Origin of the sequence: Streptomyces sp. NPDC004134 (genome assembly GCF_042874195.1) — a bacterium.
GTDB lineage: Bacteria > Actinomycetota > Actinomycetes > Streptomycetales > Streptomycetaceae > Streptomyces.
The window spans coordinates 111,414-167,710 of the sequence record NZ_JBIAMS010000015.1; the positions used below are offsets into that span (position 1 = coordinate 111,414).

Genomic DNA, 56,297 nt, shown 5'->3' on the forward strand with positions numbered 1-56,297 from the left:
GGGCTCCGTGCTGCCGTCGCCGGGCTCGCCGTTGGGGTGGACGTGCAGGTACGCCAGGTCCCCGGCGCGGAGCGCGACGAGGTGCCCGTACGCGCCGAGGTACGGCTGCAGGTCGGTGACCGGCTTGCCGTCCTTCTCGACGGAGAACTCCACCTCGCGGGCGGAGCCAGGCGTCAGGGCGCCGTCCAGCGTCACCTCGTACCCGTCGACGGTCGCCGTGCGCTCCGGCCCGGCGAGCGCCGCCGGGCGGTAGTCGCCGGCGACGGCGAGGTCGCCGCCCAGGGTCAGGCCGTTCTCGGGGCCGCCGGTGGGCACGAAGTCGGCGAAGACGCGGTAGTCACCGGCCTTGGGCAGCTCGACGGGCGTGCTCCAGGTGCCGGCCGCGTCGCGGACGGGGTGGAGGTGGCGGTACGTACCGAGGTCGCGGGAGGCGACGATCAGGTGCAGCTCCTTGCCGTGCTCCCGCTCGTACGAGGTCACGGGCTCGCCGTCCGCGCCGCGCACCGCGAAGCGCAGCTCGGCGGGGCTGCGGGCGTCGATCCGCCGGGTGTCCAGGTCGAGCGTGTAACCGGACTCGGAGAGCTGGAGGCCGCCCGCGGCGGGCCCGGTGTCCTCCCCGTGGCCGCCGCCGTGCCCGTCCCCCTTCTTTCCCGCTTCTTCCTTCGCGCCCGCGCCCGCGTCCGCGGCGTGGCCGCCGTGGGCCGGGGGGTCGTCCTCGTCGGCGACGGGCCCCACGGCGCTGCCGACCCCGTACGCCCCGGCGAACGCGACGGCCAGCGCACCTGCGAAGAGTCCGGCCCTGGCTGCGGTGTTCATCGCTCGCTCCTCTCGGTCGGCCCGTCGCTGCGACCGGCCTCGACACTGGCGACAATACCCCCTAGGGGTATAAAGTCAAGCGAGGGCGCCGCTTGCAATGGATACGGGTCAGGGGTATACATGGTGTCGGAGGATCTAATACCCCCTGGGGGTATAGCGAGCCACGAGGAGCAGTGATGACCACCACCACGCCTGGCAGGACGGCCGAGGTCGAACTCGCGATCGGCGGTATGACCTGCGCCTCCTGCGCCGCACGGATCGAGAAGAAGCTCAACCGCATGGAGGGCGTCGAGGCCACCGTCAACTACGCCACCGAGAAGGCCAAGGTCACCTTCGCCGGCGACGTGGCGGTCGACGACCTGATCGCCACCGTCGAACGTACCGGTTACACCGCCGCACCGCCCGCCCCCGCGGGCCCGGCCGCGGGCGACGGCACGGCGGACGGCACCGGCGGGCAGGACCCGCCGGACGAGCTGCGGACGCTGCGGCAGCGGCTCTTCGGCTCCCTGGCGCTGTCGGTGCCGGTGATCGCGATGGCGATGGTCCCCGCCCTGCAGTTCGAGTACTGGCAGTGGCTCTCGCTCACGCTGGCCGCACCGGTGGTGGTCTGGGGCGCCTGGCCGTTCCACAAGGCCGCCTGGACCAACGCGCGGCACGGCGCCGCCACCATGGACACGCTGATCTCGGTCGGTACGACCGCGGCGTTCCTCTGGTCGCTGTGGGCGCTGTTCTTCGGCACCGCGGGCGAGCCCGGCATGACCCACCCCTTCGAGCTGACCATCGCCCGCGGCGACGGCTCCGGCAACATCTACCTCGAAGCCGCGGCCGGCGTGACGACGTTCATCCTCGCCGGGCGGTACTTCGAGGCGAAGTCCAAGCGGAAGGCGGGCGCGGCGCTGCGCGCGCTGATGGAGCTGGGCGCCAAGGAGGTCGCGGTGCTGCGGGACGGCCGCGAGGAGCGGGTGCCCGTGGACCGGCTCGCGGTCGGTGACCGCTTCGTGGTCCGGCCCGGCGAGAAGATCGCCACCGACGGCACCGTCGTCGAGGGCGCCTCCGCCGTCGACGCCTCGATGCTCACCGGCGAGTCCGTGCCGGTGGAGGTCACCGTCGGCGACGCCGTCACCGGCGCCACCGTCAACGCCGGCGGCCGGCTGGTCGTGGAGGCCACCCGGGTCGGCTCGGACACCCAACTGGCGCGGATGGCCCGCCTGGTCGAGGACGCCCAGAACGGCAAGGCCGCCGTGCAGCGGCTCGCCGACCGGATCTCCGGCATCTTCGTGCCCGTCGTCATCGCGCTGTCCCTGGGGACCCTCGGCTTCTGGCTCGGTACGGGCGACGGGATCGCCGCCGCCTTCACCGCCGCGGTCGCCGTCCTGATCATCGCCTGCCCCTGCGCCCTGGGCCTGGCCACGCCGACCGCCCTCATGGTCGGCACCGGCCGCGGCGCGCAGCTCGGCATCCTGATCAAGGGCCCCGAGGTGCTGGAGTCGACCCGCAAGGTCGACACCGTCGTCCTGGACAAGACCGGGACCGTGACCACCGGCACCATGACCCTGCACGCGGTGCACACCGCGGGCGGCGAGGACGAGGAGACGGTGCTGCGGCTCGCGGGCGCGCTGGAGCACGCCTCCGAGCACCCCATCGCCCAGGCGGTGGCCGCGGCGGCGACCGACCGCCTCGGTACGCTGCCGGTGCCCGAGGACTTCGCCAACGTGCCCGGCCTCGGCGTCCAGGGCATCGTCGAGGGCCACGCGGTCCTCGTCGGGCGGCAGCAGCTCCTCGCGGAGTGGGCGATCACGCTGCCCGCGGAACTCGCCGCGGCCAAGGAGCGGTCCGAGCAGGCCGGGCGCACCGCGATCACGGTCGCCTGGGACGGCGAGGCCCGCGCCCTCCTCGAAGTCGCCGACGCGGTCAAGCCCACCAGCGCGCAGGCCATCAAGCGGCTGCGGGACCTGGGGCTGACCCCGATCCTGCTCACCGGCGACAACACGGCCGTCGCGAAGACCGTCGCCGCCGAGGTCGGCATCGACGAGGTCATCGCGGAGGTCCTCCCCGAGGACAAGGTCGACGCGGTCAAGCGGCTGCAGGCCGAGGGCCGTACGGTCGCGATGGTCGGGGACGGCGTCAACGACGCCGCCGCCCTCGCCCAGGCCGACCTGGGCCTGGCCATCGGCACCGGCACCGACGCCGCGATCGAGGCCGCCGACCTCACCCTGGTCACCGGCGACCTGCGGGCCGCACCGGACGCCATCCGGCTCGCCCGCTCGACCCTGTCCACCATCAAGACCAACCTCGCCTGGGCGTTCGGCTACAACACCGCCGCCCTCCCCCTCGCCGCCGCGGGCCTGCTCAACCCGATGCTCGCGGGCGCGGCGATGGCCTTCTCCTCCGTCTCGGTCGTCGCCAACAGCCTCCGGCTGCGGCGCTTCCGGCCGCTGGGCTGACGGCTGCGGGACCGGGGAACTGGAGCGCCGCGCCGCCCGACGGGCCGACAGGGCCCGTACGGGCGGCGCGGCGTTTCCGCGTGGCCTGCGGGCGGCTGGAGGCACCGGGCGTCGGGGCGTTGCGCCTCTCCGCCGGACGCTTCCGCTCCTGTCCCCGCCCCGGGCGTCGCCGCCCTGCGAAGGGCACTGAGTCGACCGCGCCCCGGCAGCTCCGCCACGGCCGCCCCGCGGCATACGCTCGTACGCGAGCCGCGGGTCGCGGCGACGGGTTACGGTGCCCTCCGCTAAGGCGCGGCAGCAGGTGCGGCGCGGGCTGAGGGGGAGGAAGGCGTCGTGGGGATGCGGGAGACGGAAGAGTCGCGGGAGTCCGGGGCGCCGCGGGCGGCGGCGTGGGAGCTGTTCCCGGCGCTGCGGGCCGCGCCGGAGCGGGTCGCGCTGCGCTTCGGCGGCACCGTCCTGACGTACGGCGAACTGGCCGCGGCGGCGGACGGCGTCGCCCGGCGGCTGGGGAGCGCCCGGCGGGCGGCGGTCTGGGCGACGCCGGAGCCCGCGACCGCGGTGGCGGTGACGGGGGCGCTGGTGGCGGGCGTGGCGGCGGTGCCGCTCAACCCCCGTACCGGGGTGCGGGAACTGGCGCACATCGTGGCCGACAGCGATCCGGAACTGGTGCTCGCGGCGCCCGGGGCGGAGCTGCCGGAGGCGCTGGCGGGGGTCGCGCGGGTGGACGTGGCGGCGGCCTCCGGGCCCCCCGGTTCCGAACCCGCGTCCGCGAGCCCCCGGCCCACGACCGCACCCGCGCCGCCCGGCACGGCCTCCCCCGGCCCGGGAACCCCCGGGCTCGTCGTCTACACCTCCGGCACGACCGGGCCGCCCAAGGGCGTCGTCCTGCCGCAGCGGGCGCTGGCCGCGACCCTCGACGACCTCGCGGAGGTCTGGGGCTGGACCGAACGGGACACGGTGGTGCACGCGCTGCCGCTGTTCCACGTGCACGGGCTGGTCCTCGGCGTGCTGGGCCCGCTGCGCCGCGGCGGCGCCGTGCACCACGTGGGGCGGTTCGCGCCGGAGACGGTGGCGGCGGCGCTGACCGCGGGCGGCACGATGCTGTTCGGGGTGCCGACGATGTACCACCGGCTGGCCGGCGCCCTCGACGCCGAGCAGGAGGTCGCGCCCGGGGCACCGTCCGGTACGCCCCTGGCCGCCGCCCTCGCCCGCGCCCGGCTGCTGGTCTCCGGCTCCGCCGCGCTGCCGGCGGCCGACCACCGCCGGCTCACCGCCGCGACCGGCCGCCGGGTCGTGGAGCGCTACGGCATGACGGAGACGCTGATGAACACCAGCGTCCGCCCCGGCGACCCGGACGCCACCGGCAGCGTCGGCGTGCCCCTGCCGTCCGTCGCCGCCCGGCTCGTCGACGACGCGGGGGCGGAACTCACCGCGTACGACGGGGAGACGGTCGGCGAGATCGAGGTCCGCGGCCCGAACCTCTTCACCGGCTACCTCAACCGCCCCGAGGCGACCGCGGCCGCCTTCCGCGACGGCTGGTTCCGCACCGGCGACATGGCCGTACGGGACGCGGCCGGCCGCTTCCGCATCGTCGGCCGCCGCGCCACCGACCTCATCAAGTCAGGCGGCTACAAGATCGGCGCCGGGGAGATCGAGAACGCGCTGCTGGAGCACCCGGCCGTCGCAGAGGCGGCGGTCACCGCCGAGCCGGACCCGGACCTGGGCGAGCGCATCGTCGCCTGGGTGGTCCCGGAAGGTACGGCGCCGCCCGCCGCGGAGCTGTCGTCGTACGTGGCCGACCACCTGGCTCCGCACAAGCGCCCCCGTAAGATCCACTTCCTCGACGCCCTCCCCCGCAACGACATGGGCAAGGTCCTCAAGCGCGCCCTGGGCGACTGACCGCACGAGGAGTTCACCCCCGCGCCCGCGACCGGAACCTGTCGCGGGAGCCCCCGGCACTCGGAATCCGGTGGCCTCTACGTGCCATGAAGCGGCGGCACGGGGTGCTTGCTCGTGATCGACACACCGCGCCGGAACCCGCCGATCCGTTGACCTCCCTGACGAAAGGCACACCCATGAGCGAGTCCTCCACCACCACGGTCGTCAAGCGTGTGGACGCCGATCGCCGGTACGAGATCCTGGTCGACGGCCAACGCGCGCCGGTCTGACCGCCTACCGTGACCTCGGCGTGCAACGCGTCTTCTTCCACACGGAGATAGGCGCGGCCTTCGCCGGCCGAGGACTGGGCCCGCAGTTGGTCCAGCAGGCACTCGCCGACGTGCGGGCATCCGGGATGCGGATCGTCGCGGTCTGCCCCTACGTCGCCAAGTTCCTCAAGCGACACGACGAGTTCGCGGACATCACCGACCCGGTCACGCCCGACGTCCTGCAGTGGCTGAAGGCACAACTCGACTGCGCGTCCCCTGGCTCTTAACAGGGAAACCGGAGAGGACACTTCTGCTACGAGTGCTCGACAAGTCTTGTCGGGGCTGGGGTGGCGGTAAGGAGGCGGAGGCGGTCGGCGTCGACATTGACTCCGAAGGCGGGGGTTCCGGGTTCGAGCCGGACGCCCGCCGCCAGGTCGCCGATGGCGAGTGGGTCGAACCCGAGAGTGTCGATCAGCGCCGACACGACGGCGAGATCCTCGGGCGAGTCACCGGCGATCGCGATGGCCTTGCGTCCGGGGCCGCCCGCTGGACGGGCCCCGTCTTCGAGGTCGTGGTAGCCCATGTGGTTGAGGGCCTTCACGACGCGTGCGCCCGTCAGGAACCGCTGCACGGCTTCGCTCGACGAGGCGCCGGGCGGGAGGATCGCGTCGCGGGGGCCGTCGACCTCCCACCAGTGGTTCATCGCGTCGACAACCAGCTTTCCCGCCAGCTTCCGGACCGGGAGGTCGCGGTGTCTGCCGAGCGGGAGGGCCAGGACCACCGCGTCGGCGGCGTCAGCCGCCTGGGCCGGCCACACGGCGGTCGCTCCGGGGGTGAGGATCTTGGCGGTAAGCGCGATCCTGGCGGGGTCACCGGACCCGGAGATCAGGACCCGGTAGCCGGCGGCGACCGCCAGGCGTGCCAGGACGGTGCCGACTTTCCCGGCTCCCAGGATCCCGATCGTCGTGACGGGGCTGGTCATCGCGTCGCTTCCGCCGTGGCCGCGGGCTGCTCGGTGAGAAGTTCGCGGACCCGAGGGATGACTCGGGTGCCGTACAGCTCGACCGAACGCAGGCGCGCGGAGGCCGAGACCGTGCCGGCGGCGGAGTAGATCATGTCGAACCGGCCCGCGCTCAGTACCCGGATGGCACGGGCGATCTTGGCCGCGACCGTCTCGACCGAGCCGACATACAGCGACCCGCGGTCCACCTCGGCGTCGAACTCCTTCCGGCTGAGCGGCGGCCAGCCGCGCTGCGCCCCGATCCGGTCGCGGATGTCCCTGTACCCGGGGTAGAAGAGCTCCTTGGCTTCTTCGTCGGTGGAGGCCACGAAGCCGGGCGAGTGCATCCCGATCGGCTGCGCGATCGTGCCGAACTCCTCGCTCGCCTTGCGGTACAGAGCCACGTAGGGAGCGAATCGGTCAGGGGCGCCGCCGATGATCGCGAGCATGAGCCCGAAGCCGTATTGCGCCGTGCGGAGCACGGAGTTCGGTGTCCCGCCGACTCCTACCCAGGTCTTGAGGCGTCCCGAATCGGTCTTCGGGTACACGTCTGCGCGGTGCAGGGCGGCGCGCGTGGTGCCTTCCCAGGTGACCGGCTTCTCGTCCAGGAGTCGGTGGAAGAGTTCGATCTTCTCCTCGAACAGCACGTCGTAGTCCTTCAGGTCGTACCCGAACAGGGGGAACGACTCGGTGAAGGAACCACGGCCGAGGATCACCTCGGCGCGGCCGGCGGAGAGTGCGTCGACGGTGGCGAACCGCTGGAACACCCGCACCGGGTCGTCGGACGACAGCACCGTCACGCCCGAGGAGAGCCTGATGCGCTTGGTGACCGTCGCGATGCCCGCCAGCACTGTCTCGGGGCTGGAGATCGCGTACTCAGGCCGGTGGTGCTCGCCCAACGTGACGATGTCGATGCCGGCCTGGTCGGCGAGGACCGCTTCGGTCACCGCGGCGCGGATCGCCTGCGCGTGCGAGACGATCACGCCCCGGTCGTTTCGGGGCCGGTCTCCGAAGCTGTCGATACCGAACTCGATTTGCGAAACATCCGTCGTGTTCACGTCGCTCAGCGCTTTCGTCGTGTCGGTGTGTGGCGGTGCGTGGTCACTCGGAGTCCCGCCGGCGCGAAGTAGTGCCGTCCCACCGGAAGGGGTCGTCTTCCAGGGCGGAGCGGTCCCACTGTCCGCGCACCGCGGCGGCCTCGTAGGTCGTGTGAAGAAACTCGGCGACAGCACGGTCAGGGTCGGGCGCGGCGCGGACGGCCTCGTAGGGCAGAAGGAACTGCTTGAACTCGGAACTGAAGTAGGCGCCCTCGGGGCCGACCGGATAATCGGCGAACCCGTCGGGTTCGGGGTAGGCGTAGGCGTAGAAGGCGCCTTCCTCTCCCCCGCCGGGCCAGAACCCGCAGCTCGACAGTTCCCGGGAGTAGCCCTCGACCATGACCCAGTCCCCGCAGTTGGGTGCGCCGCCGGGGTGCAGAGGAGCCGATCGCCCGGAGAAACGGGTGCAGGCGAGATCCATCGCTCCCCAGAAGAAGTGCACCGGGCTGACCTTGCCGACGAAGTGCGAACGGAACTCGCCCATGACCCGGTTCGCCTGCAAGAGCTGGCGCCAGAACAGGGCGGCCGCTTCACCGTCGTAGGAGGCGTGGTCATGGTCCTCGGCGAAGGGGATCGCCGGCTCGACCTCGTTGGGGTACGGGTGGATCGGGGCCTCGATCCCCAGCTCGTCGAGCGTGTGCAGGATCCGGGTGTAGAACTCGGCGACCGGCATGGGCCGGAGCGGGAAGCTGCGCGTGCCGCCGTCGCTGCTGCGGACTTCGAGCCGGTGGCCGACGAAGTCGAATTCGATCTCGAAGGCCCCGGCGCGGTACGGGACGGTCGAGGTCGTCAACCCACGAGAGCTGACGTACAAGGTCACCTGCCACCAGTGGTTGACCAGGGGTGCGTGGGCCATCCGGATCTTGCCGACGATCTGGGTCCACATGTGCAGGGTGTCGCGGGTGGCGGTCCAGTCCGAGACCCGGAGGCCCGGCCAGCTCGTCGTCGGTGTGGCCGTCGCGACGCCCGCCACCTCGGACCCTCCGTCGGCGCGGGCCTCGTAGCGCTTCGCCTCGGGCACATCGCTCGCTTCCGTCATGTGTCCTCCTCCTGGGCCTGATCCCGCGCGGCTCGACGGAATCCCGTCCGCCGGGAATCAGCCTAGCTCCATTAGGTTGATACATCAACTTTTGCCGAGGCGACCGCGGTCGCGCTGCAACCAGACCGGTCTCCGTTCACGACGTCCGGCCGAAGTCTGCAGGTCAGCAGGAGTGCGGCGGAGGGGTCAGCCCGCACGGCGCCACGATTCGAGGTTCAGTAGACTGCCTTCATGGAGGCACCGCCGCGCTGGCTCGACCCGGAAGAGAAGGCTGCCTGGGAAAGCTTCATCCGTATGCAGGAGAAGCTCATCGGACGGCTGTCCCGCCGCATTCACGCCGACTCCGGAATGTCCGCCTCCGACTATCTCGTGCTCGTCAACCTCACCGAAAGAAGCAGCGGCCGGATGCGCTTCCTGGATCTGGCCAAACTCGTGGAGTGGGAGAAGAGCCGAATGTCCCACCAGGTCACGCGGATGGCGAAACGCGGGCTCGTGACCAAGGAAGAATGCCCCGAAGACGGACGCGGAGCATTCATCGTCGCCACTCCGGCCGGCTACAAGGCGATCGAAGAGGCCGCACCCCAGCACGTCGAGCACGTCCGCCGGCTGTTCATCGACGCCCTGACCCCGAACCAGCTCAGCACGCTCACCCGGATCTCCAAGCGGGTCCTGGACCACATGGAGAAGCAGCCGGACTGACCGGGCGGGGGACGCGACTGCCCGGATCACGGGAGGTCAGCCCCGCACCGGCCCGGCGGGACGTCCTGATGCGCGGGCCGCCGGCCGGGGTCACGACGGACGCGCTCACCGCTGCACCGCCGGCCGGGGAGCCGAGGCCAGGAATCCCGCGGGTCCCGCCAAGCGCCGGATCCCGAGCACGGACGGCCGCTGCCGCCCGCCGGCCCTGATCGTCACTCCAGTTCAGCGGGCGGACTGCACCATCTCGGCAGCAACCGGCCTATGAAGATGGCCTTCCGGCCTCGTCGCCGGTCCAGCCGAGGAAGGAGCGCAAGGCTGAATCGACCTCGTCTGCGTGCGTCCAGAGCAACCCGTGCGGTGCGCTCTCGATTTCCACGTACTGCGCCTCGGGCAGGTCCTGCCGGAAGCGGCGGGCGGTGGCGTCGATGGGGAGGATCTTGTCAGCCGTGCCGTGCAGGATCAGAGCGGGCTTGCCGCTGTCGCGAACCGCTTCGACGTCGGCGCGGAAGTCTTCGATCCAGGCGGAGACGACGGCGTAGGCCGCCACCGGGGCACTCGACGTCGCCACGTGCCAGCTCGCGGTGACGGCCTCCTGGCTGATCCGGCTGCCGAGGTTCTCCTCAAGGTCGTAGAAGTCCGAGAAGAACTGCGTGTACCAGGCGTACCGGTCCCCCTTCGCCGCTGCCTCGATTCCGTCGAAGACCTTCTGCGGCACGCCCTCGGGATTGTCGTCCCGGGCGACGAGGAAAGGCTCCAGCGAGGCCAGGAACGCCAGCTTGGCGACCCTTTCATGGCCGAATCGCGAGACGTAGCGGGCGACCTCTCCCGTACCCATCGAGAAGCCCACCAGGACGGCGTCCCGAAGGTCGAGCGTCTCCAGCACGGTGTTCAGGTCCGCGGCGAAGGTGTCGTAGTCATACCCGGAGTTCACCTTCGACGACTTGCCGAAGCCCCGGCGGTCGTAGGTGATGACGCGGTATCCGGCGGCCAGGAGGGTGCGCGTCTGGCGTTCCCAACTGTGGCCGTTCAGTGGATATCCATGGATGAGGACGACGGGCTGACCCGCGCCCTGGTCCTCGTAGTAGAGCTCGACCGGGGTGGTGTTTTCATTCCCTACGGTGATGTATCCCATGTGCTGGTCCCTTGTGAGTCGCCGTGTTACGGAGCTTCGCGTACGCGGGCCTCAGGCTGCGCACCGAAGTCCCGGTGCCGGCGGCGGGCCGGCAACGGGCCGGCCCGCCGGCAGCCCGCCATATTTGGTTGACACGACACCTAAACTAGCGGTGCGATCGTTGAACTGTCAACTAGCGCTGTGGCCGGACAGGTTCGCGGGCCCGGCGGTCGTGGCGGCCGGATGCGAGGTGACTCCGATGGGGCCCGGCGGCCCAGCCCGTCCGTGTGCGCTCGCCGGCCCGCGGCGCGTCCGGGACCCCGCGGAGGAGACGGCTTGGTGCCGGCGGGCCCGGTTACGCCGCCCCGGTCGCGGCCGCTCCTGCGGGGTGTACCGCATCGGGGCCGAAGCGGGCGCGGGCGCGGTCGGCGGCGGCTTCGATGCGGCGGGCACGTTCGTCGGACGAGTCGAAGGTCAACTGGCGGGTGGCGAGTTCCGCGGCGATCAACTCCTCGGCGCGCAGCGTCATCGCGCGGACGCGGGCGCGTTGCAGGCCGAGGCGGTCGTGGAGGTCGTAGGCGAGGGCGGTGAGCGCCTGGGTGTGGGCGGTGGGTTCGGCGACTTTGCGGGTGCGAGTGGTCATGGAGCGATCGGCGTAGCGGACCGTCAGAGTGAGGGCGCGGGTCACCTGCTTCTCGGTGCGCAGTTGCAGGCCGAGGCGGTCGGTGAGGGCGAGGAGGGCGGCGCGCCGGCGGTCGCGGTCCAGTTCGTCGTGGCCGAAGCGGTGCTCGGCGGTCAGGGAGCGCGCCGGGGCGGCCGGGGTGACCGGGGTCGGGTCGATGCCGCGGGCCGCGTTGTGCAGCCGGCGGCCGGCGGTGGCGCCGAGGATGCGCTGCAGGGTGCCGAGGGGGGCGTCCGCGATCCGGGCGACGCTGTCCAGGCCGTAACTGCACAGGGTACGGGCGGTCTTCGGGCCCACGCCGTGCAGAGCGGCGACCGGTTTGCGGGCGAGGAACGCGGCGACGGCGTCCAGGTCGTCGGGCAGGACGCGTACCGCCGAGGGCGGGCCGTCGGCGGCGACCATCCGGGCCAGCATCGGGTTCGCGGCGACGCCGGCCGTGGAGCGTATGCCGTACAGCCCGCCGGTGCGCGCCCGGATCCGCTCGGCGAGCGCCACCGCGTCCACCCCGAAGTAGCGCAGGCTGCCGCCCACGTCGGCGAGGGCGGCGTCCGGCGGCAGCGCCTGGACGACCGGCGTGTACTCGGCGAGCAGGGACAGGAGATGCGCGTACACCTCCTCGGCGATGCCGCCGTGGAAGTGGATGTAAAGCACGTTCATCCCGCGCTCCCCGGGCTCTGGTGCCACAACTTGCGGCTGTTCTTCGTGGACTCACCCGGTGGCTGGAGATCGGCCCAGGGGTGGAGTTCGTAACCCGTCTCCATCCGGATGCTGCGGCCGCCCTCCGCGGTCGAGGGCGCGGGGCCGGATTCCGTCAGCCGTTCGGTCACCGCGGGCAGTCCGCCGCTGCGGTGCAGCTCGGCCAGCTCCGCAAGGTCCCAGGCGGCAGAGCCGACGACGGAGAGCGCCTTGCCGTTGCCGCCGCCGCGGCGCTGGACGACGCCACGGACGAGCAGCAGCCAGGAGTGGAAGACGGTGTGCGCGCAGGCGTCGTGGCTGTCCTCGAAGAACGCGCAGTCCACCAGTCCCGCCGTGTCGTCGAGGGTGGTGAAGATGACGCGCTTGCCGGAGCGGATCGGCGGTGTCTGAGTGGCGCCCTTGGCGCCCGCGACCAGCACGATCTGCCCGTGCTCGGCCTCTCGTAGCTGCCTGGCGGAGACCACTCCCAGTTGCCGGAGCAGTTCCCTGTGGTCGCTCATCAGATGCCGGGAGGTGTCCATGCCCAGCACACCCAGCTCGGCGCCGAGCCGCTCGGCGTCGTTCAGATCCGGCAGGTGGGCGGGGGCTACCGGGTCCGCACCTTCCGTGCCGCCGTCCAGGGACATCTGCCCCTGGGATGCCGCCCTGCTCTGGCCTCGCTGGAGCTCGGCGATGTGCAGGAGCAGGTCGCGGCGGTTCCTGCCGAAGCGGTCCAACGCGCCGACCTGCGCGAGCCGTTCGGCGACCGGCCGCGACGGGCGGGCGCGGGAGACGAAGTCCTGCAGCGAGACGTACGGGCGCTCCGCGACGATCCGCCCGGCCTCGGTCTCGCTCATCCCGTGCACGTCGCACAGGGCGAGCCGGATGCCGTATTGCCGATCATCAGACACCAGTTCGACTCTGTAGGCGGAGTCCGACACGTTCACGTCCAGCGGCAGGATCGTCACCCCCCACCGCCGCGCGTCCGCCAGCAGCAGCCGCTTGGGGTACATCCCCGGGTCGTGCGTGAGCAGCCCGGCGTAGAAGGCCGCCGGATGATGCGCCTTGAGCCAGGCCGACTGGTACGAAGGCACGGCGAAGGCCACCGCGTGCGCCTTGCAGAAGCCGTACGCGCCGAACGCCTCGACGATCTCCCAGGTGCGCGCGACCACCTCCGGCTCGTAGCCGAGCCGCCGCGCCTGCTCCTCGAACCACGCCTTCACCCGCGGCACCTGGTCGCCGCTGGACAGGGCGCGGCGGGCGTAGTCGCCGAAGGCGAGGGTGCAGCCGGTCATCACCCGGAAGATCTTGATGATCTGCTCGTGGAAGACGACCACCCCGTACGTTTCACGCAGGGCCGGCTCGAGCCTCTCGTGCGGATAGCGCGGCGACTGCCGCCCGTGCCGGGCCTTGATGAACGGGTCGACCATGTTCGCGGCGACCGGCCCCGGCCTGAACAGCGAGATGTCGACGACCAGGTCATGGAACGTCTCCGGCTGCAGCCGGGCGATCAAATCCCGCTGCCCGGGCGACTCGGTCTGGAAGCAGCCCAGGGTTTCGGACGATTTGATGAGCTGGTACGTCTTCGGATCGTCCGTCGGCAGCCCGTCCATGTCGAGGCGCTCTCCGGCGGTGTGCTCGACCTCCGCCACGGCGTGCGCGATCGCCGACTGCATGCGCACCCCCAGGACGTCGAGCTTGAGCAGCCCCATGTCCTCGACGTCCTCCTTGTCGAACTGGGACATCGGGAAGCCCTCGCCGCTCGTCGGCACGACGGGGGTGCGGCGCAACAGCGTGTCGTCGGAGAGCAGGACGCCGCACGGATGCATGGCGATGCCGCGCGGCAGCGCGTCCAGGGCCTCGACCAGGTCCCACATCTGCGGGCCGTACGCCTCGGGGTCGATGCCGCGCAGTTCGGGCAGTTCGGTGAGGGCGGCGCGGGCGTCGCGTGCACGAATATGCGGAAACGATTTTGCAAGCCGGTTGACCACGTCCGGGTCCAGCCCGAGCGCCAGGCCGACATCGCGTACGGCATGGCGCACCCGGTAGGTCTCGGGCATGGAGACGGTCGCCACCCGTTCCGGGCCGAACCGGTCCAGGATCGTGCGGTAGACCTCCAGCCGGCGGGCCGACTCCACGTCGATGTCGATGTCGGGCAGTTCGGTGCGCTGGACCGACAGGAACCGCTCCATCAGCAGGTCGTGCTCGACCGGGTCCGCGGTCGCGATGTTCAGAAGGTGGTTGACCAGCGATCCGGCGCCGGAGCCCCGTGCGGCGACCCGGATGCCGAGCGCGCGGGTGTCCTCGACGACCTGGGCGACGGTGAGGAAGTACGAGGCGAAGCCCTTGCGGCTGATCAGGTTCATCTCCTCGTCGAGCCGCTTCCAGTACGCGCGCCTGCGGTCGTAGCGCCTGAGGACCATCGCCGCGTCGCACCTGGAGCGCAGCACCCGCTCCGGGGTGCGGCGGTGGGCACCGACCAGCCGCGGTTCGGGAAAGTGGACGTGGCCCAGGCGCAGATCGTCCTCCGGGTCCACCGCGCAGGCGGCGGCGGTCTCGGCGGTGACCTCCATCAGCCGCTGGGCGGTACGCCTGGTGTAGCCCGCGGCCTCCGCCACCTGCTGGGCGATCTGCGCCATCTCGGCGGCGGGCTTGAGCCAGCGCTCGCCGCTGTCGCGTTCGCCGCGGGGATCGATCGGGACGAGACGGCGTGCGGAGTCCAGCACGTCCGCGACCGGGCCCATGCCGGGGTCGGCGTAGCGGACGGCGTTGGTCAGCACGGGGGCGACGCCCTGGTCGGCGGCGAAGCCGAGGGTGCGGGCCGCCAGCCGCAGCGAGCCGAAGCCGGTGCCGGCACGGCCGTGGCTGACGACCTCCAGGCGCAGCGCGTCACCGTACCGCTCCCGCCAGGGCGCCAGCAGCCGGGCGGCGCGGTCGGGGCGGCCGGCGGCCAGCGCGCGGCCGACGTCGGAGTGCGGACCGAGCAGCACGATGACGCCCTCACCGCCCAGGGCGTCCCAGGGCAGCAGGGGCTTGGCGGCGGGCGCCTGCCCGGCTCCGGTCGCCGCATGCGCGACGGTGACCAGGCGGCACAGCTCGGCCCAGCCGCGCGCCCCGTCCCGGGCGAGGAAGAGCACACGCTGCGCCGTCTCGTCCACGAACGCACCTCCGCGCACGGGGGTACGGCGGCGCTCGGTCAGGCTCACGGCCTCGGGCTGCTCGACCGCGGCCAGGTCCACGCCCAGCACCGGGCGCACCCCCGCCTTGCCGGCGGCCTTGGCGAACCGCACGGCACCGCCGAGGGTGTCCCGGTCGGTCAGCGCCACGGCGTCCATCCCCCGCTCGGAGGCCCGCTCCGCCAGCACGTGCGGATGCGAGGCGCCGTACCGCATGGAGAAGCCGGAGACGGCGCGCAGATGCGTAAATCCCCGCATTCGCGCCGCCTCGCCAACACCGACCCGCACCTCCGCTTCTGGCGCTTCACCTGGTGTTTCGTGAAGCGTGGAGACCACACTAAACGAAAATCGCACTGCTGTGCGATTCAAGCGGAGAGGGGGCCCTCGGCGCGCGCCGGCGGCGGACGCCCGCCGGCGCGGCACCCCGTTTCCGCCGCGCGCTCCGGACGGGAACGGCGCGGCGGGCCGCCGCCGGTCGCACCCGCACGGGCGGCGGACACGATGCGACACGGCCGCGCCCGCCCGACCCTGCCCCGCGCGAGCAACTCCCGTGCCGCGGTGCGCCTGACGAGGTGTCCGGGGCGGGCGGCGGCGCAGCGCTCGGAGCAACCGGACGCGACGTGCACGCGGACGAAGCCCACCTTGCCGCACCTCCATCACTCCACCCCATTTCGGCCTTTTGTCCGGATCAATTCTCTCGCACGTCCGTTCGAATACCCTAGCCCCCGCGAGCCCGCCCGGCGAACGCTCCGGATCGCGCAATCCTCCAGCCCGGAGGCGCCGCGAAGGCCGCCGGCGCCGCGCTTTCCGCCATCTCCGCGCCCGGGCAGGCGAGTTGGAGGTGCGGGCGCCCGCACATGAGATACGTCACTCGCCAGGCGCAGGGTGAGCCGAGCGGCGGACGCCGGTGCGCGACCGCCGGCACCGGCCGCCACCCTCCACCCGGACGCGATCCACGGATTGGCCTAGACCAATAGGAACGTTTCAAACTTCTTCACACCGCCCCCACCAGGGACTTTGAATTCAAGTGGTGTAGACCTCTTGACCCTTGAGTGCGCGCACATCTACGTTCCCGTCCATCCCACCCCCCGCTCCCGGACGGCCGTTCGGACCCCACAGCCGGCCGCCCGTGCACCGCCGCGCCAAGGACCCACCGCTGCCCACACACCCATCTCCGGGAGTAGACGATGTCCGCACCGTCCGAAGAGCAGACCGTCCGCCGCAGAACCGTCCTCGCCGCCGCCGGGTCCGCCGCCCTCGTCGCGGCCTCCGCCACCCCGGCCCTGTCCGCACCGGCACCGGCACCCGCGGCCGCCCCGGCCGCCGCCGGCGCCCCCTGGCCGGAACCCGCGCGCGACGTCGCCAGGGACGGCACCGCGACCGCGTCCAGCGTCTACGACCTCGACCCGGCGAGGTTCGCCGCCGCGCACGTCAACGACGGCGACCTGAGCACCCGGTGGGGCTCCAACTCGCCGGAGAACGGCTACCCCGACCCCAGCCGCGAGTGGGTGCAGATCGAACTCGCCGAGCCCAGCCCGGTGCACCACGTGGTGGTCCACTGGGAGACCGCGCGCGCCGCGCACTACCAGATCCACGTCTCCGACGACGGCCAGACCTGGCGTACCGCCCGCGACGTCCCCGACGCCCCGGGCGGCAGGGAAGTCCTCGAACTCGGCCTCACCACCCCGGTCCGCTACGTGCGGATGCAGGGCGTCGCCGTGGCCACCGGCTGGGGCTACTCGATCTTCGCCATGGAGGTCTGGAACGGCCCGCGCCCCGGCGTCGGCCTCCCCGCGGGCCGGGTGATCCCGGTCCCGGTCGCGCAGACCTCCCGGCCGGACGCCCGCCCCTTCGAGCTGGGGCCCCGCAGCCGGATCGTCGCCACCGACCGGAAGGCCCGCGCCGTGGCCGGGCTCCTCGCCGGATACCTGCGCCCGGCGACCGGCTACCCGCTGCCCGTCGTCGGCGGCCCGGGCCGGGACGGCGACATCACGCTGCTGCTCGGCCGCTCCCACGCCCCGTCCCGGGCCCGGCTGGCCGTCGCCGAGGGCTACACCCTGGCCGCCGGCGAGCGCGGGGTACGGATCGCGGCGGCGACCCCGCACGGCCTGCTCAACGGCGTGCAGACGCTCCGGCAACTGCTGCCCCCGTGGATCGAGAGCGACATCGCGGTGCCCGGCCCGTGGACCGTCGAGGCGACCGAGATCCGCGACCACCCCCGGTTCGGGCACCGCGGCCTGATGATCGACCCGGCCCGCAACTTCCTGGAGGTCCGCGAGGTCAAGGAACTCGTCGACGGGCTCGTGCAGTCCAAGGGGAACGTGCTGCACTGGCACCTGACCGACGACCAGGGCTGGCGGGTCCGGATCGACTCCTGGCCCCGGCTCACCGAGGTCGGCGGCGGGATGTCCATGCCCGGCGGGCGGACCGGCTTCTACACCAAGGACCAGATCAGGGACGTCGTACGGTACGCCGCGGACCGGCACGTGCAGGTCATCCCCGAGATCGAGATGCCCTCGCACACGACGGCGGCCAGGACCGCGTACCCGCAACTGAGCGGCGCCGGCGGCTACCTGGCGGATCTGGAGACCACCTACGCGTTCGTCGACGACGTCCTCCGCGAGGTCGCCGCGCTCTTCCCCTCCCCCTATGTCCACCTGGGCGCCGACGAGTCGGACATGCCGCACGACCAGTACGTACGGTTCCTGCGCCGGGTCGAGGGCATCGCCCGCGGCCACGGGAAGACCATGATCGGCTGGTCGCCGAGCTGCGGGGTCGGGCTGGACACGGAGACGGTCCACCACTACTGGCAGGACCAGAGCCGGGAGATGTCACGGGAGTGGTTCGACCCGCGCCGCCCGGTGCTGCTCTCCCCGACCCAGCAGACGTACCTGGACTACCCCTACCCGACGTACGACACCCGGCGCGCGTACTCGTGGAACCCGTCCGACCTCACCGACGGCTGGACGGGCGCCAAGGTGCAGCGCGACTACGGGCTCAACAACGAGGACATCATCGGCATCGAGGCGCCGATCTGGGGCGAGCGGATGCTGCGCGGCCTGCCCGACGTGCAGTACCAGGTGTTCCCCAGGCTCCCGGCGATCCTGGAGAAGGCGTGGTCCCCCGCCGAGGCCACCGAGGACGCCGAGGGCGTGGTGGCCAGGACCGGAGTGCAGGGCGCGCGCTGGCAGTTCGCCGGCCGGAACTTCTGGGCGGACCCGGGGGTGCGCTGGGAGCCCGCGGCGGTCGGCGCCGGCCTTCGCGCCGGCCGGGACGGCACGGTGAGCGGCGCGGTGGCGCGGCTGGCGCTGCCGGGGGTGGCGCCGGCCGGGGTCACCGCGACGGTGGAGTGGGGCGACGGCAGCACGGGCCCGGCGGCGGTCACGGGCGACGCCCCGGGCGACCGCCAGGTCAACGGTGTCTACCGCATCGAGGCCGACCACCGCTACGCCCGCCGCGGCACCTACCGGGGCACCGTCCGCATCACCACCCCGACCGCCACGACGACCGCCCACTTCACCGTCACCCACGGCTGACACCCACGGCCGGCCGGCGCCCGGCGGGGGCGCCGGCGGGCCCCGCAACCGGTGCTACTCCGGCACGACCGGGGGCAGCGGTTCGCGGGCCGCGTGCCAGGCGGCGGGGAGGGCGGCGACGCCTGTGCGGGCGGCGATCACGCCGCCCGCCATGGCGCAGGTGGTGTCGATGTCGCCGCGCCCCGCGACCGTGAACCACAGGCCCTCGTGCAGGTCGTCGAGGTGCCCCGCCGCGCACCACAGGGCGTAGGGGACGGTGTCGGGCCCGGACATCCGGTAGCCGGAGCCCAGGACCTCCGCGGCATGCCGGACCGAGGTGCTCTCCGGCAGGCGGGCCGCGATCCGCACCCCCGATCGCACGTCGCCGTCCGGGAGCCGTTCCGCGACCGCCCGCAGGAAGTCCGGCCGGGCCGGGGCGTGCCCGCCCCGGCTGCGGGTCGCGAGCGCCGCCGCGAGGGCGACCGCCACCGCCCCCGCGGCCGCCTCCGGGTGATGGTGCGAGACCGCGCCCTGGAGGGCGGCCTGTTCGGCGACCGCGTCGAGGTCGGCGGCGTGCCAGGCACCGAGCGGGGCGGCGCGCATCGCCGCGCCGTTACCCCAGGACCCCAGGCCGCCGAACTGCCCGGCGACCACCTCCCGCCAGGGCTCGCCCGCACCGATCCGGCGGAGTACGTCGTGCATCGAGGCCCCGTAGCCGCGGTGGGTGTCGCCGGCGTACGCGGCCGCGAGGCGCAGCGCGAGGCGGTCCTGGTCGACGGTGCCACCGCCCTCGGCGAGTTCCCGTACGAGGACGAGCGCCTGGGCGGTGTCGTCGCTCCACCGCCACACCTCTTCCGGGGGCGGCGTCCGCGCCTCCAGGGCCGCAGGTCCTTCCCGGCGCAGGATGCCGAACCAGCGGTCGCCGAAGGCGTCACCGAAGGCGAGCCCGTGCAGCGAATCCAGCACGGCGGTGGGCAGGTTGATCACCGGGGCAGTATCGCAGCGAACCGGCGCCGCTCCACCCGGATTCCGGCTTCGCCGGGGCCGGGCCCGGTGCCGTCCCACGGGTGGAAGACCACCATGGGCAGCCCGCGGTCGTCGGTGGGCACACGGTCCCGATCCGCCCGGTAGTGATCCGCGGGAAGCGGCTAGTGGCCCGTGGGGCGGATGAGGCCCGTTTCGTAGGCGAAGACCGCTGCCTGGGTGCGGTCGCGCAGGGACAGTTTGGTCAGGATGCGGCCCACGTGGGTCTTCACCGTCTGCTCCGCCACCACCAGCCGCTCGGCGATCTCCGCGTTCGACAGGCCCTGCGCGATCAGGCCCAGGACCTCCGTCTCGCGTTCCGTCAGGCCGCCGACGCGGTCCTTCAGCGGGGTGCGCGGGGTACGGGTCAGGCGGGCGAACTCGGTGATGAGGCGGCGGGTCACCGCGGGGGCGAGCAGGGCGTCGCCGGTGGCGACGACCCGTACCGCGTGGGCCAGTTCCGCGGCCGAGGCGTCCTTCAGGAGGAAGCCGGACGCGCCCGCGCGCAGCGCCTCGTACACGTACTCGTCGAGGTCGAAGGTCGTCAGGATCAGCACCCGGACGGCCGCGGACGGCGGCTCGGTGAGGCGGCGGGTGGCCTCGATGCCGCCGAGGCCGGGCATCCGGATGTCCATCAGCACGACGTCCGGGCGCAGTTCGGCCGTCTTCGCGACCGCGTCGGCGCCGTCCACCGCCTGGCCGACGACCTCGATGCCGGGCTCGGCGTCGAGCAGCACGGTGAAGCCCTGGCGCACCATGACCTGGTCGTCGGCGATCAGCACGCGGATGTTCGTCACGGGGCGTCCTCGGGTGTGGCGGATACGGCAGGGGTGGCGGGCGCGGCACGGGCCACCGGCAGTATCGCGGTGACCTCGTAGCCGCCGTCGGGGGTGGTGCCGGCGGCCAGTTCGCCGCCGAGCATCGCGGCGCGCTCCCGCATCCCGAGCAGCCCGTGCCCCGCCCCCGCCCAGGGCGGCGCGGCGCGCTCGGGCGCGGTGTTGGTGACGCGGACCGTGAGCCCCGCCGGGTGGTAGCCGATCTCGGCCAGGGCGCGGGCCCCGGGCGCGTGCCGGGCCACGTTGCTGAGCGCCTCCTGCACGATGCGGTACGCGGACAGCTCGATGCCCGGCGGCAGCGCGTACGGCTCTCCGGTGGTCCGGGTCCCGGCGTCGACCCCCGCGCGGCGTACGGCGGCGGCGAGTTCGCCGAGGCGGTCGAGCGTGGGCTGCGGGGCGTGGCGTACGTCGTGGGGGTGCAGGGCGGCCGCGTCCGGCGACTGGTCGTCGGCGCGGAGCACGCCGAGCACCCGGCGCAGTTCGGTCAGCGCCTCGACGGCGCTCGCGCGGATCCCCGCCAGGTTCTCCTTCAGCTCCGCCGGCGGGTCCCGCACCAGGTGCGGCGCGACCTGCGCCTGGATGGAGATCACCGACATGTGGTGCGCGACCACGTCGTGCAGCTCGCGCGCGATCCTGGTGCGCTCCTGGAGCAGCACGCGCCGGGCCCGTTCCTCCGCGGTCAGCTCCTCCTGCGCCGCCAGTTCGGTACGGGCCACCCGCCGCCCGCGCAGCGCGACGCCGACTCCGACGGGGAGCGTGAGGACCAGGACGGCGAACGGCACGCCCTCCGTGTCGCCGAGGAAGCCGTAGCAGAGGCCCACCAGCACGCTGATCACCAGCGTCTCCACCGCGACCCGCGGCCGGCACCGCAGCGCCACCGCGAACAGCACCGTGGCCTGGAGCACGAGCCCGGTGCCGGTCCACGGGAACATCACGCCCGACTCCGAGCCTGAGGAGACGAGCGCGTACCGCGCGACCACCACCATGGCCGCCGTCATGATCCACCACGCCAGCACCGGCCGGACCAGCGCGATCAGGAACGCCGCCGTCTGCAGCGCGGTGAGCAGGGCGGAGACCCGCATGCCCATGCCGTAGCCGAAGGCGTACTGGTTGATGGCGGCGATCTGCAGCGCCACCAGCCCCAGCACGACCGGCACGAACAGCGCCGGCAGCCACTCGCGCACCCGTGAGCGCTCGGCGGCGGCAGCCGCTGCCGTAGTCGGCGGCGGGCTGACGGCCGTCGTCCACAGGTCCGCGCGCAACACCCGCAGGGCCGTGCGCAGCCATGCGGCCACTCGCTGTGCCATCGTCCCCTCCTTCACTTGACCCACCCTAGGTACCTCGCCTGGCGGGTCCGGCCCCGCTCGTACGGTTGGAAAGCGGCCCGGCACACCAGCAGCACCGCCGCGAACAGCGGCAGCCACAGCAGCCGGGCCGCCACCCAGCCGCCCCCGTCCGGCGGCGTGTGCAGCCCCGGCAGCGGCCCGCCCGCGAGCAGGCCGAGAGCCGAGACCGCCATCATCGCCGTCTGGTGCCAGAGGAAGACCGTCATCGCCGACAGATTGAGCAGCGCCACCGCCGCCCACGCGGCGGGCCGCCGCAGCGCCCGGCGCAGCGGCCCGAGCAGCAGCAGCGCGGCGCCGCACTGGGCGAGGCCGAAGGTCACGGCGGCGAGGGTCGGCGGACCGAGGTTGGAGACCGCGGCTCCGGGCACGCCGACCATGGCGGCGGGGTAGCCGGCGGCCAGCACCAGGCCCGCCGTCGCCGCCGCGCCGCCGCCGAGCAGGACCCACGCCGTCCGCCGTCCGGGCAGCCCGCGGCGGGCGCCGCGCGCGCCCAGGGCGTACGGGACGAGCCACCCCGCGGCGACGTTCACCCACCCCAGCGCGGCGGGCCCGCCGGACCCCAGCCGCCACAGGTCCACGCACCCGACCACGGCCAGCGGCCACAGCGGGTGCAGCCGGGCGGCCGCCGGGGTCGCGGCGGTCAGTGCGGCGAACACCAGCAGGAACCACAGCGGCGACAGCGCCAGCTTGCCGAGGGCCCGTACGGTCACGTATCCGGCGCCCGACGCCAGCAGCACGCCGAGGACCACCGCCCACACCGCGAGCACGGCGGCGACGGGCCGGAAGAGCCGTGCGAGCCGGGCGCGGAGCCAGCGGGCGTAGGGGGTGCGGGCGGCGCGGGCGGAGGCGTGGCCGCGGGCGGCGACGTAGCCGCCGACGAAGAAGAAGACGGCCAGGGTCTGCAGCGCCCAGGAGACGGGCGCCAGCGCGGGCATGTGGTGCAGCGGGCTGGCGGCGCGCACGGTGCCGCTGTCGACGACGAGGGCGGTGACCAGCCAGTGCCCGAGCACGACGCCGAGGATGGCGAGGGCGCGGAGGGCGTCGATCCCGCGGTCGCGGGTGGCGGGGGTGGCGGCGTCGATGCGGAGGAGGACGTCACGCATGGGCGCGGCCGTGGGCCCGGAGGTCCGGGAGAGAGGGGCCCTGGGCGTACGGGGAGGGCGAGCACGGCGTCCGCGGGCGCGCGGTCGCGGGCAGGTGCCGGGCGGCCGGGCCGCGGCCGTGGGGATACGGGCACGGGAGATCCGCGGTGACCGCCGCGCGCGGCCCGGCGGCCTCGCCCGTCACGGGCGGGCCCGCCGGGCCCGGGCGCGCGCAGGCTGCCTCCCCCTGCACGATCCCGGCCATGCTCCGCAGCGGTACGGAGCCGGGGGTCAGGTAGTCGCTGTGGCCGCCCGCGCCCGCGGGGAAGGGGCACGCGCCGAAGGCCGGCGAGACCGGGTCCCGGCCGAAGCCGAGGGTCGTGACGAGCAGCGGGATCCGTACGTGCGGCACCTCGCCCACCCAGTCGCCGGCGCCCCGGCCCGCCCACACCGTGGCGGGCGTGCGCAGGTCGGCGGCGGTGTCCGCGCCGACCCCCGGGCTGGCGTACAGCACGATGTCCGCGACCCGCAGCCCCGCGGCGGCCCGGCCGCAGACCACCGAGCCGTACGAGTGGCAGAGCAGCGAGATCCGGGCGCCCGGGCGGGCGGCGGTCAGCGAGCGGACGAAGTCGCGGAGCCGGGGCGCGGCCGCTTCGGCGCGGCCCGCGGTCAGCGACTCGGGGCCGACCGTGCTCGGCGTCGCGTAGCCGAGCCAGGCGACGACGGCGCCCGGCCCGTCGCCCGGCGGGTCCGCGCGCAGTTCGGCGCGCAGCGCCTCGGCGCCGGCGCGGAAGCGCCCGTACGCGTCGAGGCCGGTATCGGAACCGGGTACGAGGACGGCGATCCGCCCGGCGTGCGCCAGGTCGCCGAACACCTCGGCGCTGCGCCCGCCGTCGCGGCCGTCGAACGAGACGAACCTCCGCCCGGGCGCCGCCATGGCGCGCAGCGCGTCGGCGCGCCGCCGGTCGCCGTGGGCGGCGGCCATCCGCGCGGCGGCGCGGATGCCGTCGCGGTTGGCGGCGTACCGCTGCGCGAGGGCGGCGGGAGTGGCGGCGCCCACGTCGAACGGGACGTCCGGCACCGGCGCCGGCACGGCGGCGGGCCGCGCCGCGGCGGCCACGGGCAGCGCCACGGAGGCCGCGACCGCCGCGGCCAGCAGCCCCCGCCGCAACCGCGCGCCGCGGGTACGAGCCGCGGTGCGGCGGGACCCGGCACCGGAAGGACCGCCTCCGCGAGACCGGGCGCTGAAGGGCCGGGCGCCGAAGGGCCGGGCGCCGAAGGGCCAGGCGCCGAAGGGCCAGGCGCCGGGGCGCTCCGCGGCCCGCGGCCGGGCGCCTGCCGGACGGGCACCGCGGAACCGCGCGCCCACGCGGCCCCCGGCCTCCGGCCGGACCTCCGGCTGCCCCGCGCCGCGGTCACCCGCACCCCGCGGCCGGGCCCCGCGGTTCACGGCCCACCGCCTCAACCCCTCACCGCGCACGTCCGGTTCGGACGGTCGGGGGCGTGTCATAGCGGGTCCTCTCACCGGGGTGTGATCCGGTGAGAAAGCTACGAACCGGCGGGCCTCGTCGGCGTCCCGCCGGAGAGCCCACCTGGCGGGTAGCTCTCAGGTATGACGGGTACGGGCGGCGCGCCGCCGTCCGTGCTCAGCCCCGCAGCACCGCCCGGTCGACCAGCGTGACCAGCGGCACCTCGAACTCCGTGCGCTGCGTCTCGGGGCGCGCCGCCAGGTAGCCCCGCACCCGCGCGAGCAACTGCGCCCGCTCGTCCTCCGGGAGCAGCAGCAGCCGCGAGTGGGTGGCGACCATCGCCGTCAGCGAATCGCGCGTGTACCGCAGCCGGTTGGGGAACCGCTGCCGCTGCACCGGTTCGTACCTCTCGTGGGCCGGCACCTCCACCTCGTCCGCCAGGTCGGCGAAGCACGCCTCGCCGCGCGTGACCTCGTCGAGGCCGATGATCCAGTCGACCTCGCGGTCGCCCCCGTTCCACAGCCCGGCGACCACGCCGCCCGGCCGCAGCACCCGGGCGATCTCGGGCAGCGCCCGCTCCGGGTCGAACCAGTGGAACGCCTGCCCCACCAGCACCGCGTCCACGGAGCCGGCCGGCAGCGGGATCCGTTCCGCCGTCCCCTCGTGCGCCGGCACGTCCGGCAGCGCGCGCCGCAGCTCCGCCCGCATCGCCGCGTCCGGCTCGACGGCCGTGGTCGGCACGCCCTCCGCGACCAGCGCGGCGGTCAGCTTGCCGGTGCCGGCCGCGAGGTCGAGGACGTGCGGCCCTTCGCGGTCCGCGACCGGTGCCAGGGCCCAACGGACCGCGGCCGCGGGGTAGTCGGGGCGGAACTCGGCGTAGGCCGCGGCCTGGCCGCCGAAGGAGGAAGCGCGCCGCCGGTGCAGCTCGGGGTCCGTAGTCATGATCGGTACGGTACGCCGTGCGCGAAGCCGCAGGACAGACGTTTTCCACGCGCCGCCCGGGCACCGGAACCGCGCCGGAACCGCCCCGGGAGCCACCGCCGTACGATCCCTGCATGCCACGCGCGCGCACCGAACCCGCAGCCGACACGGACACCGAGGGCTGGCCCACCGCGCCCGGCACGACCGCGCTCAGCGTGTCGCTGCCCGAGGTGGATCCCGTCGTACGGAGCTGGCGCGCCCGCTACGACACCGCCGCCGCCCACGGCGGCACCGCTCACGTCACCGTCCTCTACCCGTTCCGCCACCGCGACCGCGTCGACGCGCCTGTACGCGCCGCGCTGCGGCGGCTGTTCGCCGCCCACGAGCCGTTCCCGGTGACGTTCGCGCGCTGCGCCCGCTTCCCCGGGGTGCTCTACCTCGTCCCCGAGCCGGACGACCCGCTGCGGGCGCTGACGAAGGCGGTCGTCGAGGAGTGGCCGGACCATCCGCCGTACGGCGGCCTCTTCGGCGACCTCGACCCGCACCTGACGGTCGCCAACGGCGGCGGCGAGGCGGTGCACGCGGCGATCGAGGCGGACCTCGCGCCCCGGCTGCCGGTCGCGGCGCGGGTGCGGGCGGTGGACCTGGTGGCGTACGACGGGCGGCGGTGGCGGGAGTGGCTGCGCTTCCCGCTGGGCGGCCGGGAGCCGGACCACGGCGGATAGGGCGTACGCCGGGGGCGTACGGGACCGCCCCGAAGCTCAGCCCCCCGAAGCCCCCGGAGCCCCCGCCGGACCCACGGCACCCACGGTCCCCGCCCGCCGCTCGTACGCCTCCCTGGCGTCCAGCAGTTCGTCCCAGTGCTCCGCCGCCCACGCGCACGCCGCCCGCAGCGGCTCCAGCATGCTCCGCCCCAGCGGCGTCAGCGCGTACTCCACCCGCTGCGGCGGTCCCTCGTACACCGTCCGCGCCACCAGCCCGTCGCGCTCCAGGGAGCGCAGCGAGCGCGTCATCATCTTGGGCGTCACGCGCCGCAGCGGGACGCGGAGTTCCGAGTAGCGCCGCGGCCCGTCCTCCAGGCACGCGAGGAGCAGGCCGCCCCACTTGTCGCCGAAGCGGAACGGCACTACCGACGACGGGCACAGCTCGTCGAACATGTCGGGGCGCAGCGGCTCGCTCATCCCGCCAGCGTAGGCGGCACTCCCGGTATCCCGGAGGAAACCGCCCGCCCGGTTAGCGTGCGGCGGACGACGACGGCCGAGCAGTGGGAGGCAGCCGATGGGCAGGATCGTGGTGTACGGGGCGGGCGGCAGGGCCGGTCGCCGGGCGGTGGCGGAGGCGCGGCGGCGCGGGCACGAGGTGGTCGCCGTGGTGCGGGACCCGGCGAAGCACGCGGGGGTCGCGGGCGAGGGCATCCGGCTGGTGGCCGGCGACGCGGCGGACGCGGAGGCGGTGGCCGCCACCGCGGCCGGCTGCACCGCGGCGATCTCCGCGGCGGCGGTGTACGGGGAGGGCACGGACCCGGACGCCTTCTTCCGTGGCTCGGCGAAGGCGCTGGTCGCCGGTCTCGGCCGGGCGGGGGTGCCGCGGCTGGTCCTGGTCGGTCTGGCGTCGCTGCTGCCGGACGCGACGGGCCGCCGGATGCTCGACGACCCGGCGTTCCCGGCGGAGTTCCGCCCCTTCTGCGAGGCGCACGCGGCGGGCCTGGACATCCTCCGTACGGCGCCGCCCGAGCTGGACTGGCTCTACGTCAGCCCCGCGGGCGACTTCGACCACGAGGCCGGCCGCACGGAACACGGCTACCGCGTCCACCCCCACGGCGACGCGGGGGCGCGCATCTCGTACCCGGACTTCGCGGTCGCCCTGCTGGACGAGGCGGAGTCGCCCCGCCACAGCCGTACGCACCTGGCGGTGACCGAGGCCCTCTGACGGGCCGCGGGCCGGGGCACCCCGGTCAGCACCATCCGGGGCCCGGCGCCCCCGTCACCGCGCCCCCGTCACCGTGCCCGGTCCCGGAACACGTGCCGGTACGTCCGCGGCGACACCCCCGTCTGCCGGGCGAACTGGTGCCGCAGGTTCGCCGCGCTCCCCAGCCCCGCGCGCCGCGCCACCGCCTCCACCGGCACGTCGGTGGTCTCCAGCAGCTCCTGCGCCAGCCGGACCCGCTCCTGCAGCAGCCACTGCAGCGGGGTGACGCCGAGGGTGTCGCGGAACCGGCGGGCGAAAGTCCGCTCGGCGAGGTGGGCGGTGCGGGCGAGCGCGGCCACGGTCAGCGGCTCGTGGAGCCGGGCGCGGGCCCAGTCGAGCACGGGTGCCAGCCCGTGGCCGGGCGCCGCCGGGCGGGCCGGGGCCGGCGGCAGCTTGGCGTACTGGGCCTGGCCGCCCTCGCGGTGCGGGGGTACGACCATGCGCCGGGCGACCTCGTTGGCGACGGCCGCGCCGTGGTCCCGGCGGACGAGGTGGAGGCAGAGGTCGACGGCGGCGCCGGTGCCCGCGGAGGTGAAGACGGGGCCGTCCTCGCAGTACAGGGCGTCGGGTTCGACGCGGACGCCGGGGAAGCGGTGGATGAAGTCGGCGGCGTTCATCCAGTGCGTCGTCGCGCGCCGCCCGTCCAGCACGCCGGCCGCCGCCGGTACGTACGCGCCCGCGCACAGCGCGACGATCCGCTTGCCCGCCTCGTACGCCTTCCGCACCGCGGCGACGAGGTCGGGCGGCGGGTCGAGCTGGAGGCTGCGGGGCAGCCCGGGGATGAGCACGGTGTCGGCCTCCGCCAGGTCGGCGAGGCCGTACGGGCTCTGCAGGAGCAGCCCGGGGGCGGTGCTCAGCGGCCCCGGCTGGGCGGCGCACAGGCGCAGCTCGTACCAGGGTTCCGCGAGGTCGCTGCGGTCGAGGCCGAAGACCTCGCAGGGGACGGCGAGTTCGTAGGCGGGGGCGCCGTCCGTGACGGCGACCCCGACGACGTGGCGGGGCACCGGGGAGTCGGGCGGCGGCGCAGTCATGGCAGGAATTTAGCGCAGGGAGGCATTTCTGCCCATGGCCGTGCGGGGTGCCGGCGGGCGAGGCTCCGGTCATGGCCGACACCACCAGCGGCGCCGCCCCGGCGGCCGGCGCCGAGCCGCCGCATGCCGCGGCCCCGGTACGCCCGGGGCGTACCCCGGGACTCCGGGCGGGGCGCGGCCCGGAACCCGCCCCGCAGGGCCGCGCACCCGGCGGCCTCACCGCCGCGCAGGGCACCGCGATGTACGTCGGCGCCGTCCTCGGCACCGGCGTCATCACCCTGCCCGCGCTCGCCGCCGACACCGCGGGCCCCGCCTCCCTCGTCGCGTGGGCCGCGCTCGTCCTGGTCTCCGTGCCGCTGGCCGCCACCTTCGCCGCCCTCGGCGCCCGCCACCCGGACTCCGGCGGCGTCTCGACGTACGCCAGGCTCGCCTTCGGCGAGCGCGCCGCGACCGTCGTCGGCTGGTGCTTCTTCCTCGCGATACCGCCGGGCGCGGCGGCCGCCGCGCTCTTCGGCGGCGCGTACGTCTCCGCCGCCGTGGGCGGCGGCACGGCGACCACCACCGCCACCGCGGCCGGGCTGATGGCGGCGGTCACGGCCGCCAACGCCGCGGGGCTGAAGGTGACCGGGCGGCTGCAACTGGCGCTCGCGGTGCTGCTCGTCGTCCTCCTGCTGACCGCGGTGCTGCTGTCGCTCCCCCACGCCCGTACGGACCATCTGCGGCCCTTCGCGCCGCACGGCTGGACCGCCGTCGCGCCGGCCGCGGCGCTGCTGGTGTGGAGCTTCGCGGGCTGGGAGGCGATCACGCACCTGGCGGGCGAGTTCCGCCGGCCGGCCCGCGACCTGCCGCGCGCGACGGGCGCGGCCGTCGCGCTGGTCGGCGTGCTGTACCTGTCCGTCGCCTTCGCCGTCGTCGCGGTGCTCGGCCCGGCCGCGGCGGACTCCGACGCGCCGCTCGGCGACCTCATGGCCCGCGGCCTCGGCGGCCCCGCCCGCCATCTGGCCGCGGGCGCCGCGCTGCTCCTCACCCTCGGCGTCATGAACGTCTACTACGCGGGCGCCGCCAAGCTCGGCGCCGCCCTCGGCCGCGACGGCGCGCTGCCGGCGAAGCTGGCGCGGGGCAGCGAGGCCGGGGAGGTGCCGCGGCGCAGCCTGGCGGTGATCTCGGCGCTGGCGTTCGCGGCGCTGGCGGCGGTGACGCTGACGGACACGGGCACGAAGCCGCTGGTGCTGCTGACCACGGGTTCGTTCACCACGGTGTACGCCGTGGGGGTGGCCGCCGCGTTCCGGCTGCTGCCGCGCGGCAGCGGGGGGCGGAAGGCGGCGGTGCCGGCGATGGTAGCGGTCGCGGCGCTGCTGGTGGCCTCGGGCCCGTACCTGCTGTGGCCGCTGGCCGTGACGGCGGCGGCGTGCTTCTGCACAAGACGCCGCCGGCCGGCGGCGGGGGCCGGCCCGTCGGCAACCGGGTAAGGACCGGGTGCCCCTGGCACCCGGTCCTTACCGGCTCGTCTCGATCGGCCGCTCGGCCGGCGGACCGCTCAGTCGAAGCTCAGGTCGCCCGTGCGCGTCCGCTTCAGCTCGAAGAAGTTCGGGAACGTCGCCATCGCCACCGCACCGTCGAAGATCCGCACCGCCTCGTCGCCCCGCGGGATGGCGGTCATCACGGGCCCGAAGAAGGCCACGCCGTCGATGTGGATGGTCGGCGTGCCGACGTCCTCGCCGACCGGGTCCATGCCCTCGTGGTGGCTCTTGCGCAGCGCCTCGTCGTACTTGTCGCTCTCCGCCGCCTCGGCCAGCTCGGCCGGCAGGCCCACCTCGGCCAGGGCCTCCTTGACGACGGTCCCGTAGTCCTTCTCGCCCCCGTTGTGGATGCGGGTGCCGAGCGCGGTGTAGAGGTCGCGCAGGACCTCCTCGCCGTGCTGCTGCGCGGCGGCGATGCAGACCCGCACCGGGCCCCACGCCTTGTCCAGCAGCTCCCGGTACCAGTCCGGCAGGTCGCGGGCCTCGTTCAGCACGGACAGGCTCATCACCCGGAAGCGCAGGTCGATGTCCCGCTGCCGTTCCACTTCGATGATCCAGCGCGAGGTGATCCACGCGAACGGACAGGCGGGGTCGAAGTAGAAGTCGACCTTGGGCTTTTCACCGGCGGCAGCCGCCATGGGCCATCTCCCTGCTGTGGTACGGATAGTCGCGACATTGACGCGAGCGTCAACGCCGGACGTCCCGGCCGCATTCCGAGGAGCCGCCATTTTCCCCGACACCCCGGCGGTCCTGCTGCTGACCGGCATCCAGGCCGCCGGCAAGTCCACCGTCGCCCAGTCGATCGCCGAACGGCTGCCGCACTCGGCACACGTGCGCGGCGACGTCTTCCGCAGGATGGTCGTCGGCGGACGCGCCGAGATGACGCCGGAGGGGTCGCCCGAGGCGCTGCGGCAGTTGCGGCTGCGGTACGGGCTGATGGCCCATACGGCGGACGCGTACGCGGCGGCGGGGTTCACGGCGGTGGCCCAGGACGTGGTGCTGGGCGCCGAGCTGCCGCGGACCGCGGCCCTGTTCCGTACGGACCCGCTGCTCGTCGTCGTCCTGGCGCCGCGCCCGGCGGAGGTGGCGGCCCGCGAGGCGGGGCGGGCGAAGACGGCGTACGGCGCCGCGTGGGGCGTACGGGAACTGGACGGCGTGCTGCGCGACGAGACCCCGCGCCTCGGGCTGTGGCTGGACACCTCGGACCAGACCCCGGCGGAGACGGCGGACGAGATCCTGGCCCGCGCCTGGCAGGAGGCCCGCGTCGAGCGCTGAGGCGACGGCCGCGCAGCGCGCTGAGGCGACGGCCGCGCAGAGCGCTGACACCCGCCGTACGGGCCCCACTCCCCCGCTGCCGCGCCGCCGCCCTGCTCTCGGCGAATCCCCCCGCGCGCCGCCGCGCCGCCCGGCACCCTGGTCGCATGCCCGAGACCGTCGCCGTACTCTCCGACATCCACGGCGTGCTGCCGGCCCTCGAAGCCGTGCTCGCCGAACCCGACGTACGCGCCGCCGACGCCGTCGTGCTGACCGGCGACCTCGCCGCGGGACCGCTCCCCGACCGCACCCTCGACGCCCTGGCCGCGCTCGGTGACCGCGCCGTGTGGGTGGGCGGGAACGCCGACCGGGAGCTGGTCGGGTACCGCCGCGGCGCCCGCGCCGGCATCCCCGATCCGATCGCGCCGTGGGCGGCGGAGCAGTTGCGCGCGGAGCAGGTCGAGGTGCTGGCGGCGCTGCCCGCGAGCGCGACGCTGCCGGTCGGCGGCCTCGGGCAGGTGTACTTCTGCCACGCCACCCCGCGCGCCGACGACGAACGGGTGCTCGTGGACTCGGCGGCCGGGCGCTGGGCGGAGGTGCTGGGCGGCCTCGGGCCGGAGGTCGAGACCGTGGTGCTCGGGCACACGCACATGCCCTTCGCCCGGCTCACCCACGGCCGGCTCGTGGTCAACCCGGGCAGCGTCGGCATGCCGTACGGTCGCCCCGGCGCCCACTGGGCGCTGCTCGGCCCGGGCGGCGCGGCGCTGCGGCGGACGGCGTACGACTACGGGGCTGCCTGCGCCCGGATCGCGGCGGAGTCCGGCTACGCGGACGCGGCGGCGTGGGCGGACGAGTACGTGTGGGCGCGCAACTCCGCGGAGGACGCCCTCGCCGCCTTCAGCGCCTGAAGGCGGCGAGGGCGGAGGATCCGGTACGCACCCGCCGGCCACCCCGGGCCGGCGGGCAGCACCGCACCCCCGGGTCCGTACGGCGTACGACCACGCCCGTCAGCGCTCCGGGTCCGTCCGGTCCGGCCGCGGCGGCTCCAGTTCCTCCGCCGACGCGGTGTCTCCCGGGTCCACCTCCTCCGGCCGGTCCGCCGGAGCCACCGAATCGCCCAGCTCCGTCTGCTCGACCGCGCGCAGCGGGTCGACCGGGTCCACCGGCGCCGGCACGTCCTCGTGCTCGCCCGCGTCCGGCGAGGTCCCCGCACCCTCCGCCGCCGGGGGCGGCGGTGGTGGCGGCGGGGCAGGGCTGCCGGCCGGTGCCTGCGCCGGCCCCGCCACCCCCGGCTGCACCCGCTCCAGGAACCGCAGCAGCTCCACCGGGAACGGCAGCACCAGCGTCGAGTTCTTCTCCGCCGCCACCGACACCACCGTCTGCAGCAGCCGCAACTGCAGCGCCGCGGGGTGCTCCGACATCTGCTCCGCCGCCTGCGCCAGCTTCCGGGACGCCTGCAACTCCGCGTCGGCGTTGATGACCCGCGCGCGCCGGTCGCGCGCCGCCTCCGCCTGCCGGGCCATGGAGCGCTTCATGGTCTCGGGCAGCGACACGTCCTTGATCTCGACCCGGTCGATGGTCACGCCCCACTCCACGGCCGGGCTGTCGATCATCAGCTCCAGGCCCTGGTTGAGCTTCTCGCGGTTGGAGAGCAGGTCGTCCAGCTCGCTCTTGCCGATGATCGACCGCAGCGAGGTCTGCGCCATCTGGGAGACCGCGAAGCGGTAGTCCTCGACCTGCACGACCGCGTCGGCAGGGGCCACGACCTTGAAGTACACGACCGCGTCGACACGGACCGTCACGTTGTCGCGGGTGATGCCCTCCTGGGCCGGGATGGGCAGGGTCACGATCTGCATGTTGACCTTACGCATCCGGTCCACGAACGGGACGATCATCGCGAAGCCGGGGCCGCGGACACCGGGCCTGAGCCGGCCGAGCCGGAAGACCAACCCCCGCTCGTACTGTTTGACCACCCGGGCCCCGGCCAGCGCATAGATGGCCCCGAGACAGGCGATGGTCACCGCCGCTGCGATCAGTCCTTCGATCATCACGGCCCCCTGCGTCGCGTGGGAGTCAGCCGGTCTCCCTCAAAGGTAGCCCCGCTGCCGGGAGGGAGATACCGCTGGGAGCCGGCCCATGGCGGACGAGGGTCCGGGAGACCGCCGCGGGGCCCGGGAAACCGGGGCAGAACCGGGCGGCGGAAACCCCCCGCGGCCGGTCCCCCGATCGGCCCCGCAGACCCGCAGACCCGCAGACCCGCAGACCCGCACCGCCCCCGCCCGGTGGGGGTCCGGGCGGGAGCGGCGGCCGGGGCGCTCAGGCCCCGTGCGTCGGATTCGGCGGACGCCGGGGGGTCAGTAGACGCTCACCCCGTAGGCGTTCAGCGCCTCCACGACCGGCTGGAAGAACGTCGTGCCGCCGCTCGAGCAGTTGCCGCTGCCGCCGGAGGTCAGGCCGAGGGCCGTCGTGCCGGAGAACAGCGGGCCGCCGGAGTCGCCGGGCTCGGCGCACACGTTGGTGCGGACCATGCCGTAGACGATGTCGCCGCCGCCGTAGTTCACGGTCTGGTTCAGCCCCGTGACGCTGCCGCCGTGGACGCCGGTGGTGGAGCCGCTGCGCCGCACGGACTGGCCGACGGTCGCGTTGGCGGCACTGGTGATGTCCTGGGTGGTGCCGTTGTACAGGTCGACGGTGCCGGGGTGGGTCTGCGCCGTGTTGCTGTACCTGACCAGCCCGTAGTCGTTCGTCGGGAAGCTCGACCCGGCGGTCGGGCCGATGGTGGTGGTACGGCCGGAGTTGCTCCACCAGGTGCCCGCGCCGTCGGTGCAGTGGCCGGCGGTGACGAAGTAGTACGTGCTGCCGCTGCGGACGTTGAAGCCGAGCGAGCAGCGCCAGCCGGAGGCGTAGATGGCCTGGCCGCCGTTGATGTAGCGCTGGAGCTTGCCCTTCATGCGCTCGATCCGCAGGGCACCGGCGTCGGCGCCGGCGGTCCGCTTGATGCGGGCCACCTCGGCGTTGGTCACCGTCTCGTCGATGCTGACGACGAGGGTGCCGGTCTTCTTGTCGACGCCCCAGGCGGTGCCGCCGACGTCGGCGGCGAGCACCGCGTCGTCGGCTCTCGCCAGGGTCGCGGCACTGTAGCCCTCGGGTTGCTGGGCGGCGCCCGACGCCGGTACCGCGAGTGCGGCGCCGGCCAGGGCGGCGGTCAGCGCGGCGACCAGCCGCAGTCGCTTCTTGGTGCCGCTCAGTGGGGGTGTGCGCTTGATCCTCACTCAATCCTCCGAGTGTGCTCGGGGACCCGCCGGCGGGCAGGCCCGTGAGGCGCAGCCACGGGGCGGAGAAAACACGGAAGGGCTCGCCCGGCCGGCATCGGTGCGCCCGGCCGTGGGGGTGCGGCCCCTTATTTTCGTCGTGCCCCTGACAAGCGCTGCTGAGAGTATTCAGACGATGACAGGTGTGCACAAGTAGGCACTGGCACATGTTGGCGTAATCGCGCCCGCGGCCCGGTCCGACCGGCCAGACCGGGCCGCCGACCACTCGAACAGCACCGGAACCACCCGAGCGGAGGCCGAAACACCCGTCCGGCCCCGCGGTAATCTCCTGTCACCCCGTCAGACCCCCTGCGCTGGGGGAACTCTGACGAACCGACAGCCGTTTCTGTGCCAGTACTGTCACGAACCCGGCCCGTGCCCTCTATCTGATTGGCACATCATCCGCATCATGGATGACCATAGGTGAGCGGACAGACATCCCCGGACTCCGGGGACAGCCCACGCCGCGGGAGAGAGAGGAGGCGTCATGGGATCGGTACGCAGGGCTAGTGCCTGGCTCGGCCTCGTCGACGACAACGATGACGAGCGCTACTACGACGGGTACGAAGACGACAGCGCGGACACCCCCCAGGCAGACGCCGCCTGGACGACGGACCCGCGCGTGCGCGTGGCGTCCCAGGTCGCCCAGGAGCAGGGGCGCCGTATCGCCACCGTGTCGCCGGACGGGTTCCGGGACGCGCGCGGAATCGGCGAGCTCTTCCGCGAGGGCGTCCCCGTCATCGTGAACCTCACGATGCTGGACGCCTCCGACGCCAAGCGCGTCGTCGACTTCGCGGCGGGGCTGACCTTCGGGCTGCGCGGCTCCATCGAGCGGGTGGCGACGCGGGTCTTCCTGCTGACCCCCGCGGAGTACGCGATCGTGCCGGGCGAGGTGCCCCGCTCCACGCAGGGCGGGTTCTTCAACCAGAGCTGACGCGACGGCCGTAGCAGAAGTCCACGGAAGAAGACGACAGAAGAAGACGACCACGAGACCGGGGCTGGGCCGTACGGCTCAGCCCCGGAACGCGTCCAGCCCCGTCAGCGCCTTGCCCAGCACGAGCTGGTGCATCTCCACCGTGCCCTCGTACGTCAGCACCGACTCCAGGTTCGTGGCGTGCCGCATCACCGGGTACTCCAGCGAGATGCCGTTCGCCCCGAGGATCGTGCGGGCCGTCCGGCAGATCTCGATCGCCTCGCGGACGTTGTTGAGCTTGCCGAAGCTGACCTGCTCCGGGCGCAGCGTGCCGGCGTCCATCCGCGTACCGAGGTGGTGCGCGAGCAGCACGCCCTTGTGCAGTTCGACGGCCATGTCGGCGAGCTTGGCCTGGGTGAGCTGGAAGCCGCCGATGGGCTTGCCGAACTGCTCGCGGGTACGGGCGTAGTCGAGCGCCGCGTCGAAGGAGGCGCGGGCCGCGCCCATGGCGCCCCAGACGATCCCGTAGCGGGCGTGCGTCAGGCAGCTCAGCGGGCCGCGCAGCCCGGTGGCCGCCGGCAGCACCGCGTCGGCGGGCAGCCGCACCTCGTCGAGGACCAGTTCGGCGGTGACCGACGCGCGCAGCGACCACTTGTGCCTGATCTCCGGCGCGCTGAAGCCGGGCGTGTCGGTGGGCACGGCGAAGCCGCGGATGCCGTCGTCGGTACGGGCCCACACGACGGCGACGCCGGCCACCGTGCCGTTGGTGATCCACATCTTGCGTCCGGTCAGCACCCAGTCGGTGCCGTCGCGCTTCGCGTACGTGCGCATCCCGGCCGGGTCGGAGCCGTGGTCCGGCTCGGTCAGGCCGAAGCAGCCGATGACCTCGCCGGTGGCCATCCGCGGCAGCCACCGCTGCTTCTGCTCCTCGGACCCGAACCGCCAGATGGCGTACATCGCGAGCGAGCCCTGCACGGAGACCAGCGAGCGGATGCCGGAGTCGGCGGCCTCCAGCTCCAGGCAGGCCAGTCCGTACTGCACGGCGGAGGCGCCGGCGCAGCCGTAGCCCGTGAGCGACATGCCCAGGGCGCCCATCGCGCCCAGCTCGCGGGCCAGTTCGCGGATGCCGGGCAGCTCGCCGCGCTCGTACCAGTCGGCGATGTGCGGCAGCACACGGTCGGCGGCCCAGCCGCGCACGGTGTCGCGGACGGCGAGGTCCTCGGGGCCGAGGAGGTCGTCAACTCCCAGCGGATCGGCGGGGTTGAACGGCGGCGTAGTGCTTGAGCCCATGGCTGTCGTCCTCCGGCGGTCCCTCGGGGTCACGGCCCGACGCTACTTGCGCGTATTCGGCGGCGTCCAGCCTCTCCGCGCGCGGCGTGACGTCTTGCACACGCCGTACGCGCACGGGCCCCGCACCCCGCTTCCGCGCCCGGCCGCCGCCGTCCCGCGCGCCGTCCGCCGCACCCCGCTGACGGCGCACCCCGAGCGGGGCCACGGGACCGGCGCCCGCCTGCTCGCCTGTGCCCTTCGCCGGGCCGCCGGCTGCCTCGCCGGGCTCACCGCACTCCATCGAGCGCGGCAGCCGCAGCGCCGTGAGCGCGCCGAGCAGCAGCAGCCCGGCGCTGACGGCCAGCGTGACGTGCATGCCCTGCACGAACGCGTCGCGCGCGGCGTCCCGCAGCGTGGCCCCCGCCGCGCCGCCCAGCTCGGCCGCGGCCTCGTACGCCTCTCCGAGCGAGTTGCCCGCCGCGTCGCCGGCGCTCGACGGCACGCCGGGCACGGTGCCGAGCGCGGGCCGGTAGACGGCGTTCATGACGCTGCCGAGAAGCGCTATGCCGATGCCCGCGCCGAGCTGGTACGAGGTCTCGCCGATGGCCGCGACCCCGCCGGCCTGCTCCGCGGGCGTCTCGCTGAGCATCGACTCGTACGCGCCGAAGATGGTCGTCTCCAGCCCGTATCCGAGCAGCACGAAGCCCGCGCACAGCACCAGCGGCCGGTCCTCCTCACCCAGGCTGATCAGCCCGGTGACGGCGACGGCGGTGACCAGGAAGCCGAGGGCGACCATGGCGCGCGGCCCGAGCGCGGCGACCATCCGGGAGCCGGCGAGGCCCGCGGCCACGGCGGCGACGGTCAGCGGGATCAGCCGCAGCCCGGTCTCCAGCGGGCTGAGGCCGAGGACGAGCTGCATGTACTGCACGGCGACGAGCTGCAGCCCCACGAGGGCGAGGAGCGCGAGCACGATGCAGCCGACGGCGGTGCCGAAGGACCGGCAGGAGATGACGTCGAAGTCGACGAGGGGGTGGGCGCGGCGGCGCTGCCGGCGGACGAAGAGGACGAGCAGGCCGCCGCCGAGGAGCAGCGGCGCGACGACGGCCGGGTGCAGCGGCCCGTCGCCCGCGCCCGCCTGCTTGAACGCGAGGACGACGCCGAAGAGGCCGACGGCGGCGATCAGCGCGCCGAGGACGTCCCAGGGGCCCGCCCGGTCGGCGGTGGACTCCGGCAGCAGCCAGCGGCCCACGGGCACGGCGATCACCATCAGCGGGATGTTGATCAGGAAGACCGAGCCCCACCAGTAGTGCTCCAGCAGGAAGCCGCCGAGCAGCGGCCCGATGGCCGCGCCCACGGCGGCGGTGGCGCTCCACAGCCCGATGGCCGCGGCGCGCTCGCGGCGGTCGGGGAAGACCTGGCGCAGGATCGACAGGGTGGCCGGCATGATCATGGCGCCGCCGACGCCGAGGAGGGCGCGGGCGGCGATCAGCACGTGCGGGTCGCTCGCCGCGGCGGCGAGCGCGGACGCCAGGCCGAAGATCGCGTAGCCGAGGAGCAGGACGCGGCGGCGGCCGACGCGGTCGCCGAGGGTGCCGAAGAGGATCAGCAGGGAGGCGGCGACGAGGGGGTAGGCGTCGACGATCCACAGCAGGTCGACGGCGCCGGGCTTGAGGTCTTCCGTGAGCGCGGGGACGGCGACGTGCAGGACGGTCGCGTCGAGGGCGACGAGCAGGAGGCTGGAGCAGAGGACGGTCAGCACGGTCCAGCGCCCGGCACCGCCGCCGTGGGCGCCGGGAACGTCCCGCGGCGGGCTCGTGGCCGTGGCCGTCCCTGACATCTACGCACCTCCCGGACTCGCGCGAGTCGACAGCGTACGCGAGTCCTCCGGATGCAGGTGGCGGCACTACCCGTTGAGGTGACGGCGCCCGCGGCCGCGGTGGAGCGCGCCCCCTTCCCGGGTCGGGCGCCGTCCCGTCCGCCGCCGTCCCGTCCGGTCCCCCTCGCGCCGGGACGGGTCCGCTGACGTGCCATGATTGCGCGCCCCCGGTCCGGGAAGTCACTGGTTGAGGGCATTGTTCATGATGTGTGACGCCCGTCACATCAGGGCCGGACCGCCCGCCGGGCGAACGGTCCGCAACGGCACGGCGAATCTCCGATAAACGGAGGAGCGCGAAAAACAATTGACCGATTGGCCGCACTCAGATATTCCAAGAAAGCGGAAGACATGAGTCCTGAAATGGCAGTGAGGTAAGGGCCGTTGACGACGCAGTCCACATCACATAGGCATTACAAATCCGGCCGATTGGTCAATCCGCGGCAGTCGGCGATGTAGCGTCGATTCCGTGCGTACCGAAGAGAGACGTCCGCAGGGAGCGGAGCGTCCGACCACACACGGCGGGTGGCAGCCGCGTATGACCAGGACCCGGCTGTGGCTGTTCTGGTCGTCGCTGGCCGTCTACGCGGGGATCGTCGCGGCCGTCGTGACCACGTCGTGGCTGGTGCACCTCGACTGGCAACTGATGCTCTTCCGGCCGTACAAGCAGTGGCCGGAGTTCCACGCATTCCTGGACTACTTCGTGGTGCTCGGGCAGCGCGCCCCCACCGCCGTCGCCGTGCTGGCCTGGCTCGGCTGGCGCGCCTGGCGGCAGCACACCCTGCGCCCGCTGTTCATGCTGGCGGGCTCGCTGCTCCTGCTGAACGTCACGGTCGGCGCGGCGAAGATCGGCATGGGCCGGCTCGGCCCGCACTACGCCACCGAGATCGGCTCGAACGAGATGTGGGCCGGCGGCGATATATTCCCTTCGGGTCACACCGCGAACGCCGTCGTGACCTGGGGTGTCGTGGCCTATCTGGCGACGACGCCGCGGGCCCGCAGGACCGCCTCCGTGGTCTGCGCGATGGTGGCGCTGGGCGTCGGCGGCACGACCGTCTATCTCGGTACGCACTGGCTCAGCGACGTGCTCCTCGGCTGGGTCGCCGGCCTGCTGGTGCTGCTTGCCCTGCCCTGGTTCGAGCCCGGCGTGGCCCGCGCGGAAGCGTGGCTGCTGCACCTGCGCGACCGGCTGCGCGGCGTGCCCGCCACCGGACCGTCCGCGCCGGCCTCGCTGTCGCCGCTGGCCACGCGGGTGTCGATCGTCTCGCAGCGCCCCACGGGGGCCGGTGCGCAGAGCACCAGGGAGATGGCCCGGGTCAGTTCGGGCTCCGGCACCGCCGCCCGGCCCGACACCTGGCCGCACCTGGCGCCGCGCCCGCACACCACGCGGCACGAGCGCCCTCCCGTCACCCCGGCGGGACACCGCCGCCCGCCGCAGTCGGACCGCCCCGGCGGCCGGCCGCAGGCGCGCGCGGGCGGCTGACCGGCACCGGGGCGGGGGACCCTGGGCGCGGGCCCTAGCCGACCCAGGAGCGCGTGACCCGGCCGTCCTGAACGGTGAAGTTGAGCCGTCCGCTCATGAACTCCATGGTGATGATGGCCCCCGGGGGCAACGAGCGGACCGTGGTCCAGCCGCGGTCCCTGGCCCGCTCCTCGGCGTCGGCGGCGGCCAGGCCGACGTAGCTCTCGGGGTCGTCGTCGGGGTTCGGGGACGGTGTCGGCAGGTTCGGTGGAGTCGCCATGGCGCCCACGCTATGCCCCTGGTCACGGCCGCGGTAGGGCGGCGGACCACGGGGATGTCCCGGCCCTGTTCACCGCGGGTCACACTTCTGTCACAGCGCTCGGAGGCCGCCGGGAGGCCCCCGAGAGGGCCCGTACAGGCGTCCGAGAGGCACCTCCTGACGGGCTATCGGGAATTGCTGTCAGCGCCGCTAATCACACCTGCCGTTTACCCGCCGGGCCCCCTGGAATTCATCGAATTTCCCCCTGATGGCGGAGCTCGGCGTCAGCTCCGCATAAACCCTCGGACGGTCTCTGCGCGACACACCGGGCGAACGCGCGTAGCGCGCCGGATCCGTACACCGGTGGCACCGTCGTGCCGTGGACGCGCACGTCGTCTCACGTGACCTACGACCGGAAGGTGCAGAGACGATGGGGACGACAGAGGCGGCACCGGCACCGGCACCTGCTCCCCCGCGCGCGCGACGCCACGGCTCGGTGGTCGTGGACTGGCTGACCACCACGGACCACAAGAAGATCGGGCATCTCTACCTGATCACCTCGTTCGTCTTCTTCCTCTTCGCCGGCCTGCTCGCGATGGTGATGCGGGCGGAGCTGGCCAGGCCGGGGATGCAGATCCTCAGCCACGAGCAGTTCAACCAGTCGTTCACGATCCACGGCACGATCATGCTGCTGCTCTTCGCCACCCCGACGTTCGCCGGGTTCGCCAACGAGATCATGCCGCTGCAGATCGGCGCGCCCGACGTGGCGTTCCCGCGGCTGAACATGCTGTCGTACTGGCTGTTCCTCTTCGGCGGGCTGATCGTGCTGAGCAGCTATCTGACGCCCAGCGGGCCCGCGGACTTCGGCTGGTTCGCGTACGCGCCGCTGAACGGCCCGGTGCACTCCCCCGGTGTGGGCGCGGACCTGTGGATCATGGGGCTGGCGCTGGCGGGCTTCGGCACGATCCTGGGGGCGGTCAACTTCCTCACCACGATCGTCACGATGCGCGCGCCCGGCATGACGATGTTCCGGATGCCGATCTTCACCTGGAACACCCTGTTCACCTCGATCCTCGTGCTGATGGCGTTCCCGGTGCTGGCCGCAGCGCTGCTGGTGCTGGAGTCGGACCGGAAGTTCGGCTCGGTCGTCTTCGACGGGAGCGTGGGCGGAGCGGTGCTGTGGCAGCACCTGTTCTGGTTCTTCGGCCACCCGGAGGTCTACATCATCGCGCTGCCGTTCTTCGGCATCATCAGCGAGATCATCCCGGTCTTCTCCCGCAAGCCGATCTTCGGCTACGTGATGCTGGTCGCCGCCACCATCGCGATCACGGGTCTGTCGATCATGGTCTGGGCGCACCACATGTTCGCCACCGGGGCGGTGCTGCTGCCGTTCTTCTCCCTCGCGTCGTTCCTGATCGCGGTGCCGACGGGGGTGAAGTTCTTCAACTGGATCGGCACCATGGTCAACGGCTCGCTGTCGTTCGAGACGCCGATGCTGTGGTCGATCGGGTTCCTGGTCAGCTTCCTCTTCGGCGGCCTCACGGGCGTGCTGCTGGCCTCGCCGCCGCTGGACTTCCACGTGACGGACACGTACTTCGTCGTCGGCCACTTCCACTACGTGGTCTTCGGGACGGTGGTGTTCGCGACCTTCGCGGGCTTCTACTTCTGGTGGCCGAAGTTCACCGGAAAGATGCTGGACGAGCGGCTGGGGAAGATCCACTTCTGGACCCTCTTCGTCGGCTTCCACGCCACGTTCCTCGTGCACCACTGGCTGGGCGTGGAGGGCATGCCGCGGCGGTACGCGGACTACCTCGACGCCGACGGCTTCACCACGCTCAACACGATCTCCACCATCGGCGCCTTCCTGCTCGGCGCCTCCACGCTGCCGTTCCTGTACAACCTGTGGCACACGGCCAAGGAGGGCGAGAAGGTCGACGTGGACGACCCGTGGGGCTTCGGCCGCTCCCTGGAGTGGGCCACGTCGTGCCCGCCCCCGCGGCACAACTTCACCACCCTGCCGCCGATCCGCTCCGAGTCCCCGGCCTTCGACCTGCACCACCCCTACGCCGTCGCCACGGCGCGGCGGGACGAGCCGGAGCAGCGGGACGAGCCGGAGCAGCCGGAGCAGCGGGACGAGCAGGGGCCACGGGAGCCGTAGCGCGGGCGGAGGCGCGGGCGGGCTCCGGCGAGCGGCCCCTCAGGCGGCCGCCGCGCCCTCCCGGGTGCGGTGGGCGTACAGCCCGCCCAGCACCGTGCCGGTCAGGGGCAGCGTCGGACGGTGGGCGTGCAGGCGGGCGAAGAGGTCGTCGTAGCGCTCGGCGGCGCGCGCCGGGTCGAACCGCGCGGCGTTGGCCAGCGCCGCGGTGCCCATCTCCTGGCGCAGGTCCTCGTCGCCGATGAGCCGCAGCAGCCCGCGGGCGACGGCCGCCGGTCTGTGCGGCGGTACGAGGATGCCGTCCTCGCCGTCGTGGATGATCTCCCGCGGGCCGAGCGGGCAGTCCGTCGCGACCACCGGCAGACCGCCGCGCATCGCCTCGGCGATGGACAGCCCGAACGACTCGAGCACCGACGTGTGCGCGGCGATCGAGCCCTTCGGCCACTCCGCCTCCATCGGGTGCACGGCGCCCATGAGGAGGACGTGGTTGTACAGGCCGAGGCGGTCGATCTGGGCGCGCAGCGCGTCGTGGCGGGGGCCGCCGCCGTAGATCCGCAACTGCCAGTCGGGGTGCGCGTCCGCGACCCGGTCGAACGCCTTGACCAGGTGGTCGAAGTGCTTGAGCGGCGCGAGCCGCCCGGCCGCCACGACGCAGCGGGCGGTGTTGTCGGACGGCTGTACGCCGGGGGCAGGCACGCCGTTGGGGATGGCGGTCACCGCCACGCCCGGCAGCCGCAGGTGCTCGCGGTAGGCGCGGGCGTCGGCCTCCGTCATGGTGACGACGGCGTGCAGCCGCGGGTACGCGGCGCTCAGCGCCACCCGCAACTGCCGGGGGTGGGTGGCGAACGTCAGGTGCTCCTGCCCGACGCGCAGCACGCCGCGGCGGGTGTGCCGGGCGAGGGCGACGTTGAGCCCGGGGCGGGTGCCGATGACCGCGTCGGCGCCGAGGTGGCGCAGGTGCGTGGCCAGCAGCCGGTCGGTGAGCGCGCTGTACTGGCCGTAGCGGCCGTCCGCGGGCGGGTAGTGGCGCGCGGGGCGGGCGTGGTCGGGGTGGCCGGCGGCGTAGCGGGGGCTGCCGGGGCGGGCGTCGAGGAGGGCGCGTACGGGCACGTGCGGCCCCGCGTCGAAGAACGGCTCGTCCTCGCGCCGGAAGACCGAGACGATCTCCACGTCGTGCTGCTCTGCGAGCGCACGGGCGAGGGTGAAGGTGGTGCGGACGGTGCCCCCGACGGCGTACGCGTTGCTGATCAGGAAGGAGATCCGCATGGTGTACCTCGGGACGGGTGCGGGCAGTCCCCCGCAACAGCGTCGCACAGCCGCGGCCACCCGGCATCACGGCAGGTCGGAGCCGGTACGGGCCGGTCTCGGCCGGTGGTACGGGCCGGTGGTACGGGCCGGTCAGGGCCGGTACGGGAGCTGCGGCACCGTGAAGCAGTTGTCCGTCATCTCGCCCTGGCTGACCCAGCCGCCGGCACCGCCGTCCGCGTCGTCCTGCCAGCGGGCCGCCGACACGCACGTGGGCCGGGTCTGCGGCGGCTCCGGCACCTGCTCGAAGCGGGCGGGCAGCAGCAGCCCGCCGGCGTCGTAGGGCTCGGCGCGGTTCATGAAGTCCTCGACGCACGCGCGCGTCAGGTCCTCCCCGCACGACGTCGCCGCGTCCGCGAACCACATCGCGGCGGCCCAGCCCTCCAGTTGCCACTGCGAGCGGGTGCCGGTGTCCGCGTAGCGGTCCATGCCGTCGCGGAACGCCTTGACCGCGGGGTCGCCCGTGTCCTCGTAGTTGCGGCTGGAGCCGGTGACCCAGAGGGAGTTGCGGCAGCGCTCGGCGTCCGCGTAGTCCTCCGGGACGCCGGAGTTCCAGTTCTGCACGTTGGTGACCTTCGCGGTCAGCTCCACGCCGGCCTCGTCGAGCGCCCGGCACAGCTTGGCGTTGCCGCCGGTGTCCACAGCGTCGAAGACGAGGTCGACCCCGCGGTCGCGCAGGTCGGCGGCGACCGCGTCGAAGTTCGGCAACGAGAAGTCGACCTGCTCGGTGACGACGTCGTAGCCCTCGGCCTCGAGACCGCTGGTCACGCTGCGGGCGTACGAGGCCGAGGCCGCCTGGTTGTACGAGACGACGGCCGCGGTGCGGGCGCCGTGCTCCCGCTTGAAGTAGCGGTAGACCTCGGTGCCGCCGTACAGGTCGCCGTCCCAGCCGGGCTTGCCGCCGGTGCGCGGGGCGCGGCTGCCGTAGATGCCGTACAGGTGCGGATACGTCTCGTACGCGGCCCCGATCGGCTGGCCGCCGATGTCCGGCACGCCGGCGTCGCTGACCTGCGGGGCGCCGGCGTAGTTCAGCGAGGTGGTGGCGACGAGCGCGAACACCTTCTTTTTCAGCACCAGTTCGCGTACGCAGTCGCTGTTGCCCAGGCCGCTGCCGCCGTCGTCGCAGGTGACGACCTCGACGGGGCGGCCGCCCACGCCCCCGCGCGCGTTCAGCGCCTCGAAGTACGCCCGCGCGCCGTCCTGCGGCCCGCTGAACGCGTCGCCCACCGGGCTCGTCTCGCTGGCGATGACGCCGACCGTGACCGGCTCCCCGCGCGCCTCGCCCGACGGCGCGGCGCCGCCGCCCCGCTCCGCGGGCCGCTCGGTGAACTCGCTCTCGGGCACCCTGCTACCGCACGCCGCGGTCAGCAGCACCAGCGCGGCCACCGCCAGCGCGGCACCCCCCGGTCTCCTCAACCCGGCCTCCTCACCCCGGTTTCCTCACCCGGATCTCCTCGGCTCAGCACCCGGGGCCCGGCGATCCGCTCATCTCGACCAGGGTGCAGATCGCCCGCTTCGACACCTTCCACGAGCCGTCCTGCAGCACCGAGACGCCCGTGGCGCCGGGCACCACCGTCTCGCCCTCGAGCGCGATGTCGTACGTCACCTCCGCCTCCTCCGCGGAGTCGAACTCCACCCCCGTGACCTCGGCGCCGACCTGCTTCCACCGCTTGTCGTCGGAGAACGCCGTCATCAGCGGCCGCATCGCCTCGCCGTCCTCCAGCACCGCCAGCTTCGCGTCGGCGTCGGAGTCCGGCGAGAAGAACGTCGTCCAGTTCTCCTCGATCTCCTTCTCCGCCGCCGCCGGATCGGCCGGTTCCGCGCCGCCGGCGCCGTCCGCGCCGCCGTCCGCACCCTCGCTCGCCTCCGCGGCCGGGCCGCTCTCCGGCGCCTGCGCGCTCGGTGTCTTGTCCGGTGTGTCCGCGCCCCCGCCGTCGTCCCCGCAGCCGGCCGCGCCCAGCCCCGTGAGCAGTACCGCCGCGGCCAGCCACGCGGCGCTGCGCGTGCGTGCTCCTCGGGTCATCCGTCCTCACCCCTGAAGGTCGTCATCGTCGAGTGTCCCGCCGATCGGTCGGCTCTACTGCGCAGTAGAACCACACAGGGCATAGTGCATCCCAAGCGGCGGCGATGCACAGGGGGCAGAATGCGGCAAACCGGCCCGGCGCGCGGGCACTCGCCGAAGGCCATGGCCCTGCGGTGGGGCAGTTGGGCCGCGCTCGCCGCGGGGGCCGTGCTGTGCGCCGCCGGCTGGTACGGGGTGTCGGGAGAGCGGTTCGCCGAGCGGCAGATCCCGTATCTGGCGTCGTGCACGATCCCGGGGGCGGCGCTGATCGTCGCCGGGGCGGTGCTGCTGTCGCGCGGCGACCAGGGGCTCGCGGCGGCGCGGGTCGAGGAGTTGTACGGGCTGCTGGTGGCCACGGACGCGGAGGGCGCGGGCGCCGCCGCGGGACCCGCGCCGGCTCTCGCGGAGCCGGGCGCGGCGGGCCCGTATCTGGCGGTGCCCGGCGGGACGCTCTACCACAGGGCCGGCTGCCCCCTCGTCGACGGTAAGCCCGGCGCCGTACCGGTCGCGGATCCGGTGGAAGCCGGCGGTGGGGAAGGGGCGCTGACGCCGTGCCCGGTCTGCGAGCCGGACCCCGGGGCGGCCGCCACGCCGGAGGCGTGAGGTGTCCCTCACGTACGAACTGACGCTCGCCGGGCTCGCGGTGGGCAGCGCCGCTGCGCTCTCCGGCATCGGCGTCGTCGTCACGTACCGCGCCACCGGGGTGCTCAACCTGGCGCACGGCGCGGTCGCGATGTTCACCGCGTACGTCATGCGCCAGCTCGCCGTCGGCTGGAACTGGCCGCTGTGGGCGGCGGCGGCCGTCAGCCTGCTCGTCGTCGCGCCCGGCATCGGGCTGCTCATGGGGCGGTTCGTCTTCCGGCCGCTGTCGGTGCTGCAGTCGGGCGGTGCGGGCGCGGGCGGCGCGCAGGCGCTGGTCGCGTCGCTCGGGGTGTTCGTGCTGCTGATGGGCGCGGCGGGGCTGCTGTGGGGTACGGGCGCGCGCACCGACGCACCGGAACTGCTGCCGTCCGACCCGTGGGTGCAGCTCGGTACGGCGGTGGCGCTGGCCGGCGCGGTCGCGGCGGTCACGCGGTGGACCCGGTTCGGGCGGGAGCTGCGCGCGGTGGTCGACGACCGGCGACTCGCGGCGCTCAGCGGCATCGACGCCGACCGGGTGGCGGACGCGGGCTGGGCGTTCGGCACGTTCACGGCGGGAGTCACGGGCGTGCTGCTGGCGCCGGAGTACCGGCTGGACCCGTACGGGCTGCCGCTGCTGGTGATGGCCGTCATCGGGGTCGCGGTCGCCGCCGGGCTGCGGAGCCTGCCGGCGGTCGTGGCGGTGGCGCTGGCGGTCGGCGTGGCGCAGGCGCAGCTCACCCGGTTCCATCCGGCGGGCTGGGGCGAGCAGGTGGTGCAGGCGCTGGGCGCGAACCTCTTCGCGGTGCTGCTGCTGGTCGCGGCGCTGGCGCTGCCGCGGCTCCGGGCCGGCTCGGGCGACGGCTTCCTGCGGGTGCCGGCCGCCACCCTGGACTCGGCGGGCGACGGGCGGACGTGGCTGGTCGCCGGGGTGCTGTTCCTGCTGCCGCTGGGCTTCGCGGGCCCGGACCTGACCACGTCGGTGCAGGTGCCGGCGCTGGCGGTGGTGCTGCTTTCGCTGGTGGTCGTCACGGGGCGAGGGGGCCAGGTCTCGCTCGGGCAGGCGGCGTACGCGGGGCTGGGGGCGCTGTTCACGGCGCTGCTGGCGGCGGGGCGGTTCCCGGGGCTGCCCGAGCTGCCGGAGCTGGTGGCGCTCGGCGTCGCCGTGTTGCTGGTGGCGCCGGTGGGGCTGCTCACCGGGTATCCGGCGATCCGGCGGAGGGGCCTGGCCCTGGCGCTGGTCACGCTGGCGGTGGGGGTGGCGGTGAGCCGCTTCGTCTTCGCGCAGCCGTACGCGACGTCGGGCCTGACGCTGGGCCGCCCCGCGGGCTTCGCCGGGGACCGGGCGTTCTACGTACTCGAACTCCTGCTCCTCGCCGCCGCGGTGGCGGCGGCCTGGGCCCTGCGCCGCGGCCGCCAGGGCCGCGCGCTGGCGGCGATACGGGACCACGAGTCGGGCGCCGCGGCGGCGGGGGTGCCGGTGCCGGCCCTGAAGGTCACCGCCTTCGCGGCGGGCGCGGCGCTGGCCGCCCTGGGCGGCGGCATGCTGGCCATGGGCGCCCGCGCCTTCGACCCCAACGCCTTCGACCCGGTGCGGGGCCTGCTGTGGTTCGCGGCGGTGGTCGTGCTGGGCGCGGACAGCATGCTGGGCGCGCTGCTGGCCTCGGCCCTGCTGGTCGGCCTGGACGCGGGCACCCGCGGCGGCATGGCGGCGGCGGTGATCGGCATCCTGGCAGTCCTCCTGGGCCGCTTCCCTGGCGGCCTCTACGAGGCGGCCCACAGGGCGGCGTCGCACTGGCACCGCACCCCGCGACTGACCCCGCTGGGGCTGCGCGTACGGCGCCGGCTGGTGCCACCGGATGCGGCGAGGTCCGCGGGTGCGGCGGGGGCGGTTCCGGCGGGTGCCGGGCCACCACCGGCGCGTACCGCGGCCGGCGCCGTGGTCCCGGAGCCGCGCCCGGCGGGAGCCTTGGGCGCGGGCGAAGCCCCGCAACCGCCGCACCGCGGGCCCCGGTCCGCCGCCGAAGGCCCTCCCGCGCCCGGCGGTCGCCCGCACCTCGTATCGGGTGCACCCGACACGGGCGCAGACGTGCTCGTCGCCCGCGGGGTCTCCGTTGCGTACGGGGACTTCGCCGTGCTCTGCGGGGTCGATCTGCGGGTCGCAGCCGGGCGGGTCACCGCGCTCGTGGGGCCCAACGGGGCCGGGAAGTCCACCCTGTTCCACTGCCTCGCCGGGACGCTGCGGCCGCGGGCCGGGCGAGTGGTGCTGCGGGGGCGGGACGTGACGCGGCGCAGTGCGCACGTGCGGTCCCGGCTCGGCCTCGCGCGGACCTTTCAGCAGCCCGCCGTCTTCTCCTCCCTCACCGTCGCCGAGAACGTCGCCGTCGGCGCCGAGCAGGGCCGCGTCCGCGACCCCGCCGCCACCGACCGCGTGCTGCGGCTCCTCGGCCTCGACGGGCCGCTGCGCGACGCGCCCGCCACGGACCTGCCCACCGGCACCCTCCGCCGCGTCGAACTCGGCCGTGCCCTCGCCGGCGGCCCCCGCGTGCTGCTCCTCGACGAGCCAGCGGCGGGACTCGACCTCGCCGAGACCGCCGCGCTCGTCCGCATCCTGCGCGCGCTCGCGGCCGACGGCATGGCCCTGCTCGTCGTCGAGCACGACCTCGGCCTCGTCGGCGAACTCGCCGACACCGTCCACGCGATGGCCGCAGGCCGCATCGTCGCCTCCGGCACCGCCGCCGACGTGCTCGCCGCGACCCGCAGTGGACCGGCCGCCGCCGAAGGCGCACCTGCGGAGGCCCCGTGACCGTCGAGATCGCCCTCCACCGCGCCCGCGTCCGCTACGGCCCGCTGGAGGCCCTGCACGGCGTCGACCTCCCCGTGCCCGCAGGCCGGCTCACCGTGCTGCTCGGCCGCAACGGCTCCGGCCGGACGACCGCGCTGCGCGCCCTCGCCGGCACCGTGCCGCTGGCCGCGGGCCGCGTGGTGTGGCGCGGCGCGGACGTCACGCGGATGCCCGCGTACGCCCGCGCCCGCCGCGGCCTTTCGCTGACCCCCGAGGTACGCGCCGTCTTCGGCTCCCTGACCGTCGCGGAGAACCTGCGGCTCGCCGCCCCCGGCGGCGGCACCGGCCCCGCGCTCGCCGCGTACCCGGAGCTGGAGCGCCTGCTGGCGCACCGCGCCGGCACCCTCTCGGGCGGCGAGCAGCGGATGCTGGCCGTCGCCCGCGCGCTGCTTTCCCCCGCCCGGCTCGTCCTCCTCGACGAGCCGGGCCAGGGGATGTCGGCCGCGGTGGCGGCCCGTACGCACCAACTGCTCGGCGGGCTCGCCGCCACCGTCGTCGTCGCGGAGCAGAGCCTGCCGCCCGGCCTTGCGGCCGCGGCGACGGTGGTGCACGAACTCCGTCGCGGCAACGTGGTGTTCAGCGGCGAGCCCGCCGAAGCCGGGGCGCCGTGGCACACGGCCGCCCGCTGAGGAGGATCCGTCAGACGTGCAGCCGCTGGCCCGGCAGGATGACGTCCGGGTCGGCGCCGATGACGTCGCGGTTGGCCTCGTAGACCTCGCGCCACGGCGTGCCGTGCGCGTCGGCGATGCGGCTGAGCGTGTCGCCGGACCTGACGGTGTAGTTGCCGTCGCCGCGCTTCACCGGCTGCCGCTGCTGCTCGCCGCGGTCCGCCCGCGGCTCGGTACGCGGCTGCCCGGCGGGCTGCTCCTGCTCCTGCTGCTCGGGCTGCGCCACCGCGGGCGCCCCGCCCGACGCGCCGGCCTGGACGGAGCAGTGCGGCCAGGCGCCCCAGCCCTGCGCGGCCTGCACCTTGGTGGCGACGGCGATCTGCTGCTCCCGGCTGGCTTGGTCCGCGGTGGCCGCGTAGGCGTTGCCGCCGTACGCCTCCCAGGTGGAGGCGGCGAACTGCAGCCCGCCGTAGTACCCGTTGCCGGTGTTGATCGCCCAGTCGCCGCCGCTCTCGCACTGCGCGATGCGGTCCCACACCCCGCCGTCCGCGGCGCCCGCGGGCGCGGCTGCGGCGAGGAGCGCGAGGGGGGTGAGGAGCGCGGCGGCTCCGGTGACGACGGCGGCGTTCCGGCGCGTGCCGCGCATGCCGCGTGTGCTGCGTGTCCTGCTGGCGCTGATGGTGGTGCCTGCCTCACTGGTCGTACGGTCACTGCGGGTGGCGCGTATGTCGCCCTTCGGGAAAGGCATACGTTCCTCTCGGTGGACCCGGGTCCCCTGCCCGGGCGGTGCTCGGTGCACGCGGCGGCCGAATCTAGGCAGGCTTGTCGGGCGTAATCAACCAAGACCCCGTCATTCGAGGCCAGTTGCCGGTTACCGCGGGTATCGATCAATACCGGACAGGTCGCCGAGCCGGTCAAATCCGGCTTTGTCTGGCAAATCTTCGGTCGCGCTGTGGCTCGCCTCACGGCACCAACGGGCGTGATTCGCACATCAGTTGACCCACAGTGAGAATTTCCGGTCAACTCCCTACGGTCCGTACACCCCGTTCCGGCAATCGCCGCCCGGGGCGTGACTCCGCACACAGGTCGTCCGTTGTGCCCAGATGAACACGCACCACGACGACGAGGAGCGACTCGTGCCCCGCATGCTCGAAGTGAGCGACGCCGTACGCGCCGAGATCGGCGACGAGGAGGCGGACCGGCTCGTCGCCGGCGAGTCCGCCCCCGGCACGTACGACTGCACCTCCTGCCGCGCCCCCGGCGACACCGCGCAGGAGCAGACGAGCACCGTGCTCTTCGTGGGCGAGGAGACCGCGGTGCTCGCCTTCGCCCACGCCACCTGCATCCCCTCGCAGGTCGTCCCGGTCTCCGAGGACCAACTGCAGGGCGCCGTCCGCTCGATCACCGCGGACGAACGCCCCGCACCGGGGCACGCCCCGGCGCTCCCGCCCCTGGAGGCGCACGACCCCGCCGCCCTCGCGCCCGCGGTCTCCCCCGCGCCCCCGATCCCCGTCCCCGCCGGCGCCGCCGCCTCCCCCGCCGCGGCACCCGCCGCCCCGGCACCTGCAGGCGGCGACCACACCGAGGCGCAGGCCGTCCTGGGCGTCACCTGCGGGCTGGTGATGTGCGGCGACGACGCCCGCCCCGCGCTGGTCGTCGAGCCCACCGCGCCTGTCGTCCGGCCGGGCTCCGAGGGGCCGGGCGACGACTTCCTGCCGCTGCTCATCGAGGGCGGCTTCCTGCCCGTGATGGACATGGTCAAGCCCCCGGCGCCGGTGACCGGCTGGTCCGTGCTGCTCGTCGCCGGCCACCTGCACGCCGTGATGCAGCCCGGCACCGCGGGTCAGCCGCCGAGCGCCTGGTGGCAGGCGCACCAGCCGCTGCACGTCTCGGACGGCTGGCGGGCCGCCGCGGCGAAGGAGCAGGAAGTGCTGGTCTACGCCGCGCCCGCCGGGGCGATCGGGCGGCAGCCGCGCGAGGACCTGCTCGGCGAGGCGCTGACGCAGGCCGCCGCGCGCGGGCTGCTCGTCGGCGCGACGATGCCCCTCACCGGAACCTGATCCGAAACCCGAACGGAGCACCGGTACCTGATCGGAGCAACGCGTACCCGCATCCCTCCGTACCGCGCCTTCGTTGCACAAAGTGTGCACCGATACCACGCGATTCCCGGCATGCGCCCCGCCCACGAGCCCCGCGCGGCCGCCCGCCCCTCGGGGACGCCGATCTACGACGCCCTCTTCGCCGAGTACCGCCGGCTCTTCCGGGCGCTGCCCGGGGACCGCTCCGGCGAAGAGCAGCTCCGCTTCGACGCGATCATGAACTCCCGCCCGTCACTGCCGTCCACGGGGCGCCTGCGGTCACACTTCCACGTGCACCGCCACCGCGCCGCCGACGACTAGGCGGCCGCCCGGCCCGCCGCCCCGTGCCGCGTACGCCGCCAGGCGCGTACGCGGCACGCGCAGCCCCGGGGAGCCGGGGCCGCTACTTCTTGCGGCCCCGCTTCTCCCGCACGCGTACCGAGATGCGGATCGGGCTGCCCTCGAACCCGAACTCCTCGCGCAGCCGCCGCTCGATGAACCGCCGGTAGTTCGCCTCGATGAACCCCGAGGCGAAGAGCACGAACCGCGGCGGCCGGGTGCCCGCCTGGGTGCCGAAGAGGATCCGCGGCTGCTTGCCGCCGCGCACCGGGTGCGGCTGCCCGGCCACCAGCTCGCCGAGGAAGGCGTTGAGCCTGCCGGTCGGCACCCGCGTCTCCCAGCCCGCCAGCGCCGTCTCCAGCCCCGGCACCAGCTTCTCCATGTGCCGTCCGGTACGAGCCGAGACGTTGACCCGCGGCGCCCACTGCACCTGCACCAGGTCGCGCTCGATCTCGCGCTCCAGGTAGAAGCGGCGCTCCTCGTCCAGCAGGTCCCACTTGTTGTACGCGACGACCAGCGCCCGCCCGGCGTCGACGGCCATGGAGATGATCCGGGTGTCCTGCACGGTCAGCGTCTCGCCCGCGTCCACGAGGACGACCGCGACCTCCGCCTTCTCCAGCGCGGCGGCGGTGCGCAGCGAGGCGTAGTAGTCGGCGCCCTCCTGGAGGTGGACGCGCCGCCGGATGCCCGCGGTGTCGACGAAGCGCCAGGTCTTCCCGCCCAGTTCGATCAGCTCGTCCACCGGGTCCCTGGTGGTGCCCGCGACGTCGTCCACGACGACGCGGTCCTCCTTGGCGAGCTTGTTGAGCATCGACGACTTGCCGACGTTCGGCCGCCCGATGAGCGCCACCCGGCGCGGGCCGCCGAGCCCGCCGGCGAACGACTGCGCGGGCGCGTCCGGGAGCGCTTCGAGCACGGCGTCGAGCATGTCGCCGGTGCCGCGGCCGTGCAGCGCGGAGACCGGGTGGGGCTCGCCGAGGCCCAGCGACCACAGGTACGACGCCTCCGACTCGCCCGACTGCCCGTCGACCTTGTTGGCGCAGAGCACCACCGGCTTGCCGGCCCGGCGCAGCATCTTGACGACGGCCTCGTCGGTGTCCGTGGCGCCCGTCTGCGTGTCCACGACGAAGACCACCGCGTCCGCGGCCTCCACCGCGTACTCGGCCTGCGCCGCGACGGAGGCGTGGATGCCGAGGACGTCCTGCTCCCAGCCGCCGGTGTCGACCACCTTGAAGCGGCGGCCGGCCCACTCGGCCTCGTACGACACCCGGTCGCGGGTGACGCCGGGACGGTCCTCCACGACGGCCTCGCGGCGGCCGATGATGCGGTTCACCAGAGTCGACTTGCCGACGTTCGGCCGGCCCACGACGGCCACCACGGGCAGCGGGCCGTGCCCGGCCCGCGCCAGGTCGCCCTCGACCTCGTCGAGGTCGAAGCCCTCCTCGGCGGCCAGCTCCATGAACTCGGCGTACTCGGCGTCGCCCAGCTCCCCGTGCTCGTCGCCGTGGGCCGCGCCCTCCGGGCCCTCCTCCGGGGAGATGCCGGTCTCGCTCATCACGTTCCTCGTCCTTGCGTTCTCGGCCGCGTACGGCCCGGTCGGCCGGGCAGCGGCCTTCACGTCTGCTTCAGGGCACAGGCCCTAGCGGCCAGTGTCGCGCCTTGCGGCGGCCAGGTGCGCGGTCAGCCGGTCCTGGATGCGCAGCGTCGCCTCGTCCATCGCCTTGCGGGTGCGCCGCCCGTCGGGCGAGCCGGCCTGGAAGGGCTCGCCGAAGACGATGTCCACGTGCGAGCGGACCGGCGGCAGTGCCTTGACCACGCGGCTGCGCCGCTCCGCCGTGCCCAGCACCGCGACCGGCACCACCGGGGCGCCGGAGCGCACCGCGAAGTACGCGAGGCCCGCGCGGATCGAGGAGAAGTCGCCCTCTCCCCTGCTGCCCTCCGGGAAGATCCCGAGCACCCCGCCCTCGTCCAGCACGCCCAGCGCGCGGGTGATCGCACCCCGGTCGACCGTGGTGCGGTCGATGGCCACCTGGCCGATGTTGCGCAGGTACCAGCCGACGACCCCGACGAACGCCTCCTGCTTGATCAGGAAGTGCACGGGACGCGGCGAGGTACCCATGAGCAGCGGGCCGTCGACGTTGTGGGAGTGGTTCCCGGCCAGGATCACGGGCCCGCTCGCGGGCATCCGCCAGGCGCCCAGTATCCGCGGCTTGAAGTAGCCGTGCATGACGGGCGCGGACATCCGCCGCCCGACGAGCGCACCCCGTGTCTCCGGCACCGCGCCGGCCGGTTCTGTCACCGACCCTGCTGCTTCTCTTCGACGAGGGTCACGACGCACTGGATGACCTGCTCCAGGGTCAGCTCCGTCGTGTCCACCTCGATGGCGTCCGCGGCCTTGGCGAGCGGCGAGACCTTGCGGCCGGAGTCCGCGGCGTCGCGCCGGGCCAGCGCCGCCTGGGTGGCGGCCAGGTCGCGGGCCTCCTTGCCCTTCAGCTCGCCGCTGCGGCGCGCGGCCCGTACCTCCTCGGAGGCGGTGAGGAAGATCTTCAGATCCGCGTCCGGCAGCACCGTCGTGCCGATGTCCCGGCCCTCGACCACGATCCCGCCGCTCTTCGCGGCCTCGGCGGCGATCGACCGCTGCAGCGCGGTGATCCGCGACCGCACCTCCGGGACCGCGCTGACGGCGCTGACCGCGGCGGTGACCTCCTGGGTACGGATCGGGCCCGCGGCGTCCGCGCCGTCGACGGTGATGGTGGGCGTCCCCGGGTCCGTACCCGAGACGATCTGCGGCTTCTCCGCGGCGGCGGCGACCGCGGCGGCGTCGGCCACGTCCACCCCGTTGCCCAGCATCCACCAGGCGGCGGCCCGGTACTGGGCACCGGTGTCGAGGTAGCGCAGCCCGAGCCGGGCGGCGACGGCCCGGGACGTGCTCGACTTGCCCGTCCCTGCGGGGCCGTCGATGGCGACGATCACGGGGGCCCGCTGGGCCCTGGCAGCGCTGTCCACGGGGCGTACGACACCCTTCCTGAGGTCTACGACGAGGTGAAGCCGAACTTGTGCGGCACTAGGTTACTGCTACCTGTACGGGCCTTGTTCACTGCCTCAGCGGCCACCCGCGCTCCCGCAGCGCGGCGGTGAGCGCGTGCGCGGCCGGCGGCTCGACCATGAGCTGCACCCGCCCGGCCTGCTGGCCGGTGGCGTGCTCGATGCGGACGTCCTCGATGTTGACCCCGGCCGCGCCCGCGTCGGCGAAGATCCGGGCCAGCTCGCCCGGCCGGTCGCCGATGAGCACGGTGACGGTCTCGTAGTCCGCGGGGGCGGCGCCGTGCTTGCCCGGCACCCGCTCGCGGCCGGCGCTGCCGCGGCGCAGCACGTCCTCGATACCGGCCGCGCCGGTACGGCGCTTGGCGTCGTCGGCGGCCTGCAGCGCGCGCAGCGCGCGTACCGTCTCGTCGAGGTCGGCGGCGACCTCGGCCAGCACCTCGGCGACCGGGCCCGGGTTGGCGGAGAGGATGTCGATCCACATCGCCGGGTCGGAGGCCGCGATGCGCGTGACGTCCCTGATGCCCTGCCCGCACAGCCTGACCGCGGCCTCCTCGGCGTCCCGGAGCCGGGCGGCGACCATGCTGGAGACGAGCTGCGGGGTGTGCGAGACGAGGGCGACCGCGCGGTCGTGGGCGTCCGCGTCCATCACCACGGGCACGGCGCGGCAGAGCGCGACCAGCTCCAGCGCGAGGTTCAGCACCTCGGTGTCGGTGGTCTCCGCCGGGCTCAGCACCCAGGGGCGGCCCTCGAACAGCTCCGCGGAGGCGGCCAGCGGTCCGGAGCGCTCGCTGCCGGCCATGGGGTGGCTGCCGATGTAGCTGGAGAGGTCGCCGCCCAGCTCCTCCAGGGTGCGGCGGGGGCCGCCCTTGACGCTGGCGACGTCGAGGTAGCCGCGGGCGGCGCCGCGGCGCTGGGCGTCGGCGAGGGTGCGGCCGGTGAGCGCGGGCGGCACGGCGACGACGGCGAGGTCCACGGCCGCGGCGGGCGGCTGGTCGGTACCGGCCCCGAGGGAGGCGGCGGTACGGGCCTGGTCGGCGTCCTCGTCCTGGAGATGGACCGTGACACCTCTGCGGGACAGCGCCAGGGCGGCGGAGGTGCCGATGAGGCCGGTGCCGATGACGAGGGCGGTACGCACGGGCGCAAGGATACGCGGCGGCCGCCACGCGGGGCGCGGGGAGGCCGCCGCGGGCGGCGCCGGGGCCGTACGGGCCCGCGGCGTGCGGGCGCCGCGGGCCGTCGGCTGCTACGGGCGTACGGGTGCTACGGGCGTACGGGCCGGGCGGGCCGGGGCGTCAGAGCCCGAC

At 74.3% G+C, this 56,297-nt stretch carries 47 protein-coding genes and 2 pseudogenes (2 of these 49 cut by a window edge); 18 read left to right on the forward strand and 31 right to left on the reverse strand.

Annotated elements, in window-relative coordinates; translation table 11 throughout:
* A protein-coding gene (locus tag ACFYVJ_RS20050; protein ID WP_388893171.1) for a hypothetical protein crosses the window boundary here: on the reverse strand, positions 1–816 show its 5' portion. 210 nt of this gene lie to the left of the window's left edge; the window shows 816 of its 1,026 coding nt (coding positions 1–816); the start codon lies at positions 814–816; its stop codon lies off the left edge, out of view.
* 176 nt (positions 817–992) lie between these two features.
* On the opposite strand from ACFYVJ_RS20050, the gene ACFYVJ_RS20055 reads away from it, so the two are divergent.
* The 3 genes and pseudogenes from ACFYVJ_RS20055 (at position 993) to ACFYVJ_RS20065 (ending at position 5,694) form a co-directional block, all read left to right on the forward strand.
* Positions 993–3,260 (forward strand): heavy metal translocating P-type ATPase, encoded by a 2,268-nt coding sequence (locus tag ACFYVJ_RS20055; RefSeq protein ID WP_388893173.1) that lies wholly within the window; start codon positions 993–995, stop codon positions 3,258–3,260.
* Positions 3,261–3,599: 339 nt separating this feature from the next.
* A complete protein-coding gene (locus ACFYVJ_RS20060) occupies positions 3,600–5,159 on the forward strand; it encodes an AMP-binding protein (protein ID WP_388893175.1) in 1,560 nt (519 codons plus the stop codon).
* Between the two features lie 176 nt (positions 5,160–5,335).
* Positions 5,336–5,694, forward strand: a pseudogene (locus ACFYVJ_RS20065) (GNAT family N-acetyltransferase).
* A gap of 26 nt (positions 5,695–5,720) precedes the next feature.
* Here ACFYVJ_RS20065 and ACFYVJ_RS20070 read toward each other — a convergent pair.
* The 3 genes from ACFYVJ_RS20070 to ACFYVJ_RS20080 are packed head-to-tail and all read right to left on the reverse strand — an operon-like array spanning position 5,721 to position 8,543.
* Entirely contained in the window at positions 5,721–6,389 is a 669-nt protein-coding gene (locus tag ACFYVJ_RS20070; RefSeq protein WP_388893177.1) for an NADPH-dependent F420 reductase, read from the reverse strand.
* Positions 6,386–7,465, reverse strand: a complete 1,080-nt coding sequence (locus ACFYVJ_RS20075; protein ID WP_388893179.1) for an LLM class flavin-dependent oxidoreductase — start codon at positions 7,463–7,465, stop codon at positions 6,386–6,388. Before ACFYVJ_RS20075 ends, ACFYVJ_RS20070 begins: the two co-directional genes overlap by 4 nt.
* Before the next feature lie 43 nt (positions 7,466–7,508).
* A complete protein-coding gene (locus tag ACFYVJ_RS20080; RefSeq protein WP_388893181.1) occupies positions 7,509–8,543 on the reverse strand; it encodes a DUF5996 family protein in 1,035 nt (344 codons plus the stop codon).
* A gap of 231 nt (positions 8,544–8,774) precedes the next feature.
* Here ACFYVJ_RS20080 and ACFYVJ_RS20085 point away from each other — a divergent pair, with 231 nt between their 5' ends.
* On the forward strand, positions 8,775–9,242 hold the full coding sequence (locus tag ACFYVJ_RS20085; RefSeq protein ID WP_388893183.1) for a MarR family winged helix-turn-helix transcriptional regulator: 468 nt from the start codon (positions 8,775–8,777) through the stop codon (positions 9,240–9,242).
* A gap of 259 nt (positions 9,243–9,501) precedes the next feature.
* On the opposite strand, the gene ACFYVJ_RS20090 is transcribed toward ACFYVJ_RS20085, so the two are convergent.
* The 3 genes from ACFYVJ_RS20090 to ACFYVJ_RS20100 all read right to left on the reverse strand — a co-directional run bounded on the left by ACFYVJ_RS20090 (position 9,502) and on the right by ACFYVJ_RS20100 (position 15,144).
* Positions 9,502–10,374, reverse strand: a complete 873-nt coding sequence (locus ACFYVJ_RS20090) for an alpha/beta fold hydrolase (protein WP_388893185.1) — start codon at positions 10,372–10,374, stop codon at positions 9,502–9,504.
* Between the two features lie 334 nt (positions 10,375–10,708).
* Positions 10,709–11,692, reverse strand: coding sequence for a helix-hairpin-helix domain-containing protein (locus tag ACFYVJ_RS20095; RefSeq protein WP_388893187.1), 984 nt, complete (start codon positions 11,690–11,692; stop codon positions 10,709–10,711).
* Entirely contained in the window at positions 11,689–15,144 is a 3,456-nt protein-coding gene (locus tag ACFYVJ_RS20100; RefSeq protein ID WP_388893189.1) for a DNA polymerase III subunit alpha, read from the reverse strand. The genes ACFYVJ_RS20095 and ACFYVJ_RS20100 overlap by 4 nt, the downstream gene beginning before the upstream one ends.
* A gap of 929 nt (positions 15,145–16,073) precedes the next feature.
* Between ACFYVJ_RS20100 and ACFYVJ_RS20105 the strand changes: the two genes are divergently transcribed.
* Positions 16,074–18,422, forward strand: coding sequence for a family 20 glycosylhydrolase (locus ACFYVJ_RS20105; RefSeq protein ID WP_388893191.1), 2,349 nt, complete (start codon positions 16,074–16,076; stop codon positions 18,420–18,422).
* Between the two features lie 54 nt (positions 18,423–18,476).
* On the opposite strand, the gene ACFYVJ_RS20110 is transcribed toward ACFYVJ_RS20105, so the two are convergent.
* The 7 genes and pseudogenes from ACFYVJ_RS20110 to ACFYVJ_RS20140 all read right to left on the reverse strand — a co-directional run bounded on the left by ACFYVJ_RS20110 (position 18,477) and on the right by ACFYVJ_RS20140 (position 25,099).
* Entirely contained in the window at positions 18,477–19,388 is a 912-nt protein-coding gene (locus tag ACFYVJ_RS20110) for an ADP-ribosylglycohydrolase family protein (protein WP_388893193.1), read from the reverse strand.
* Entirely contained in the window at positions 19,385–19,510 is a 126-nt protein-coding gene (locus tag ACFYVJ_RS20115) for a hypothetical protein (protein ID WP_388893195.1), read from the reverse strand. Before ACFYVJ_RS20115 ends, ACFYVJ_RS20110 begins: the two co-directional genes overlap by 4 nt.
* A 39-nt stretch (positions 19,511–19,549) precedes the next feature.
* Positions 19,550–20,221 (reverse strand): response regulator, encoded by a 672-nt coding sequence (locus ACFYVJ_RS20120; protein ID WP_388893197.1) that lies wholly within the window; start codon positions 20,219–20,221, stop codon positions 19,550–19,552.
* Positions 20,218–21,567 carry a sensor histidine kinase gene (locus ACFYVJ_RS20125; RefSeq protein ID WP_388893199.1) on the reverse strand — a complete coding sequence of 450 codons (1,350 nt, stop codon included), beginning with the start codon at positions 21,565–21,567 and terminating at the stop codon, positions 20,218–20,220. Before ACFYVJ_RS20125 ends, ACFYVJ_RS20120 begins: the two co-directional genes overlap by 4 nt.
* Positions 21,568–21,578: 11 nt before the next feature.
* A complete protein-coding gene (locus ACFYVJ_RS20130; protein WP_388893201.1) occupies positions 21,579–22,709 on the reverse strand; it encodes an acyltransferase in 1,131 nt (376 codons plus the stop codon).
* 217 nt (positions 22,710–22,926) lie between these two features.
* A pseudogene (locus ACFYVJ_RS20135) lies at positions 22,927–23,847 on the reverse strand (alpha/beta hydrolase); the annotation flags it as partial.
* Between the two features lie 487 nt (positions 23,848–24,334).
* Positions 24,335–25,099, reverse strand: coding sequence for a class I SAM-dependent methyltransferase (locus ACFYVJ_RS20140; protein ID WP_388893203.1), 765 nt, complete (start codon positions 25,097–25,099; stop codon positions 24,335–24,337).
* A 113-nt stretch (positions 25,100–25,212) separates the two neighbouring features.
* Here ACFYVJ_RS20140 and ACFYVJ_RS20145 point away from each other — a divergent pair, with 113 nt between their 5' ends.
* Positions 25,213–25,803 carry a 2'-5' RNA ligase family protein gene (locus ACFYVJ_RS20145; RefSeq protein ID WP_388893205.1) on the forward strand — a complete coding sequence of 197 codons (591 nt, stop codon included), beginning with the start codon at positions 25,213–25,215 and terminating at the stop codon, positions 25,801–25,803.
* Between the two features lie 36 nt (positions 25,804–25,839).
* On the opposite strand, the gene ACFYVJ_RS20150 is transcribed toward ACFYVJ_RS20145, so the two are convergent.
* Complete coding sequence (locus tag ACFYVJ_RS20150; protein WP_388893207.1) at positions 25,840–26,259, reverse strand: winged helix-turn-helix transcriptional regulator; 420 nt, start codon at positions 26,257–26,259, stop codon at positions 25,840–25,842.
* Between the two features lie 97 nt (positions 26,260–26,356).
* Between ACFYVJ_RS20150 and ACFYVJ_RS20155 the strand changes: the two genes are divergently transcribed.
* Positions 26,357–27,007 carry an NAD(P)-dependent oxidoreductase gene (locus tag ACFYVJ_RS20155; protein WP_388893209.1) on the forward strand — a complete coding sequence of 217 codons (651 nt, stop codon included), beginning with the start codon at positions 26,357–26,359 and terminating at the stop codon, positions 27,005–27,007.
* Positions 27,008–27,075: 68 nt separating this feature from the next.
* Here the strand turns inward: ACFYVJ_RS20155 and ACFYVJ_RS20160 are convergent, their stop codons facing one another.
* The gene (locus ACFYVJ_RS20160) at positions 27,076–28,077 is read right to left on the reverse strand and encodes a GlxA family transcriptional regulator (protein WP_388893211.1); all 1,002 of its coding nucleotides are present in this window, start codon (positions 28,075–28,077) and stop codon (positions 27,076–27,078) included.
* A gap of 71 nt (positions 28,078–28,148) precedes the next feature.
* On the opposite strand from ACFYVJ_RS20160, the gene ACFYVJ_RS20165 reads away from it, so the two are divergent.
* Positions 28,149–29,546, forward strand: a complete 1,398-nt coding sequence (locus ACFYVJ_RS20165; protein WP_388893213.1) for an APC family permease — start codon at positions 28,149–28,151, stop codon at positions 29,544–29,546.
* A gap of 68 nt (positions 29,547–29,614) precedes the next feature.
* Here the strand turns inward: ACFYVJ_RS20165 and ACFYVJ_RS20170 are convergent, their stop codons facing one another.
* Positions 29,615–30,235, reverse strand: a complete 621-nt coding sequence (locus ACFYVJ_RS20170; protein WP_388893215.1) for a DsbA family protein — start codon at positions 30,233–30,235, stop codon at positions 29,615–29,617.
* Between the two features lie 88 nt (positions 30,236–30,323).
* Here ACFYVJ_RS20170 and ACFYVJ_RS20175 point away from each other — a divergent pair, with 88 nt between their 5' ends.
* Positions 30,324–30,872 carry an AAA family ATPase gene (locus ACFYVJ_RS20175; RefSeq protein WP_388893311.1) on the forward strand — a complete coding sequence of 183 codons (549 nt, stop codon included), beginning with the start codon at positions 30,324–30,326 and terminating at the stop codon, positions 30,870–30,872.
* 146 nt (positions 30,873–31,018) lie between these two features.
* A complete protein-coding gene (locus ACFYVJ_RS20180; RefSeq protein ID WP_388893217.1) occupies positions 31,019–31,759 on the forward strand; it encodes a metallophosphoesterase family protein in 741 nt (246 codons plus the stop codon).
* A 99-nt stretch (positions 31,760–31,858) separates the two neighbouring features.
* Here ACFYVJ_RS20180 and ACFYVJ_RS20185 read toward each other — a convergent pair whose 3' ends face one another.
* Together ACFYVJ_RS20185 and ACFYVJ_RS20190 are read right to left on the reverse strand one after the other, a co-directional pair.
* Complete coding sequence (locus ACFYVJ_RS20185) at positions 31,859–32,899, reverse strand: slipin family protein (RefSeq protein ID WP_388893219.1); 1,041 nt, start codon at positions 32,897–32,899, stop codon at positions 31,859–31,861.
* A gap of 306 nt (positions 32,900–33,205) precedes the next feature.
* Complete coding sequence (locus ACFYVJ_RS20190) at positions 33,206–34,123, reverse strand: S1 family peptidase (protein ID WP_388893221.1); 918 nt, start codon at positions 34,121–34,123, stop codon at positions 33,206–33,208.
* A gap of 526 nt (positions 34,124–34,649) precedes the next feature.
* On the opposite strand from ACFYVJ_RS20190, the gene ACFYVJ_RS20195 reads away from it, so the two are divergent.
* Positions 34,650–35,096 carry a cell division protein SepF gene (locus tag ACFYVJ_RS20195; protein WP_388893223.1) on the forward strand — a complete coding sequence of 149 codons (447 nt, stop codon included), beginning with the start codon at positions 34,650–34,652 and terminating at the stop codon, positions 35,094–35,096.
* A gap of 78 nt (positions 35,097–35,174) precedes the next feature.
* Here ACFYVJ_RS20195 and ACFYVJ_RS20200 read toward each other — a convergent pair whose 3' ends face one another.
* The gene (locus ACFYVJ_RS20200; protein WP_388893225.1) at positions 35,175–36,365 is read right to left on the reverse strand and encodes an acyl-CoA dehydrogenase family protein; all 1,191 of its coding nucleotides are present in this window, start codon (positions 36,363–36,365) and stop codon (positions 35,175–35,177) included.
* A complete protein-coding gene (locus ACFYVJ_RS20205; RefSeq protein WP_388893227.1) occupies positions 36,313–38,181 on the reverse strand; it encodes an MFS transporter in 1,869 nt (622 codons plus the stop codon). Before ACFYVJ_RS20205 ends, ACFYVJ_RS20200 begins: the two co-directional genes overlap by 53 nt.
* A gap of 574 nt (positions 38,182–38,755) precedes the next feature.
* Between ACFYVJ_RS20205 and ACFYVJ_RS20210 the strand changes: the two genes are divergently transcribed.
* The gene (locus ACFYVJ_RS20210; protein ID WP_388893229.1) at positions 38,756–39,700 is read left to right on the forward strand and encodes a phosphatase PAP2 family protein; all 945 of its coding nucleotides are present in this window, start codon (positions 38,756–38,758) and stop codon (positions 39,698–39,700) included.
* Positions 39,701–39,734: 34 nt separating this feature from the next.
* On the opposite strand, the gene ACFYVJ_RS20215 is transcribed toward ACFYVJ_RS20210, so the two are convergent.
* Positions 39,735–39,959 (reverse strand): I78 family peptidase inhibitor, encoded by a 225-nt coding sequence (locus ACFYVJ_RS20215; RefSeq protein ID WP_388893231.1) that lies wholly within the window; start codon positions 39,957–39,959, stop codon positions 39,735–39,737.
* Positions 39,960–40,368: 409 nt separating this feature from the next.
* Between ACFYVJ_RS20215 and ctaD the strand changes: the two genes are divergently transcribed.
* Positions 40,369–42,096 carry a cytochrome c oxidase subunit I gene (gene ctaD / locus ACFYVJ_RS20220; protein ID WP_388893233.1) on the forward strand — a complete coding sequence of 576 codons (1,728 nt, stop codon included), beginning with the start codon at positions 40,369–40,371 and terminating at the stop codon, positions 42,094–42,096.
* 39 nt (positions 42,097–42,135) lie between these two features.
* Here ctaD and ACFYVJ_RS20225 read toward each other — a convergent pair whose 3' ends face one another.
* The 3 genes from ACFYVJ_RS20225 to ACFYVJ_RS20235 all read right to left on the reverse strand — a co-directional run bounded on the left by ACFYVJ_RS20225 (position 42,136) and on the right by ACFYVJ_RS20235 (position 45,421).
* Positions 42,136–43,359 (reverse strand): glycosyltransferase family 4 protein, encoded by a 1,224-nt coding sequence (locus ACFYVJ_RS20225; RefSeq protein ID WP_388893235.1) that lies wholly within the window; start codon positions 43,357–43,359, stop codon positions 42,136–42,138.
* A gap of 132 nt (positions 43,360–43,491) precedes the next feature.
* Positions 43,492–44,814 (reverse strand): ABC transporter substrate-binding protein, encoded by a 1,323-nt coding sequence (locus ACFYVJ_RS20230; protein WP_388893237.1) that lies wholly within the window; start codon positions 44,812–44,814, stop codon positions 43,492–43,494.
* 43 nt (positions 44,815–44,857) lie between these two features.
* Entirely contained in the window at positions 44,858–45,421 is a 564-nt protein-coding gene (locus ACFYVJ_RS20235) for a hypothetical protein (RefSeq protein WP_388893239.1), read from the reverse strand.
* A 207-nt stretch (positions 45,422–45,628) separates the two neighbouring features.
* Between ACFYVJ_RS20235 and ACFYVJ_RS20240 the strand changes: the two genes are divergently transcribed.
* From ACFYVJ_RS20240 to ACFYVJ_RS20250, 3 genes are read left to right on the forward strand one after another with little or no spacing between them, the layout of a single operon-like run.
* Positions 45,629–46,063 carry a hypothetical protein gene (locus tag ACFYVJ_RS20240; RefSeq protein WP_388893313.1) on the forward strand — a complete coding sequence of 145 codons (435 nt, stop codon included), beginning with the start codon at positions 45,629–45,631 and terminating at the stop codon, positions 46,061–46,063.
* A 1-nt stretch (position 46,064) separates the two neighbouring features.
* Positions 46,065–48,884 (forward strand): ATP-binding cassette domain-containing protein, encoded by a 2,820-nt coding sequence (locus tag ACFYVJ_RS20245; protein WP_388893241.1) that lies wholly within the window; start codon positions 46,065–46,067, stop codon positions 48,882–48,884.
* Positions 48,881–49,552, forward strand: a complete 672-nt coding sequence (locus ACFYVJ_RS20250; protein WP_388893243.1) for an ABC transporter ATP-binding protein — start codon at positions 48,881–48,883, stop codon at positions 49,550–49,552. Before ACFYVJ_RS20245 ends, ACFYVJ_RS20250 begins: the two co-directional genes overlap by 4 nt.
* A 10-nt stretch (positions 49,553–49,562) precedes the next feature.
* On the opposite strand, the gene ACFYVJ_RS20255 is transcribed toward ACFYVJ_RS20250, so the two are convergent.
* Positions 49,563–50,279 (reverse strand): transglycosylase family protein, encoded by a 717-nt coding sequence (locus tag ACFYVJ_RS20255; RefSeq protein ID WP_388893245.1) that lies wholly within the window; start codon positions 50,277–50,279, stop codon positions 49,563–49,565.
* A 355-nt stretch (positions 50,280–50,634) separates the two neighbouring features.
* On the opposite strand from ACFYVJ_RS20255, the gene ACFYVJ_RS20260 reads away from it, so the two are divergent.
* Positions 50,635–51,591: a hypothetical protein gene (locus ACFYVJ_RS20260; protein WP_388893247.1), complete on the forward strand. Its 957-nt coding sequence runs from the start codon at positions 50,635–50,637 to the stop codon at positions 51,589–51,591.
* Positions 51,592–51,702: 111 nt separating this feature from the next.
* On the forward strand, positions 51,703–51,930 hold the full coding sequence (locus ACFYVJ_RS20265; protein ID WP_388893249.1) for a hypothetical protein: 228 nt from the start codon (positions 51,703–51,705) through the stop codon (positions 51,928–51,930).
* Between the two features lie 82 nt (positions 51,931–52,012).
* Here ACFYVJ_RS20265 and der read toward each other — a convergent pair whose 3' ends face one another.
* The 5 genes from der to ACFYVJ_RS20290 all read right to left on the reverse strand — a co-directional run.
* The gene (gene der / locus ACFYVJ_RS20270) at positions 52,013–53,503 is read right to left on the reverse strand and encodes a ribosome biogenesis GTPase Der (RefSeq protein WP_388893251.1); all 1,491 of its coding nucleotides are present in this window, start codon (positions 53,501–53,503) and stop codon (positions 52,013–52,015) included.
* Between the two features lie 84 nt (positions 53,504–53,587).
* On the reverse strand, positions 53,588–54,190 hold the full coding sequence (locus tag ACFYVJ_RS20275; RefSeq protein ID WP_388893315.1) for a lysophospholipid acyltransferase family protein: 603 nt from the start codon (positions 54,188–54,190) through the stop codon (positions 53,588–53,590).
* A 53-nt stretch (positions 54,191–54,243) separates the two neighbouring features.
* Positions 54,244–54,954 carry a (d)CMP kinase gene (gene cmk / locus ACFYVJ_RS20280; protein WP_388893253.1) on the reverse strand — a complete coding sequence of 237 codons (711 nt, stop codon included), beginning with the start codon at positions 54,952–54,954 and terminating at the stop codon, positions 54,244–54,246.
* Positions 54,955–55,042: 88 nt separating this feature from the next.
* Positions 55,043–56,128 (reverse strand): prephenate dehydrogenase, encoded by a 1,086-nt coding sequence (locus ACFYVJ_RS20285; RefSeq protein ID WP_388893255.1) that lies wholly within the window; start codon positions 56,126–56,128, stop codon positions 55,043–55,045.
* Positions 56,129–56,285: 157 nt separating this feature from the next.
* Positions 56,286–56,297, reverse strand: the end of a protein-coding gene (locus ACFYVJ_RS20290) for a pseudouridine synthase (protein WP_388893257.1). 1,035 nt of this gene lie beyond the right edge of the window; the window shows 12 of its 1,047 coding nt (coding positions 1,036–1,047); the start codon falls outside the window, past its right edge — the gene reads right to left on this strand; it ends in the stop codon at positions 56,286–56,288.

Excerpts from the sequence above, each read along its gene's own strand:
- ACFYVJ_RS20260 (WP_388893247.1), top strand. The coding sequence starts at position 50,635 with ATGAACACGCACCACGACGACGAGGAGCGACTCGTGCCCCGCATGCTC.
- ACFYVJ_RS20090 (WP_388893185.1), bottom strand. The coding sequence starts at position 10,374 with ATGGGATACATCACCGTAGGGAATGAAAACACCACCCCGGTCGAGCTC.
- ACFYVJ_RS20145 (WP_388893205.1), top strand. The coding sequence starts at position 25,213 with ATGCCACGCGCGCGCACCGAACCCGCAGCCGACACGGACACCGAGGGC.
- ACFYVJ_RS20275 (WP_388893315.1), bottom strand. The coding sequence starts at position 54,190 with ATGTCCGCGCCCGTCATGCACGGCTACTTCAAGCCGCGGATACTGGGC.
- ACFYVJ_RS20225 (WP_388893235.1), bottom strand. The coding sequence starts at position 43,359 with ATGCGGATCTCCTTCCTGATCAGCAACGCGTACGCCGTCGGGGGCACC.
- ACFYVJ_RS20100 (WP_388893189.1), bottom strand. The coding sequence starts at position 15,144 with ATGCGGGGATTTACGCATCTGCGCGCCGTCTCCGGCTTCTCCATGCGG.
- der (WP_388893251.1), bottom strand. The coding sequence starts at position 53,503 with ATGAGCGAGACCGGCATCTCCCCGGAGGAGGGCCCGGAGGGCGCGGCC.
- ACFYVJ_RS20130 (WP_388893201.1), bottom strand. The coding sequence starts at position 22,709 with ATGCGTGACGTCCTCCTCCGCATCGACGCCGCCACCCCCGCCACCCGC.
- ACFYVJ_RS20180 (WP_388893217.1), top strand. The coding sequence starts at position 31,019 with ATGCCCGAGACCGTCGCCGTACTCTCCGACATCCACGGCGTGCTGCCG.
- ACFYVJ_RS20185 (WP_388893219.1), bottom strand. The coding sequence starts at position 32,899 with ATGATCGAAGGACTGATCGCAGCGGCGGTGACCATCGCCTGTCTCGGG.
- ACFYVJ_RS20085 (WP_388893183.1), top strand. The coding sequence starts at position 8,775 with ATGGAGGCACCGCCGCGCTGGCTCGACCCGGAAGAGAAGGCTGCCTGG.
- ACFYVJ_RS20160 (WP_388893211.1), bottom strand. The coding sequence starts at position 28,077 with ATGACTGCGCCGCCGCCCGACTCCCCGGTGCCCCGCCACGTCGTCGGG.
- ACFYVJ_RS20200 (WP_388893225.1), bottom strand. The coding sequence starts at position 36,365 with ATGGGCTCAAGCACTACGCCGCCGTTCAACCCCGCCGATCCGCTGGGA.
- ACFYVJ_RS20140 (WP_388893203.1), bottom strand. The coding sequence starts at position 25,099 with ATGACTACGGACCCCGAGCTGCACCGGCGGCGCGCTTCCTCCTTCGGC.
- ACFYVJ_RS20265 (WP_388893249.1), top strand. The coding sequence starts at position 51,703 with ATGCGCCCCGCCCACGAGCCCCGCGCGGCCGCCCGCCCCTCGGGGACG.
- ACFYVJ_RS20195 (WP_388893223.1), top strand. The coding sequence starts at position 34,650 with ATGGGATCGGTACGCAGGGCTAGTGCCTGGCTCGGCCTCGTCGACGAC.
- ACFYVJ_RS20105 (WP_388893191.1), top strand. The coding sequence starts at position 16,074 with ATGTCCGCACCGTCCGAAGAGCAGACCGTCCGCCGCAGAACCGTCCTC.
- ACFYVJ_RS20210 (WP_388893229.1), top strand. The coding sequence starts at position 38,756 with ATGACCAGGACCCGGCTGTGGCTGTTCTGGTCGTCGCTGGCCGTCTAC.
- ctaD (WP_388893233.1), top strand. The coding sequence starts at position 40,369 with ATGGGGACGACAGAGGCGGCACCGGCACCGGCACCTGCTCCCCCGCGC.
- ACFYVJ_RS20060 (WP_388893175.1), top strand. The coding sequence starts at position 3,600 with ATGCGGGAGACGGAAGAGTCGCGGGAGTCCGGGGCGCCGCGGGCGGCG.
- ACFYVJ_RS20255 (WP_388893245.1), bottom strand. The coding sequence starts at position 50,279 with ATGCCTTTCCCGAAGGGCGACATACGCGCCACCCGCAGTGACCGTACG.
- ACFYVJ_RS20055 (WP_388893173.1), top strand. The coding sequence starts at position 993 with ATGACCACCACCACGCCTGGCAGGACGGCCGAGGTCGAACTCGCGATC.
- ACFYVJ_RS20125 (WP_388893199.1), bottom strand. The coding sequence starts at position 21,567 with ATGGCACAGCGAGTGGCCGCATGGCTGCGCACGGCCCTGCGGGTGTTG.
- ACFYVJ_RS20080 (WP_388893181.1), bottom strand. The coding sequence starts at position 8,543 with ATGACGGAAGCGAGCGATGTGCCCGAGGCGAAGCGCTACGAGGCCCGC.
- ACFYVJ_RS20215 (WP_388893231.1), bottom strand. The coding sequence starts at position 39,959 with ATGGCGACTCCACCGAACCTGCCGACACCGTCCCCGAACCCCGACGAC.
- ACFYVJ_RS20070 (WP_388893177.1), bottom strand. The coding sequence starts at position 6,389 with ATGACCAGCCCCGTCACGACGATCGGGATCCTGGGAGCCGGGAAAGTC.
- ACFYVJ_RS20235 (WP_388893239.1), bottom strand. The coding sequence starts at position 45,421 with ATGACCCGAGGAGCACGCACGCGCAGCGCCGCGTGGCTGGCCGCGGCG.
- ACFYVJ_RS20170 (WP_388893215.1), bottom strand. The coding sequence starts at position 30,235 with ATGGCGGCTGCCGCCGGTGAAAAGCCCAAGGTCGACTTCTACTTCGAC.
- ACFYVJ_RS20095 (WP_388893187.1), bottom strand. The coding sequence starts at position 11,692 with ATGAACGTGCTTTACATCCACTTCCACGGCGGCATCGCCGAGGAGGTG.
- ACFYVJ_RS20205 (WP_388893227.1), bottom strand. The coding sequence starts at position 38,181 with ATGTCAGGGACGGCCACGGCCACGAGCCCGCCGCGGGACGTTCCCGGC.
- ACFYVJ_RS20155 (WP_388893209.1), top strand. The coding sequence starts at position 26,357 with ATGGGCAGGATCGTGGTGTACGGGGCGGGCGGCAGGGCCGGTCGCCGG.
- ACFYVJ_RS20165 (WP_388893213.1), top strand. The coding sequence starts at position 28,149 with ATGGCCGACACCACCAGCGGCGCCGCCCCGGCGGCCGGCGCCGAGCCG.
- ACFYVJ_RS20150 (WP_388893207.1), bottom strand. The coding sequence starts at position 26,259 with ATGAGCGAGCCGCTGCGCCCCGACATGTTCGACGAGCTGTGCCCGTCG.